General features: G+C 34.8%; 54 protein-coding genes and 1 pseudogene (1 of these 55 running past the window's edge). 44 read left to right on the top strand and 11 right to left on the bottom strand.

Going from position 1 to position 57,671, the window contains the following annotated elements:
* The 11 genes from TA89_RS10510 to TA89_RS10460 form a co-directional block, all read left to right on the top strand.
* Window positions 1-1,233 carry the 3' portion of an ABC transporter substrate-binding protein gene (locus tag TA89_RS10510; RefSeq protein WP_040213240.1) on the top strand. The gene continues 285 nt to the left of window position 1, outside the view, so the window shows 1,233 of its 1,518 coding nt (coding positions 286-1,518); the start codon falls outside the window, past its left edge; it ends in the stop codon at window positions 1,231-1,233.
* A gap of 131 nt (window positions 1,234-1,364) precedes the next feature.
* Window positions 1,365-2,342 (top strand): ABC transporter permease, encoded by a 978-nt coding sequence (locus TA89_RS10505; RefSeq protein ID WP_040213238.1) that lies wholly within the window; start codon window positions 1,365-1,367, stop codon window positions 2,340-2,342.
* Window positions 2,335-3,204, top strand: a complete 870-nt coding sequence (locus tag TA89_RS10500) for an ABC transporter permease (protein WP_040213236.1) — start codon at window positions 2,335-2,337, stop codon at window positions 3,202-3,204. Before TA89_RS10505 ends, TA89_RS10500 begins: the two co-directional genes overlap by 8 nt.
* Window positions 3,205-3,217: 13 nt before the next feature.
* Window positions 3,218-4,216 (top strand): ABC transporter ATP-binding protein, encoded by a 999-nt coding sequence (locus tag TA89_RS10495; RefSeq protein ID WP_040213234.1) that lies wholly within the window; start codon window positions 3,218-3,220, stop codon window positions 4,214-4,216.
* The gene (locus TA89_RS10490; RefSeq protein WP_040213232.1) at window positions 4,213-5,175 is read left to right on the top strand and encodes an ABC transporter ATP-binding protein; all 963 of its coding nucleotides are present in this window, start codon (window positions 4,213-4,215) and stop codon (window positions 5,173-5,175) included. Before TA89_RS10495 ends, TA89_RS10490 begins: the two co-directional genes overlap by 4 nt.
* A gap of 66 nt (window positions 5,176-5,241) precedes the next feature.
* Window positions 5,242-5,775 carry a hypothetical protein gene (locus TA89_RS10485; RefSeq protein WP_040213230.1) on the top strand — a complete coding sequence of 178 codons (534 nt, stop codon included), beginning with the start codon at window positions 5,242-5,244 and terminating at the stop codon, window positions 5,773-5,775.
* A gap of 19 nt (window positions 5,776-5,794) precedes the next feature.
* Window positions 5,795-6,997: a M24 family metallopeptidase gene (locus tag TA89_RS10480; RefSeq protein WP_040213228.1), complete on the top strand. Its 1,203-nt coding sequence runs from the start codon at window positions 5,795-5,797 to the stop codon at window positions 6,995-6,997.
* Window positions 6,984-8,255, top strand: coding sequence for a M20/M25/M40 family metallo-hydrolase (locus TA89_RS10475; RefSeq protein ID WP_147590111.1), 1,272 nt, complete (start codon window positions 6,984-6,986; stop codon window positions 8,253-8,255). The genes TA89_RS10480 and TA89_RS10475 overlap by 14 nt, the downstream gene beginning before the upstream one ends.
* A gap of 14 nt (window positions 8,256-8,269) precedes the next feature.
* Window positions 8,270-9,457 (top strand): M24 family metallopeptidase, encoded by a 1,188-nt coding sequence (locus tag TA89_RS10470; RefSeq protein ID WP_040213226.1) that lies wholly within the window; start codon window positions 8,270-8,272, stop codon window positions 9,455-9,457.
* Window positions 9,458-9,525: 68 nt separating this feature from the next.
* Complete coding sequence (locus TA89_RS10465) at window positions 9,526-10,182, top strand: helix-turn-helix transcriptional regulator (RefSeq protein ID WP_052447438.1); 657 nt, start codon at window positions 9,526-9,528, stop codon at window positions 10,180-10,182.
* Window positions 10,183-10,195: 13 nt separating this feature from the next.
* Window positions 10,196-11,272: a M24 family metallopeptidase gene (locus TA89_RS10460; RefSeq protein ID WP_187119290.1), complete on the top strand. Its 1,077-nt coding sequence runs from the start codon at window positions 10,196-10,198 to the stop codon at window positions 11,270-11,272.
* 156 nt (window positions 11,273-11,428) lie between these two features.
* Here TA89_RS10460 and TA89_RS10455 read toward each other — a convergent pair whose 3' ends face one another.
* Window positions 11,429-13,522 carry a BglG family transcription antiterminator gene (locus tag TA89_RS10455; RefSeq protein WP_040213224.1) on the bottom strand — a complete coding sequence of 698 codons (2,094 nt, stop codon included), beginning with the start codon at window positions 13,520-13,522 and terminating at the stop codon, window positions 11,429-11,431.
* Between the two features lie 292 nt (window positions 13,523-13,814).
* Here TA89_RS10455 and TA89_RS10450 point away from each other — a divergent pair, with 292 nt between their 5' ends.
* From TA89_RS10450 to TA89_RS10395, 11 genes are all read left to right on the top strand, one after another.
* Window positions 13,815-14,075 (top strand): HPr family phosphocarrier protein, encoded by a 261-nt coding sequence (locus tag TA89_RS10450; RefSeq protein WP_040213221.1) that lies wholly within the window; start codon window positions 13,815-13,817, stop codon window positions 14,073-14,075.
* A 29-nt stretch (window positions 14,076-14,104) separates the two neighbouring features.
* Window positions 14,105-14,518: a hypothetical protein gene (locus TA89_RS10445; protein WP_040213219.1), complete on the top strand. Its 414-nt coding sequence runs from the start codon at window positions 14,105-14,107 to the stop codon at window positions 14,516-14,518.
* Between the two features lie 43 nt (window positions 14,519-14,561).
* Window positions 14,562-15,020 (top strand): PTS sugar transporter subunit IIA, encoded by a 459-nt coding sequence (locus TA89_RS10440; RefSeq protein ID WP_040213218.1) that lies wholly within the window; start codon window positions 14,562-14,564, stop codon window positions 15,018-15,020.
* Between the two features lie 29 nt (window positions 15,021-15,049).
* Window positions 15,050-15,349, top strand: a complete 300-nt coding sequence (locus TA89_RS10435; protein WP_040213217.1) for a PTS sugar transporter subunit IIB — start codon at window positions 15,050-15,052, stop codon at window positions 15,347-15,349.
* A gap of 26 nt (window positions 15,350-15,375) precedes the next feature.
* Window positions 15,376-16,809, top strand: a complete 1,434-nt coding sequence (locus TA89_RS10430) for a PTS transporter subunit IIC (RefSeq protein ID WP_040213216.1) — start codon at window positions 15,376-15,378, stop codon at window positions 16,807-16,809.
* A 94-nt stretch (window positions 16,810-16,903) separates the two neighbouring features.
* The gene (locus tag TA89_RS10425) at window positions 16,904-17,965 is read left to right on the top strand and encodes a 2-hydroxyacid dehydrogenase (protein ID WP_040213215.1); all 1,062 of its coding nucleotides are present in this window, start codon (window positions 16,904-16,906) and stop codon (window positions 17,963-17,965) included.
* A 16-nt stretch (window positions 17,966-17,981) separates the two neighbouring features.
* Window positions 17,982-18,665, top strand: a complete 684-nt coding sequence (locus TA89_RS10420) for an L-fuculose-phosphate aldolase (RefSeq protein ID WP_040213214.1) — start codon at window positions 17,982-17,984, stop codon at window positions 18,663-18,665.
* 14 nt (window positions 18,666-18,679) lie between these two features.
* Entirely contained in the window at window positions 18,680-19,705 is a 1,026-nt protein-coding gene (locus TA89_RS10415; RefSeq protein ID WP_040213213.1) for an alcohol dehydrogenase catalytic domain-containing protein, read from the top strand.
* Window positions 19,706-19,820: 115 nt separating this feature from the next.
* A complete protein-coding gene (locus tag TA89_RS10410; protein ID WP_242850118.1) occupies window positions 19,821-20,948 on the top strand; it encodes an iron-containing alcohol dehydrogenase in 1,128 nt (375 codons plus the stop codon).
* 1,431 nt (window positions 20,949-22,379) lie between these two features.
* Entirely contained in the window at window positions 22,380-22,967 is a 588-nt protein-coding gene (locus TA89_RS10400) for a chromate transporter (protein WP_040213208.1), read from the top strand.
* Window positions 22,939-23,514 carry a chromate transporter gene (locus TA89_RS10395; protein ID WP_040213207.1) on the top strand — a complete coding sequence of 192 codons (576 nt, stop codon included), beginning with the start codon at window positions 22,939-22,941 and terminating at the stop codon, window positions 23,512-23,514. Before TA89_RS10400 ends, TA89_RS10395 begins: the two co-directional genes overlap by 29 nt.
* Here TA89_RS10395 and TA89_RS10390 read toward each other — a convergent pair.
* On the bottom strand, window positions 23,488-24,354 hold the full coding sequence (locus TA89_RS10390; protein WP_052447436.1) for a LysR family transcriptional regulator: 867 nt from the start codon (window positions 24,352-24,354) through the stop codon (window positions 23,488-23,490). The genes TA89_RS10395 and TA89_RS10390 overlap by 27 nt on opposite strands.
* Before the next feature lie 129 nt (window positions 24,355-24,483).
* Between TA89_RS10390 and TA89_RS10385 the strand changes: the two genes are divergently transcribed.
* The 6 genes from TA89_RS10385 to TA89_RS10355 all read left to right on the top strand — a co-directional run bounded on the left by TA89_RS10385 (window position 24,484) and on the right by TA89_RS10355 (window position 30,668).
* Window positions 24,484-25,104, top strand: a complete 621-nt coding sequence (locus TA89_RS10385; RefSeq protein ID WP_242850117.1) for an SDR family oxidoreductase — start codon at window positions 24,484-24,486, stop codon at window positions 25,102-25,104.
* Between the two features lie 471 nt (window positions 25,105-25,575).
* On the top strand, window positions 25,576-25,938 hold the full coding sequence (locus TA89_RS10375) for a VOC family protein (RefSeq protein WP_040213204.1): 363 nt from the start codon (window positions 25,576-25,578) through the stop codon (window positions 25,936-25,938).
* A gap of 183 nt (window positions 25,939-26,121) precedes the next feature.
* A complete protein-coding gene (locus TA89_RS10370; RefSeq protein ID WP_040213203.1) occupies window positions 26,122-26,487 on the top strand; it encodes a hypothetical protein in 366 nt (121 codons plus the stop codon).
* A gap of 139 nt (window positions 26,488-26,626) precedes the next feature.
* Entirely contained in the window at window positions 26,627-29,239 is a 2,613-nt protein-coding gene (ppsA, locus tag TA89_RS10365) for a phosphoenolpyruvate synthase (RefSeq protein ID WP_040213201.1), read from the top strand.
* 130 nt (window positions 29,240-29,369) lie between these two features.
* Window positions 29,370-30,008: a Vat family streptogramin A O-acetyltransferase gene (locus tag TA89_RS10360; RefSeq protein WP_040213200.1), complete on the top strand. Its 639-nt coding sequence runs from the start codon at window positions 29,370-29,372 to the stop codon at window positions 30,006-30,008.
* 93 nt (window positions 30,009-30,101) lie between these two features.
* Window positions 30,102-30,668 carry a DUF4256 domain-containing protein gene (locus TA89_RS10355; protein WP_040213199.1) on the top strand — a complete coding sequence of 189 codons (567 nt, stop codon included), beginning with the start codon at window positions 30,102-30,104 and terminating at the stop codon, window positions 30,666-30,668.
* 182 nt (window positions 30,669-30,850) lie between these two features.
* Here the strand turns inward: TA89_RS10355 and TA89_RS10350 are convergent.
* Both TA89_RS10350 and TA89_RS10345 read right to left on the bottom strand, forming a co-directional pair.
* Window positions 30,851-32,398: pseudogene (locus TA89_RS10350) on the bottom strand (GxGYxYP domain-containing protein); the annotation flags it as partial.
* Window positions 32,399-32,624: 226 nt separating this feature from the next.
* Window positions 32,625-32,966, bottom strand: a complete 342-nt coding sequence (locus TA89_RS10345) for a winged helix-turn-helix transcriptional regulator (protein ID WP_040213197.1) — start codon at window positions 32,964-32,966, stop codon at window positions 32,625-32,627.
* Window positions 32,967-33,070: 104 nt separating this feature from the next.
* Between TA89_RS10345 and TA89_RS10340 the strand changes: the two genes are divergently transcribed.
* From TA89_RS10340 to TA89_RS10315, 6 genes are all read left to right on the top strand, one after another.
* Window positions 33,071-33,463: a RidA family protein gene (locus TA89_RS10340; RefSeq protein ID WP_040213196.1), complete on the top strand. Its 393-nt coding sequence runs from the start codon at window positions 33,071-33,073 to the stop codon at window positions 33,461-33,463.
* 566 nt (window positions 33,464-34,029) lie between these two features.
* Window positions 34,030-34,623: a GNAT family N-acetyltransferase gene (locus TA89_RS10335; protein WP_040213195.1), complete on the top strand. Its 594-nt coding sequence runs from the start codon at window positions 34,030-34,032 to the stop codon at window positions 34,621-34,623.
* 38 nt (window positions 34,624-34,661) lie between these two features.
* Complete coding sequence (locus TA89_RS10330; protein WP_040213194.1) at window positions 34,662-35,372, top strand: DUF7255 family protein; 711 nt, start codon at window positions 34,662-34,664, stop codon at window positions 35,370-35,372.
* The gene (locus tag TA89_RS10325) at window positions 35,366-35,785 is read left to right on the top strand and encodes an HD domain-containing protein (RefSeq protein WP_040213193.1); all 420 of its coding nucleotides are present in this window, start codon (window positions 35,366-35,368) and stop codon (window positions 35,783-35,785) included. The genes TA89_RS10330 and TA89_RS10325 overlap by 7 nt, the downstream gene beginning before the upstream one ends.
* Before the next feature lie 88 nt (window positions 35,786-35,873).
* Complete coding sequence (locus tag TA89_RS10320; RefSeq protein WP_341349993.1) at window positions 35,874-36,476, top strand: YeeE/YedE thiosulfate transporter family protein; 603 nt, start codon at window positions 35,874-35,876, stop codon at window positions 36,474-36,476.
* Between the two features lie 3 nt (window positions 36,477-36,479).
* Window positions 36,480-37,052 (top strand): DUF6691 family protein, encoded by a 573-nt coding sequence (locus TA89_RS10315; RefSeq protein ID WP_040213190.1) that lies wholly within the window; start codon window positions 36,480-36,482, stop codon window positions 37,050-37,052.
* Window positions 37,053-37,097: 45 nt separating this feature from the next.
* Here TA89_RS10315 and TA89_RS10310 read toward each other — a convergent pair whose 3' ends face one another.
* Window positions 37,098-37,781, bottom strand: coding sequence for a Crp/Fnr family transcriptional regulator (locus tag TA89_RS10310; protein WP_040213189.1), 684 nt, complete (start codon window positions 37,779-37,781; stop codon window positions 37,098-37,100).
* A gap of 87 nt (window positions 37,782-37,868) precedes the next feature.
* A complete protein-coding gene (locus TA89_RS10305) occupies window positions 37,869-39,356 on the bottom strand; it encodes a phytoene desaturase family protein (protein WP_040213188.1) in 1,488 nt (495 codons plus the stop codon).
* Between the two features lie 395 nt (window positions 39,357-39,751).
* Between TA89_RS10305 and TA89_RS10300 the strand changes: the two genes are divergently transcribed.
* Together TA89_RS10300 and TA89_RS10295 are read left to right on the top strand one after the other, a co-directional pair.
* Entirely contained in the window at window positions 39,752-41,812 is a 2,061-nt protein-coding gene (locus TA89_RS10300; RefSeq protein WP_040213187.1) for a HelD family protein, read from the top strand.
* A gap of 495 nt (window positions 41,813-42,307) precedes the next feature.
* Window positions 42,308-43,918, top strand: a complete 1,611-nt coding sequence (locus TA89_RS10295; RefSeq protein ID WP_040213186.1) for a PTS transporter subunit EIIC — start codon at window positions 42,308-42,310, stop codon at window positions 43,916-43,918.
* Window positions 43,919-44,006: 88 nt separating this feature from the next.
* On the opposite strand, the gene TA89_RS10290 is transcribed toward TA89_RS10295, so the two are convergent.
* Window positions 44,007-44,783, bottom strand: a complete 777-nt coding sequence (locus TA89_RS10290) for a MurR/RpiR family transcriptional regulator (RefSeq protein WP_052447435.1) — start codon at window positions 44,781-44,783, stop codon at window positions 44,007-44,009.
* A 257-nt stretch (window positions 44,784-45,040) separates the two neighbouring features.
* On the opposite strand from TA89_RS10290, the gene TA89_RS10285 reads away from it, so the two are divergent.
* From TA89_RS10285 to TA89_RS10270, 4 genes are all read left to right on the top strand, one after another.
* The gene (locus TA89_RS10285; RefSeq protein WP_040213184.1) at window positions 45,041-46,321 is read left to right on the top strand and encodes a Zn-dependent hydrolase; all 1,281 of its coding nucleotides are present in this window, start codon (window positions 45,041-45,043) and stop codon (window positions 46,319-46,321) included.
* A 48-nt stretch (window positions 46,322-46,369) separates the two neighbouring features.
* Window positions 46,370-46,873 (top strand): PTS sugar transporter subunit IIA, encoded by a 504-nt coding sequence (locus tag TA89_RS10280; protein WP_040213183.1) that lies wholly within the window; start codon window positions 46,370-46,372, stop codon window positions 46,871-46,873.
* 18 nt (window positions 46,874-46,891) lie between these two features.
* Complete coding sequence (locus TA89_RS10275; RefSeq protein ID WP_052447434.1) at window positions 46,892-48,301, top strand: M24 family metallopeptidase; 1,410 nt, start codon at window positions 46,892-46,894, stop codon at window positions 48,299-48,301.
* Window positions 48,302-48,534: 233 nt separating this feature from the next.
* Complete coding sequence (locus tag TA89_RS10270; protein WP_040213182.1) at window positions 48,535-49,422, top strand: cation diffusion facilitator family transporter; 888 nt, start codon at window positions 48,535-48,537, stop codon at window positions 49,420-49,422.
* A gap of 1 nt (window position 49,423) precedes the next feature.
* On the opposite strand, the gene TA89_RS10265 is transcribed toward TA89_RS10270, so the two are convergent.
* Entirely contained in the window at window positions 49,424-49,963 is a 540-nt protein-coding gene (locus TA89_RS10265; protein ID WP_052447432.1) for a TetR/AcrR family transcriptional regulator, read from the bottom strand.
* A gap of 111 nt (window positions 49,964-50,074) precedes the next feature.
* Here TA89_RS10265 and TA89_RS10260 point away from each other — a divergent pair, with 111 nt between their 5' ends.
* Window positions 50,075-50,926: a DegV family protein gene (locus TA89_RS10260; protein WP_040213181.1), complete on the top strand. Its 852-nt coding sequence runs from the start codon at window positions 50,075-50,077 to the stop codon at window positions 50,924-50,926.
* 166 nt (window positions 50,927-51,092) lie between these two features.
* Entirely contained in the window at window positions 51,093-51,854 is a 762-nt protein-coding gene (locus TA89_RS10255; protein WP_052447430.1) for a DUF4886 domain-containing protein, read from the top strand.
* Window positions 51,855-51,939: 85 nt separating this feature from the next.
* On the opposite strand, the gene TA89_RS10250 is transcribed toward TA89_RS10255, so the two are convergent.
* From TA89_RS10250 to TA89_RS10240, 3 genes are read right to left on the bottom strand one after another with little or no spacing between them, the layout of a single operon-like run.
* Entirely contained in the window at window positions 51,940-53,442 is a 1,503-nt protein-coding gene (locus TA89_RS10250) for a polyamine aminopropyltransferase (protein WP_040213180.1), read from the bottom strand.
* Complete coding sequence (locus TA89_RS10245; RefSeq protein ID WP_040213178.1) at window positions 53,442-53,873, bottom strand: DUF350 domain-containing protein; 432 nt, start codon at window positions 53,871-53,873, stop codon at window positions 53,442-53,444. The genes TA89_RS10250 and TA89_RS10245 overlap by 1 nt, the downstream gene beginning before the upstream one ends.
* A gap of 21 nt (window positions 53,874-53,894) precedes the next feature.
* The gene (locus tag TA89_RS10240; protein WP_052447427.1) at window positions 53,895-54,977 is read right to left on the bottom strand and encodes a DUF4178 domain-containing protein; all 1,083 of its coding nucleotides are present in this window, start codon (window positions 54,975-54,977) and stop codon (window positions 53,895-53,897) included.
* A 578-nt stretch (window positions 54,978-55,555) separates the two neighbouring features.
* On the opposite strand from TA89_RS10240, the gene TA89_RS10235 reads away from it, so the two are divergent.
* Both TA89_RS10235 and TA89_RS10230 read left to right on the top strand, forming a co-directional pair.
* A complete protein-coding gene (locus TA89_RS10235; RefSeq protein WP_040213176.1) occupies window positions 55,556-57,169 on the top strand; it encodes a PTS system mannose/fructose/sorbose family transporter subunit IID in 1,614 nt (537 codons plus the stop codon).
* 85 nt (window positions 57,170-57,254) lie between these two features.
* On the top strand, window positions 57,255-57,671 hold a 417-nt coding region (locus TA89_RS10230; RefSeq protein ID WP_052447426.1), incomplete at its 3' end, for a PTS sugar transporter subunit IIA.

The following is a 57,671-nucleotide window of genomic DNA, read 5'->3' as shown; positions in this document are numbered from 1 at the left end:
AGAAAGGGTGTAAAATTCCATAATGGAGAAGCTCTTGATGCCAGTGATATCATCTATACTATAAAACGTGCTCATGGCAGCAGTTTCTCAAACTGGATAGTATCTGATGTGGATCTTGAAAAGACAAAAGCTATTGATGAGAATACAGTTGAAATTAAGCTTTTAAAACCTAGTGGAGCTTTTCTTTCACAGCTTTGCTTCCTTTATGTAGTTGATGAAAAAACTGTTACAGAAGCTGGAGAAAGTTATGAAGAAGAACCTGTAGGTACTGGACCATTTAAATTTGTACAATGGCATCGCGGTGACCGTATTGAATTTGAAACTAACAAAGAGTACTGGGGAACTGTGCCTGAATTTGATAAATTAACAATGCGTTTTATAGCTGAGTCCTCCAGCCGTGCAATGGAAATTGAATCTGGCGGTGTTGATGCTGCATTAAGGATAGCAGCAAATGATATTGAGGGCTTAGAAGCGGATAAAAATGTTACTATGATTCGTTCTTTAGGTTATGGTAACACATTTGTAGGCTTCAACTGTGCAAAAGAGCCATTTAATAATAAGCTCCTTCGTCAGGCTATAAGCTATGCTTTAGATAAGGAAGCAATTGTTCAGGCTGTATATAACGGTATTGGTTCTGTGGCAGAGGGTCCTCTATCACCATCCATCTGGGGTTATAACCCTAATCTAAAGGGATATAAACAAAATATTGAGAAGGCAAAAGAACTTCTTGCAAAGGCAGGTTATCCTAATGGATTAGAAATTACCTTAACTATCAGCGATTCACAGGAAAGAGTTGACATAGCTGAAATGATTCAAAACCAGCTGAAGCAGATAAATGTTACTGTTAACGTAGAAAGCATGGAAAATGCTACTTACCTTGACAAGATTATCAATGGTGAATTCCAAATGTATATATTAGGCTGGTCAACAAATACTGGTGATGCTGACTATGGTTTATATGAACCTTTCTATACTGGCCGTCCTGCTTGGTCTAATACTGCACGCTACAGCAACAAAGAGGTAGATAAACTGCTTGATTTAGGAAGAGCCAGCACTGAGGAAAAAGTAAGACTTGATGCTTATTACAAAGCACAGGAACTTATAGTAGATGATGCACCATGGGTATTCCTTTACAACAAAGAGGAAACTGCCGCTATAAACAGTAATTTAGAAGGCCTTAAATCATCACCTTCAGGCAGATATGAATTCTGCGAAATTAAATTCAAAAATTAATAAATAACTATATAAGTTAAATGGAAGTGTAGGTAAGGGTGTTTATAAAAAACATCCTTTCCTATCCATTAAAATGAACTTTTAATATTCCAGATATTGAGTATGACATAAGGAAAAAGAGGTGAATAAGCTTGGTAAAGTATATCTTTAAACGACTGTTACAAATGATTCCGGTACTTTTGGGCGTAACTCTTATTGTATTCACGTTAATGTACATAACTCCAGGTAATCCTGCAAAAATGATCCTTGGAGATAATGCAACACAGGAAGCAGTGGAAGAATTAACTGAAGAAATGGGATTAAATGATCCTTTTGTAGTACAGTTCGGTCGTTATGTAACTGGAATTGTAACCCGTTTTGACTTCGGAACATCATATGTAACAAGGCAGCCTATCGTTAATGAGCTGCTGGATCGCTTTCCTAAGACAGCTTTATTGGCGGCGCTAAGCGTGTCGTTATCGGTAATAATTGGTGTAACCTGCGGAATTATAGCCGCAACGAAGCAATATTCTATTTTTGACAATCTTGCCACCACTGTATCCCTTGTTGGAGTTTCAATGCCTTCCTTCTGGCTAGCATTGATGCTTTGCCTGATGTTTGCAGTAAACCTCCAATGGTTTCCGGTATCGGGATCTTATGGGTGGCAGTACTGGGTGCTGCCAACAATTACATTAGGTACAGGCGGAGCCGCAAATATAATGAGAATGACACGTTCCAGCATGCTTGAAGTTATAAGAATGGACTATATAAGAACAGCTAGAGCAAAGGGACAATCAGAACGATTAGTTATAATAAAACATGCACTTAAAAATGCGTTAATTCCTATTGTAACAGTAATTGGAATTCAATTTGGAAATCTGCTAGGTGGTTCAGTTTTGGTTGAGTCTGTATTTGCTATTTCAGGATTAGGTAAATATGGTGTAGATGCTATACAACAGCGTGACCTTCCAGCGGTTTTAGGCAGTGTATTATTTTTAGCTATTACATTCAGTTTTGTTAATTTACTTATTGATATTCTTTATAATTTTATAGATCCTAGAATTCATGCACAATTAGGAATGTCAAAAAGACGTAAACTCAAAGTTAAGGAGGCTGTGGCAAATGGCTAAGAATAAAAAAATGCCTAAACAGCAGGGACCTGTGATGGAAATCCTTGAAAGATTTACACGTAACAAGCTTGCTATGCTTGGATTGATAATATTGATTTTATTGATATTGTCAGCAGTTTTTGCTGATGTATTAGCACCATATGGATATGATGATCAGCTTGTAAGCCGTGCGCTGCAAGGTCCTTCTTCCCAACATTGGTTCGGTACGGATAAGTTTGGACGAGACCAGTTCAGCCGTGTGCTATATGGCGGACGTATATCATTAAGAGTTGGTATAATTTCTGTGTCAGTGTCTCTTGTATTCGGAGGGCTGCTTGGAGCTATAGCCGGATTCTATGGAGGTAAAATAGACAGCATCATAATGCGTATAATGGACGTGTTTATGGCTGTACCAGGAATGCTTCTAGCGGTAGCTATTGCAGCATCTCTTGGAGCTGGTTTGGGTAATATGATGATTGCTATAGGTATAGGAAATGTACCAGGCTATGCCAGGATAACCAGAGCGGCTGTTATATCTGTTAAAGAAAATGAATTTATTGAGGCTGCTACAGCCATAGGAGCAAATAACTTTAGAAAAATATTTAAACATATTTTACCTAATGCTGTGGCTCCAATAATAGTTCAGGCAACTCTTGGGGTGGCCAGTTCAATAACTGCATGTGCCATGCTTTCATTCCTGGGTTTAGGAGCTCCTCCTCCAGTACCAGAATGGGGCGGAATGCTTTCAACTGCAAGAAGCTACTTAAGAACTCATCCATATATGGCTATTTTCCCAGGTCTGTTTATCATGATTACTGTATTCTCACTTAACGTTATGGGTGACGGCCTTCGTGATGCTATAGACCCACGCTTGAAAGATTAAAGGAGGCTATAATATGAGTGAAAAAGTGCTTGAGATTAAAAATCTAGTTATAGAATATCATACAAGAAAAAGTAATGTGCAAGCTGTAAATGGTATAAGCCTTTCACTAGAAAAGGGAACTACACTGGGACTGGTTGGAGAAACCGGTGCAGGTAAAACTACCACAGCTTTAGGAATAATGGGTCTTATTCCAGATCCTCCAGGAAAGGTTATTGATGGGGAGATTATATTCGAAGGTGAAGACCTTCTTAAAAAGAATAAAAATGAATTAATAAAAATCCGTGGAAATAAGATATCCATGATATTTCAGGATCCAATGACTGCACTTAATCCTATTATTACAGTAGGGGATCAGATAAGCGAGGTTATAAGGCTTCACGAAAAAATGCCAGCTTATGAAGCTGCAGCTAAGGCTAAGGAAATGCTTGAAATGGTAGGTATTCCCGGAGAGCGTTATGGTGAATATCCTCATCAGTTTTCCGGTGGAATGAAGCAGAGAGTTGTTATAGCTATGGCTCTTGCCTGCAACCCTGTACTTATGATAGCAGACGAGCCTACTACTGCTCTGGACGTTACCATACAGGCTCAGGTTCTTGATATGATGAACAAGCTGAAAAAAGAGTTTAATACATCAATGATACTTATAACCCATGACCTTGGCGTAGTTGCAGAAACCTGTGAAAATGTAGCAATAATGTATGCAGGTGAAATTGTTGAGGCAGGAACCCTTAAGGATATTTATGAAAATGGATGCCATCCATATACCAAGGGACTATTTGGAAGCATTCCAGATCTTGATGAAGATAAAGATCGTCTGCAGCCTATAATGGGACTTATGCCTGACCCTAGCAATCTGCCTGCAGGCTGTAACTTTGCAGAACGCTGCCCATATAGTACACCGGAATGCGAAAAGCAGCCAACAGCTAATTATAAGCTTTCAGATACACATTTTGTGCGCTGTGGAAGGTTTAAAGATAAGGCAATATCTGTAGAGGAGGCAAGGAAAAAATGAAAACTCTCCTAGAAGTTAAGGATTTAAAAAAGTATTTTAAAACACCTCATGGAATGCTTCATGCAGTTGATGGAGTTAATTTTTCAATTGAAGAAGGCAAAACTCTTGGTGTTGTTGGAGAATCAGGATGCGGTAAGTCTACCTTAGGGCGTGTTATACTTCACCTCCTTGAACGTTCAGATGGCCAGATCATATTTGACGGAGAGGATATATCTTCTCCAAGTAAAAGCAGGTTAAAAGAGCTTCGTAAGGACATGCAGATTATATTCCAGGATCCATATTCATCTATCGATCCTAGGATGAAGGTTTCAGATATAATAGGCGAGCCAATGAAAATATACAAAACCTGCAAAAGCAATGATGAATATAATAAAAAGGTTTCAGAACTTATGGACACAGTTGGACTTGCACAGCGTGTTGCAAATTCCTATCCTCATGAACTTGATGGCGGCCGTCGTCAAAGAATCGGTATAGCAAGAGCTCTTGCTCTTGACCCTCGCTTTATAGTGTGTGATGAGCCTGTGTCAGCGTTGGACGTATCAATCCAGGCACAGATACTCAATCTTATGCAGGACCTACAGGATCAACGTGGACTAACATACATTTTTATTACTCATAACCTTAGTGTTGTTAAGCATATATCAGATGATATTTGTGTTATGTATCTTGGTAAGCTTGTAGAAAAATGTGACGCAAAAGAGCTCTTTAAAAATCAGCTCCATCCTTATACTAAAGCGTTGCTGTCTGCAATTCCAAGACATAAGTTGAATGCCAAGCATGAGCGTATAATATTGAAGGGAGAGCTGACAAGTCCTATAAATCCAAAACCAGGATGTCGTTTTGCTCCCAGATGTTTATATGCTGAGGAAAAATGCTTCCAATGCGATCCTCAGTTAACAGAGGTTAAAAGCAATCATTTTGTTGCCTGCCATTGTGTTAACAAATTAAACAATATATAGCATTTATTATGCCAGCTAATGTGTAATCAATAGCTGGCAACATTATAATAAAGGAGAAAAGACGAAATGAACAAGCAGCAGTTTTGGGATATTGCTGGAAATTACCTGATAAAAAACTCAGAGCAGTCAGAATGGCAGAATATGAGGGAAGACAGGAGAAGGGTAAAGCTAAGGATATATGGAGAAAAAGATCCTGATGCTAATCCATATTATTCTAGAAATCATATATTACACCGATGCATAATGGCTGTAGAAAAAATAATAAGTCTGTCGGGTCCATGCAAATTCGATGATAAAGTTTTAAATATATTGGATCAGTTATATACAAGTGAGTATAGTGAAAAAGCTGATCCTGCCCAAATGGCTGATAAACTTATGCAGAATGAGCTACCCCTAGTAAGAGATTTTGTATACTTTATTTCACACAATATTATAACCATTGACCGTATAGCAGGAGGGCATCGAGGAAAAATCAAAAATGATACTGAAATAGATATTTCTATACTATTAATGCCTGAAGGAAAAGAAGAAGAGCTTTTAAAAGATGTGGCAAATATATGTTCAGAATTTGAAGTAAAATGTCTGCAACTATTTGATTAAGCAAAGAAAGGTGATTTGTATGTTCGATAAATATACTGTTCCAAGAGAAAAAGTTAAACAATTGGAAGAGCTTCTTAAGGAAAATGATATTGATGCGTTAATGAGCGTTTCTCGTGAAGGCTCCGATGGAATCCTGCCTTTTCTTATAGGTGACGATACTGTACATTTGGGAGTGGCTATCTTTACAAAGGAAGGAAAGCATATAATGCTGACCAGCAAATCCGATGAAAAGAAATTTATGCAATCAGGGATTTTTAACAAGGTAGTGGCTTATGAAAAAAGCTTAAGTGAAGTGCTTATAAAGACAATTGATGAAATAAATCCTAAAAAGCTTGCCCTTAATACATCCTTGTCAGATGCCACCTCAGATGGCTTAACCTGTGGACTTTATATGATGCTTCAGGATATGCTTGGCAAGGAAAGATTGTCTAAGATTGAGGTCTCAAGTGAAAATGTAATAAGGGAATTGAGAAGTGTTAAATCTGATACAGAGGTAGAGTACCTTCGCAAAAGTATTCAGATAACAAATGATATATATGATGAAGTTTTTACACGTGTTAAATGTGGTATGAGTGAAAAAGAAATAGGTGATATTTTCATTGATTGTATGAGGAAGCGTGATGTATGCAATGGAATAGGCAAGCCTTATGACTATCCAATCATCTGCATCGTAAGGGCTGGATTAGCTCATAGAGGTCCTGGTGATACTAAAACCATTCCTGGAGATATACTGATTATGGACTTTAGTGTTAAATATAGAGGCTATATTTCTGACATTGCAAGGACAGCTTACTTCCTGAAACCTGGAGAAACTGCTCCACCTGAGGATATTCAGCATGCATTTAACACTGCACACAATGCAATATCTGCTGCTATAGAAACTATTGGAGTAGGAAAGCGAGGCTGGGAGGTTGACACAGCTGGCAGAAGGGTTATTGAAGAAGGAGGTTATCCTACAGTAAGGCACTCTGTTGGACACCCAATTGGATGTACATGCCATGATAGTGGGACAGCGCTGGCACCCTTTAAAGGAGATGAAAATGCACCTTGTAACAGGCCAATTAAACTGAACGAAGTATATGCCATCGAGCCTACAGTAATTCAAGATGATGGACTGCCATGTATGCTTGTTGAAGAAAATGTTGTAATAAGACCTGAAGGGGCAGAAATATTAAGCCGCAGACAGCACCAGCTGTATCTTATTAGCAGTGAGGGAAAGTAAAATGCTTAACAAAAATGAAAAAGAAGAATTGCTTAAAGTTTTTACTGATTTAATAAAGTTGGACACTCAAAATCCTCCGGGAAATGAAAAGCCTGTAACGGATTATATTCAGAAGCTGTTAAAGGAAAATGGAATTGAAAGTTCTATATATTCTAAAAAAGATGGACGTACTAACCTTTATGCCAGTATTGGTAAAGGTGAAGGTGTACCTATAATACTATTATCCCATATAGACGTAGTTCCTGCTCCAGGAACCTGGAAGCATCCACCCTTTGAGGCTGTTAATGACAATGGTACTATATATGGCAGAGGAACACTGGATACAAAACATTTAACAGCAATGCAGCTAATGAGTATGATTTGGCTTGCGCGAAAAAATGAGGAACTTAACAGGCCTGTGATTTTACTGGCTACAGCAGATGAAGAAGGGGGAAGTGGCTATGGTATGGAGTTTTTGTCTTCCGAGCATCCAGAGCTTATTCCTAAAGGCTATGTAATAAGCGAGGGAGGAGGTTTTACCATTACACAGGGAAACCAGAGGTTTAGAACCTGTACCTGTGGTGAGAAGGGCAACTGTAAAATGACACTGACTGTTAAGGAAAGCGAAGCTGAATGTGCCTTTGATCCCTATGGAACCATGGCTGGAAAGCTTCTTAAATCAATTAAGAACATATGTCAGTACGATGCAAAGGAGCGCCTTACTCCTCCAACAAAAAAATTCTATAATGCTGTGAATGGAATTATTGAAGACCCAACATTGAAAAATCTATGGCAGTATTCCACAAGGAATTGTCTTGCAATTGATGGATATGACATTGATTTTAATTCAATAAATCAAGATGAAATAAAGATGGGATTAACCTATCAATATATACATGGTACTGAAAAAGAAGAGATAACGGAAATGATGGAAAAGCTTTTAGAGGGCTGTGATGCTCAGTATGAAATACAAAGCTTTTCAGATGGGTATGAATGTGACGTAAACAATCCTTTCATTGCCAAATTAGAGGAGGTATCCATGCGTTATGATTCTGAAACCCGCCTTTTGCCTATGATTGCTTTAGGGCGCACAGATGGTCGGTTTATTAAAAACAATGTGTATGGATACTCACCTATGCTAGATGATGTACCATTCTCCCAAGTGCTCAAAAAAATACATCAGGAAGATGAGTGCATAACAGAAGAGTCGTTGTTCTATGGTACATCAGTACTCTATGAAACTATCAAAGAAATAGCATCATCAGATATTAATTTTTAAGGAGGCTATAACTGATGAATACGATATTAAAGCAAAAGCTTGATCAGGCAATAGGATACTTAAACGAGTATAATGTGGATCTTTGGCTTACTTATGCAAGTGAAGGAAGCGATCCTGCTGTAAGTCTTCTTTTTGGAGTAAAAACAGTGGGGAAAACCTTTTTCCTGCTTACTAAGAGCGGTAAAAAGTACTCCATTTGCTCAATAATAGATGCACAGGAAATAGAAAACACCGGCTTATTTGATGAAGTTATTAAATATCAGGGAGATCCGGCAGAAAATCTGAAGGAGCTTGTTTATACTCTTAATCCTAATAAAATTGCCTTAAATTACTCTAAATTAGATAATCTTTGTGATGGGCTTACCATTGGACGCTACCGCTATTTAGAAAAAGCCTTGGGAGAGGATTATTGCAGAAGATTTATCTCATCTGAGCCTATGCTTCAGATGGTAAGAAGCATAAAGTCATCTGAAGAAATCCGTACAATACAAAAGGCTATAGACATTACCCTGAAAATATATGACGAGGTTTTTGAAGAAATTCATGCAGGAATGACTGAATATCAGGTTGGAGAGCTTTTTGTAAAGGGAATGGTTAAGTATGGCGTTACCCATGCAGTAAACAAAGACCTTTCAATGCCAATAGTAATGAAGGAGCGCATATCTCATAGGGAGCCTGGTATGGCTGTAATTGAACCTGGTGATTTTCTGATTATGGACTTTGGAGTAGACTATAATGGATATTGCAGTGACATATCCCGTACTATATACTTCTTAAAAGAAGGAGAAACAGATGCCCCTGAGCGCTTCAAGGATATATTTGATGCTGCATATAATGCCATTTCAGCGGCTTTTGATGCGGCTAAACCTGGAGTTGAGGGATGGACAGTGGATGCTGCTGCCAGATCATATCTCCTTTCAAGAGGCATGCCTGAAATTACACATGCTACCGGTCACCAAATTGGACAGTATGAGCATGATGGCGGTGCAATGTTTGCGCCAAAATGGGAACGCTATGGTGATGCGGCATATGGAAAAATACAAGCAGGAATGACTTTAACACTTGAGCCTACAATTCTTAATCCTGATGGAGATTTCAGCGTTTTATGTGAAGAGGACATATTAATTACTGAGACTGGAGCAGAATTTTTAAGCACTAGACAAAATTCTTTATTTTTAGTACCATTTAGAGGGAGAAAATAATTCCAATGCTTGCAGAAGAAGTAAGATAAGTCTCCTAAAAGCATAAGAATTTTTAAGGAGTATATTTTATGGAGAAAAACAATTTCGAGAAGTATATAGACTTATTTAAGCCTGTTATGAAGGCTATGCACTCCCTTTTAGGAGAAAAATCAGAATTTATTCTTCATGATTTGAGTACGACTCAAAGCTCAGTAGCTGTTGTAGTAGGCAATATTACCAACAGACCTATTGGTGCTCCATCTACTAACCTTGTAATTGATGCTTTGAAAAAGTACGGAGACAAGGCAGAGGATATGCTGAATTATGCTTCCTATACAAAGGATGGACGCCAACTAAAGTCTTCAACTATATTTATACGGGAAAATGACAAAATCGTTGGTTGTCTATGTTATAATGTAGACTTAACTGAATTCAAAACGTTTGGAAAGATTTTAGATAATTTCTGCCAGATTAACACTGGCGACGAAAAAGAGCAGAAGCCTGAAGTATTTGCTCAGGAAGTCAGTGATGTTGTTGAAGATATAATTCAATATGAAATTGAAAAGGCTGATAAGCCAGTGCCTCATATGTCTCGGGGAGATAAGCTAAGCCTTGTTGCTACATTGGAAGCAAAAGGTGTTTTTGATGTAAAGGGTTCTGCTGAAACTGTTGCACGTTTTTTAGGAGTATCAGTATTTACAATCTACAACTATATAAAAGATGTACGCAGCGGACTCAATAATTGATAGGCAGGATAATATGATAGAAAAAGTTGAAAAAATAGCATCAAAGTTGAAAGCCTTTGGCATAGATGCAATAGTTCTGCATTCTGCAGAAAACCGCCGATATATTACTGGCTTGAAAACCTCATCCGGAGCTGTTTTAATTACTGCTGAAGGCAAATGTGCATGTATTACAGACTTTAGATACATTGAGGTATTAAGTAAGAAAGCTTATGACAATATATGTAGTGTGTATGAAGTTCCTCAGGGAATGGAAGATGAGTTTATAGGTGAGCTTCTGAAAAGATATCATTGTAAAAGTGTTTATATTGAACACTTTCGTATAAGTGCACAACATTATAATATCCTAAAAAGTACATGGAAAGCAGAATTAGTTGAAAGCAATGGAATGATTGAGTCAATGAGAGCTATAAAGGATGCCAGGGAATTAGAGTATATACGAGTCTCACAGCAGATAGCAGAGCATTCCCTTGACCAGACATTTAAAGATGTTCAAGTTGGAATGACTGAAAAAGAGGTAGAAGCATTACTTACTTGGAATCTGCTTAAAAATGGATCGGAAAATGGAATTTTTGGCATAGTAGTGGCCTCAGGACCTAACTCTTCTATGCCTCATGCCTTACCCTCCGGCAGAAGAATAGATAAGGGAGATTTTCTGCTTATTGATTTTGGAGCAATATATAATGGCTATTATTCAGATATTACACGGACAGCTGCAGTGGGCTATGCTACAGAGGAAATGAAAAAGGTATATGATGTAGTACATAAGGCCAATTGTGAGGCTATAGCTGCTCTTGGTAAGGGCTGTTGTGGCAGTGAAATGGACAGGGCTGCCCGCGATATTATTACACAATCAGGATACGGTGAGTATTTTGGACACGGTCTTGGACATGGGGTGGGTCTGGAAATACATGAATCCCCACGTCTATCCAAAGGATCAAAGGAAATAATACAAGCAGGAAATGTGATAACTGTAGAGCCAGGTATATATCTGCCTGGAAAATTTGGAGTCAGGATTGAAGACCTTATTTATATTGGAGAGGATGGTATTGAAAACCTCACATCCATGACAAAGGAATTGACTATAATCTAATAATAAAAGGAAGCACCTCTTTAGTAAAACCGCTGAGTTTTTACTAAAGAGGTGCTTTTTGTTTGTAAAATAGAATAATTTAACAGAATAAAGTAGAAGTATTTGTAATGGCCTGAGTTTTATTATTATTTCTGAGTCAGCTTTAAACTTATATTATTAATTATTTTTAACTCTAAGTGAATCGTTTTCATAAAATCTAAAGATATCAATAATTTCTTTTTTTGTTTTTGCTTTTATGAGTCTTTCTACAGCTTCAGGATTACAAAGTGTATCCATAGTGGTGAAAAGCATATTAAGATTTTTCTTGGTATCTGTAACAGAGAGCATTATTACTATTGTTATAGGATCGTTAGTCTTGTGTCCAAACTCTACTGGTGATTTTAACCTTATAAATGAGGCTCCTAGTTGTTTTGCTCCATCCTGAGGTGCTGCATGAGCGAGGGCGATGCCTGGAGTAAAAACAAAATAAGGTCCACGATCTAAAACATTATTAACTACTGCTCTTAAATAATTGGATGTAATAACATCATTCCAAAGGAGAGGTTCTCCAGAAAGAATAATAGCTTCTTTCCAGTTTTCTACCTTTTTATCTAAGATTATTACTTCTTCGCTTAGAAGAGATGAAAATTGAGTATCTCCGTATTGATGTATGGGCATATTTATACTTTCATTATTACCAAGAGTAAACCTATTTACCATAGATTGATTGCTTACTTCTTTACTTTCGAAGGAAGTATCTGTTTTGAATTTGTCGAAAGTATCAGATATCACTCTGTTAACATGTACTAGGTCTTCTTCTGATAGGATAGGATTTACTTGAATCCACGGAGTAGATATACCCACTAAGGGAATGGTACTTATTATAAAATCACAATTCAGTCTTTCTTTTTCTGCATATTCCTTTAACTTATGTGTAGAAATTATCTCTAGTATATGTATTTTAAAATGCTTCGATAGCTTTTCTGCTAGAAAGTGAGAAGTTCCAAAACCAGCATGACAAACTATTATTACATTAGGCGTAATCAGATTTTGTCTTATTTTTTCAAGAGAGGCTTCTATGTGCATTAAGATATAAGATATTTCATCTTCATTTATCTTTATGTTTAGATTCTCCTCTAAGTAATAAATATTATTCTTAAGTATATTATAGTCTTCAGGGTAAGCAGTTAAAAGCTGAGCTTTATATGGATTAATTAATGTATCTCCTTCCTTTATTCTGTGGAAGACTCTAGCTATATGAGCTGTTAAGAACTCCTGAAGTTTATAATCTTTATGGATGCTTACATCATAATCATAAGATAGGTTGTGAAGAAATCCTTTTACTATTATATAATAATTCAGGAGTTCTTGATTAGCTGGAGTATTATCCGTATAGGTTATCTTATAGCTAAGCTTATCTGCGATATATAGAATATCACTTGTAGTAAAGTTGCTGTCACCTATAATAAGCTTTAAAGCATATTCAGCTATTTCACAGAAAAAATTATCAGGGGGATTATCAATTGCATACGTTTCCTCTATGTGCTTTCTTTTATCTAATCTATAGCAAGTGATACAAATCAATATTAGTATTTCGTTAAAATCCACATCAGTCATTTCTAAATGAAAGTGATGCTCAAGAATACAAAGAGCGTTTTCAACTCGAGAGTGGTAAAAATCATAATTAATCTGATTTTTTATGAAACTAAGGCATATGTTTCCAGAGCTATTATTTAAAGAAATTCTATTGGTGCGATTCTTTTCTTTTATGAAGTAATAAAGAACGTTTCTTCTGATACTTTCATTTATAGATAAGGTATATCCTTTTCTCTTACTTTCGGAAAAAACTACACCATATTTATTTAATAGGTTACTGGTAAGTGCTATATCTTTTTTTACTGTGCTTCTACTAGCAAAAAGAGTATCTTCGAAATCTGAAATTGTTATAGGTTTATCAGCCAGTAACAGCATAATAGATATAATTGTTTGCCTTTCTTCAGAAGAAAGTCTATAGTCATAAAAGTCACTCATAGTAGCTGATTTTAATATTTCATTCACTTCACTACTACCTCCTATAAAAGATACTTTGCTGCCGTTCTTTAATAAAATATTTTGTAAGCTATTGTCTAATAAAAAATCTTCTATTATAGATATATAATTTCTTATGGTGCGAACATTTACATTAAAAAGATCTCCTAGTTCAGATAAATGAAATGTTGAATCCTTGTGACTAATCAAAAACAATAATAATTCATAAACTTTCTTGTTCATGCAGATCTCCTTTCAAAACGGCAACTAATGAGTTAACTTTATTATATTACAATTAATGATGTTAAAGAATGTATAAAGTGGTCATATCTTGGGTTAAAGTCCTTCATATTTTTTTGAAAAATTATATTATATTAAAAATAATTAATTTGTTTCATGAAAATTAGTAATTTATTTAACCTTTTATGCAGAATATTCAGAAGATACAATTAAGTTATCGACAGAGATAGTTATCACTGAATAAATATGAAAAGTACACAGTGGTGACAACAATTCATTAGTAAGGGAGATTATTATGATTGAAAAAAAGATATTAATAAAAAACAAAACAGGCATTCATTCTCGTCCAGCTAATCAGTTGGTTAAATTATGTTCAAAATTTAAATCTAACGTAAATATCATTAGTGATGGAGATGAAATCAACGCTAAAAGCATAATAGCTCTTTTATCTGCAGGTATATGCCAGGGAGCAAATATTACGCTTAAAGTTGAAGGAGAAGATGAGGCTGAAGCTATTAACACCATATATAGTTTTATTGATGGTTTAATAGAATAATAAGATTTATTGTGAAGGGGGAGGATGTTTTGAGTAAAGACATTTGTAAAGATAAGGTTTCCTGTCTTTATTGCGGTAAAAAAACTGATATAAAAAGATTTATCATAAATCCTAAAGCTAGAGAAGAGCTCCTGTGCTGCAGTGGGGAATGTTTATCTAATGTCAGAAAATTTATAGATTATGATAGTAAGAATAGAATGAAGCTTTATATATTACTATTTATATTAATTGTTATAAATTTATTTTTCATTGGATTTGATATAAATTCGAGATGGAGGTATCTACCATTATTGCTTATCGCTTTATCTGTTTATTCATATCCACTGGTCTTTACTCGCTATATAATGTATCAGAGATTTGGAATTATTAAGACTCTTAGGATTGTAAAAGTATTCTGTGTTTTTATTGCAGCATTCAGCGTACTGTTAATAATTAGTTATTAATTATAAAGATATATAGTAAAAAGAAAGGTGTGGAAGAAAACATATGGGATTGCTAAATAAAGATTTAATTGTTCTAGAAGCTGACGTGTCCTCTGCTGAAGAATGTATTAGATTAGCAGCGGATTTATTTGAGAAATACGGATATGTAAAGGAAGGGTATGGAGATGCTGTAGTTGAAAGGGAAAAAATTTATCCTACTGGTTTGCCAGGTAAAGGGATTAATATAGCTATTCCACATACAAACAACAAGCTTGTAAATAAGCCTGGTATAGCGGTAATTTTACCAAAGAATTCCGTTGGGTTTACTATGATGGGAACAGATGACAAGGTTTTAGACTGTGAAATTATTATTCCTTTAGTGATTTATGATTCACATATGCAAATCGAAGTGTTGAAGAAGATGACTAAAATAATTAAAGACGGTGAAGTTTTGAAGAAAATTCGAGACTCTAAGAGTAAAAAGGAAATATTAAACTGTTTATGCTCTCTAGAAGAGAATTAAAATATAAAAATATTGAAAGGAGAATTCAAATGAGACCTGTAAAAATTTTATCTGTTTGTGGTTCTGGTACTGTTAGTTCTGCAATGCTTTCAGCGAAACTAGAAGATGTTTTGGAGGAAAATGGGTATTCTTTGGAATCAACAGAAGTAGCTCCTGGAGGTGTACCTCTTGCAATGCAATCAGGAAATTACGACTTAATAGCCTATACTAGCCCAGTAGAAGGGGATTACGGTGTACCAATATTAAATGCTACACAATTTTTAGTGGGAATTGGCGAGGATGAGTTTACTGAAGAATTATTGGAAATATTAAAGCATTTAAATTTATAAAACTATAGTTTATTTGGGGGTATATGATGTCAATATTTGATTTTTTAAAAACTTTTTTTGATACTTTTGGAAATTATATAACAGTTCCGATAATCATTTTTTTAATTTGTTTATGTTTTAAAACTCCAGTAAAGAAAGCTTTTGCTTCAGCGGTATTAATTGGCGTTGGATTAAAAGGCATGACTTTTATCACTAGTGCTTTTGGTAGTGTACTTTCAGTATTGGTTAAACAAATAATAGAATATACCGGATTGAATCTTCCTGCGCTTGATATAGGATGGCAAGCCGTAGCATCAGTTGCATACTCAACTGATATAGGGATGATGTTTATTGGAGTGGGGTTAATTTTTCAAATAGTTTTATGGCTTATAAAATGGACTGATATATTTATGCCATCAGATTTATGGAATAACTATTCTATTATTGTCTGGGGGTCTATGCTATTCCAACTCAAGGATAATTTAATGCTGGCCTTTGCATTAATGCTTTTTATAAACTTAGTAACTCTTTTGATTTCAGAAGTAGTTCAAAAGCGTTGGTCTGTTTACTATAAATACCCTGGTTGTGCAATGACGGCACCTCACCATATAGGGGATGCACCTATGTATCTTGCGTTAAATATTTTGCTAAGTAAATTAGGTATGGATAAAATAAAGGTTAATCCTGATACTATCCGTAAGAAAATAGGCTTTTTAGGAGAACCGATGTACATAGGAATAATTGTTGGTCTTATTTTAGGTATAGTAGGTAATATGGCGAATTTAACTTCTATGACAGCTTGGGGACAGATTGCTAATGTAACTATTACATGTGCTGCAGTAATGGCTATATTTCCTAAAATAGCGGGTATCTTTGCATCTGGATTCACTGCTTTAACAGAGTATTCAAGAAAGACACTCAAGAAAAGTAAATACGGGAAAAATAGAGAGTTTATAATATCTGTGAATGATGCTTTAGGATATGGAGAAACGGCTACTTTAACTACTGGATTATTAGTTATACCTTTTGCTGTACTGATAGCTTTCTTAATACCAGGTAATATAGTTATCCCAGTTATGGTTCTTCCTTCGTTACCATATATGGTAGAAATCCCTGTTTGCCTGTCAAATGGAAATATTGTGAAGTCTTGGGTGATGGCCTGTATAGTATTCACAGCAAAGATTCTTATGGCTTCCTATTGGGCAGAATTATTTACCCAGGTTGCTGCTAATGCAGGCTTTGAATCTGCTATAACTGCCTTAGCTGGAGGAACATTAATTATTGGGTTCATTATGTCAAACTGTACAGCAGGACTTATTACTATGGCATTCCTAACAATGAATCCTTTAGTAATAGGGGCCGTAGTAGTAGTTTATCTTGTATTATATGTTCTCTTTAAGAAGAATAAAACATCTGTTCAAGATTACCTAGAAAACTTAGCACTAGGGAAAATTACTTCTGAACAGGCAGTAACGAATTAAATTAAATATTATATATAAATAAGATACTGTTTGTTACGGCAAACAGTATCTTAAGAATTAAATAAACAAGCATACAATTAAAGGAGAATTTTTAATGAAAATATTAGTTATAGGCGATCGTATTGTCAGCTGTGACCTTCTAGTTGAAGCGGCGAAAACACTTTTAATTAATGAAAAAGTTACTATAAAACAACTTTTTTGGACAAGTGAGAGTAGGCAGGACTTTCAAAAAAAAGCTCTTAATATTGAAAAAAATGGACCTGAAGCAGAAGAAATCCCGGAAGAAGCATATAAGGAAATAGAAGATACAGACATATTGTTAACACATTTCTGTCCGGTACCAAAGAATTTAATTGAGAAAGCCAACCAATTAAAGCTTATTGGCACTTGTCGTGGAGGGATGGAACATATAGATGTTGAATCCGCAACTTTAAAAAAAATACATGTAATCCATTGTATTCGCAATGCTGAGGCTACTTCCGATTTTACTGTTGGACTTATGTTTTCAGAAACTAGGAATATAGCTAGAGCACATGCAGCGATAAAGGCTGGCAATTGGAGAAAGGATTATGTTAATAATAATTATACTACATCAATGAGAGATATGACCGTAGGTATAGTGGGATTAGGGCACATAGGAAAACTAGTAGCTGAGAAATGTGTTGGAATAGGAATGAAAGTCATAGCTTATGATCCTTTTGTAAATCAGAAAAAGGTGGATAGTTCAGGATTAAAGGTTAAAATGCTTTCCTGTGAAGAGGTGTTTAAATCCTCTGATATTATATCTTTACATTTAAGGGTTACCCCTGCAACAAAGAACTTTGTAAATGAAGATTTAATTAAATTAATGAAGCCTACAGCTTATTTAATAAATACTTCAAGAGCAGGAGTACTAGATAAAGGTGCATTAGTTAACGCCCTAGAAAATAAAACCATAGGGGGAGCTGCTTTGGATGTATTCTGGGAGGAACCTCTACCTCTGGGAGATCCCCTGTTATCACTGGATAATATTACTCTTACTCCACATAATGCAGGAAATGTTGTAGATGCATTGCCGAAGTCACCATTATTACTAGCTAGAACCATTAATGATTTTTGGAATACAGGTAAAAGTGATATGGTAGTTAATTTAAACAAATTAAATAAATTGAACTAGAAAGGAAGTTATATTTATGTTAATGGAAAAGGAAAGAATAGAAGTTGTAGAATATGGAAAACGTATGAGCTCCTCTGGACTTAGTAAGGGTACAAGTGGAAATATAAGTGTGTATAATCCAGAAACCGGTTATATGGCTATCAGCCCTTCCGGTATAGGATATTTTGACACAAAACCTGAAGATGTTGTGATTATGGACTTAGAAGGAAACATTATAGACGGCACTAAAAAACCATCAAGCGAGCATGGCTTGCACAGCATATTTTATAAGGAAAAGCCTGAAGCAAGGGCAGTTGTACATACTCATTCTACATATTGTACTACCTTTGCTTGTTTAAATCAGCCTTTAAAGGCAGTTCACTATGTTATTGCAGGGGCTGGTGTGTCTAAAGTACCTTGTGCTGAGTATGCTACCTTTGGTTCTTCAGAACTTGCACATAATGTTATTACCGCCTGTGATAAGGGAAAGGCAGTATTATTGGCAAATCATGGACTTGTAACTTGTGGTCCTAGTCTTCAAAAGGCCTTTGGATTAGCGGTTAATATGGAATTTGTGGCAGAAATGCAATGGCGTGGAATGGCTGTTGGTACACCTGTTGTTTTAGATGATAAGGAAATGGATAACGTTATGGAGTGTTTTAAGTCCTATGGACAGCCAGCAAAAACCACTGAAGAAAAAAAAGATGGGAATTGTTATTAAAATAGGGTGATGATATGTTACGTGCAGTTTTATATAAAGAAGAAGATCTTAGTATTGAAGAGTGCCCTATACCTGAGATAGGTCCTAATGATGTTTTAATAAAAAATAAAATTTCTACTACCTGTGGTACTGATGTGAAAATATTCAAGCGAGGTTACCCTCTTCTAAAACCTCCTCATCCATTCGGACACGAATTTTCAGGAGTCATAACTGCTGTTGGAAAGGCTGTAAAAGGATTTAAAGAAGGAGATAGGGTTGCAGTTCATAATACTGCTCCCTGTAACCAATGCTATTTCTGTAAAAAGGGATTACTATCCATGTGTGAAGATATGTTATTTAATAGAGGTTCTTATTCAGAATACGTTAAAGTTCCTGAAAGAATAGTTAAACAGAATATGTTTCTTCTAGACAATTCTATTTCTCATAAAACAGCATCTCTGATGGAACCCTTCTCATGTGCTGTTTACGGAATAGAAAATTGTCCTATCCATCCTGGTGATGCAGTAGTAGTAAATGGAGCAGGACCTATAGGGCTTATGTTTGTTAGACTAGCTGTAATATCAGGTGCGAAGGTGATAGTAACAGATATGGTTGACAGCAGGCTTCAGCTAGCTATAAAACTTGGGGCATGGAAAACTGTTAATGTTGGAGACACAGAAAATAGTGTACAAGTGATAAGAGAACTTACTGATGGCAACAGAGGTGCTGATATAGTTATTGAAGCTACCGGCATTATTGATGTATGGGAAACTAGTGTTAAGATGGCTCGTAAAGGAGGTTTTGTATTACTTTTTGGTGGAACTAAGTCAAACAGCATTCTTCGTGTAGACTCAACATTGCTACATTACTCCCAAATAACAATAAAAGGAGTTTTCCACACAACACCGCTTCACGTTATGACTGCTTTAGAACTTCTTAAAATGGGGGTTATCTCAAGTGATGATTTTATTCAAAATGAATATAAGCTACAAGATTTAGAAATTGCCATTAGAGAGCATGCATCAGGAAAGGTTATAAAGAACTGTATTGTATATCCTTAAATCATAATTTAGTTGTAAGGTAAGTTTGTAACATGATTATAAAGAAATGTATCGTATATCCATAGATAAGGTGAGGAGATAAGAAATGTATTCTATAAAACTTGGTTGTGAAAAAATGTTTTGTGGCGAAAATGCTATTGAGGGGTTGAAGAATTTACAGTCACAGTGTAAAAAAGCATATATTGTTATGAGCGGTACTATTTTAAAAGATATAGGCTCTCTAAAAATTGTTACGGATGTCTTAGAAGAGTCTGGATTTCAATGGAGATCTTATACTGATATAGAACCTGAGCCCAGTTTTCAAAGTATTATTCGTGGTGCTGAGGATATGAAGGAATTTGGCCCAGATTGGATTATAGGGTTTGGAGGCGGTTCCGCCATGGATGCAGCAAAAGCTATGTGGGTTTTCTATGAAAACCCTGAATATACGCAAATTGAAGATGTATTACCTCCTAATGAAATAAGGAATCTTAAAGTAAAAGCTAGAATAGCATGTATTCCTACCTCTGCCGGAACTGGAAGTGAGGCTACAAGAGCTGCTTTAATCAGGGATCCTATAAAGAAGAAAAAATATTCCATTCGCTGTATGAATGGAAGAATGATTCCAGATGTTGCTATCCTTGATCCTATATTCACTGTATCAATGCCAAAAAGTCTTACAGCGGCTTCTGGCATGGATGCTATTACTCATTCGATAGAGTCCTATGTAACTCCATTAGCTAATCCTTATTCCGATGCTATGGCTGTAGCTTCATTCATTAATGGCTATGAAAATATAGCTGAGTGTTACGAAAATGGTAGTAATATGGAGGCAAGAACTAAAATGCTTGTAGCTTCTTGCATGGGAGGTATTGCCTTTTCAAACTGTGCATTAGGTCTTGTTCACAGTATAGCCCATACTTTTGGAGCAGAATATAATATCCCCCATGGCCTAGCTAATGCAATTGTTCTACCTTACGTTATAGAATTTAATTCTAGAAATAAGGCTACTAAGGATCGTTATGAGCAATTAGCTCATTATGCAGGAATTCCTTCTCTCCTTCAGGGAATCCTAGATTTAAGGAAGAGAATTGAAATTCCTTCTGCAATGAAGGATGTAGTTCCTAACGATAAGGATGTTTTAGATAGAATAGATCTATTAGTAGAAAAATCATTAGGGGATGTTTGTACACCTTCAACACCTGTAAAACCAACTGAAGAAGAACTGAGATCTTTAATTCTGAAGGTTTACTTCGGAGAATAGTAAAAGAATAATTTATATTTATAAAATGAGCTGTGACTTAGAGTTAAAAATTTGAGGCACAGCCATTTTGTCAAAAATCAAAGTTATGCATAAACATACTATCAAAGAGAGGGAAAGTTATCAACATTTTGTGATGGAATAAAATCATTACATTACTGTTTCGGATATTTGTAAATAGCTTAATATTAAAGAGTTAGAGAATCTAACTCTTTTTTTTGTTGATTGGGATATAATCTAATCACTATTTAACGTTTTCTCTAAGTATAATAATGAGATAGTAATTTAGCTTATCAAAGCTAGTACACCAGAAAAAATGCTGCTGGGTGGTTGTAAAGTATATCTCCAAAATCGAATACACTATTGTATTTAAATGTTTTAGAAGAAGCTCTGTGTTTTGGATGGCTTGACGGTGTTAAGAAGAAAAAATTCAAGAATTAACTTGTTTAGAGATTATCCAAGAGCCAGAAAAGTTCATGGACGGAATTAAATAAAGAGCGTGTACTCCAGCTTGAAAAGCTCGGACTTATGACTCAAGAAAGAAGAAAAGTATTTCCGAATCTAGATGACAATTCATTTAATTTCTAACAGAAATCCAAACTTCACTTGGAAATATTGTCCAAGTATAGGCCTCAACGAGAGCTTTTTCTAATAGTCTGTTTACTTGGTTTTTGGCGGTTATATGTTATATAAAGACTTATTTATTAAAAAATGAAAAACAAGTTATAATTATGTCAACATTAATTAATTACCTGGAGGAAAGAATGAAAATAGTTAAACTTGTTATTCTCATATGTTGGACTCTAATAAATATAGTATATAGTATAAGAATTTCTGTAGACTTCAGTGCATTTTATTCTTATAGGGACATAGCAAATTATACTATTAATGAACTTACATATTTGTATTTTAATTATAAATATATAAATACAATAAGTAAGTTCATTAATATGATTTACTTATCATTTATAATAATTTTCATATGGTCATGGTCATTTTATTTAAAAAATATTATCACAGATAAAAGTATAAGCAATTATGATATTATAGGTTAAATAATTTTATTTTTAACTTTAATGAGTGTAATAATTTATTCTGTTTATGTGATGTTTGGTAAAGATAAAAAATAAATTCTATTATAAATTCTTAAATGCAGATTTAAAGCAATTGACATTAGGTGATATCTAAATGGTTAAACAGACTTACTTTTAAGGGGAAGTCTATTTTTATTATTACATCCTCTAAGTTTAGCTTAGGGGATATTTTTACGATGGAGTATCCAATAAGAGAAAGAAGAACTATTACTTGGAAAGGTGAAGGAGTGATTATGGTTTTAAATTATCTATAAGAAAGTCTTATAGATATCATGATAAATATATATTTCACATATTGATTATAAGTTGATAAACTTATTCCTGTAAAGGAGAGATACATATGAAAGAAAATAGATTATGGAAACTTTTCATTTCAACATTCACCTTAAGTGCATGTACCTTTGGCGGTGGCTTTGTTATTGTTTCTTTATATAAGAAAAAATTTGTTGAAGAATTAAATTGGCTGGATGAAGATGAGATGCTGGATATTACAGCTATTGCACAATCAAGTCCTGGTCCTATTCCTGTGAATGCAAGTGTTATTTTAGGATATCGAATCCATGGTGTTTTAGGAAGTATAGTTGCTATATTAGGTACGATAATTCCACCCTTTGTTATCATTTCGCTTATTTCAATTTTTTATAATGAATTTAAGAACAATCAGGTAGTTGCAGTGGCATTACAGGTAATGAGAGCCGGAGTGGCTGCAGTTATTTTAGATGTGGTTGTTAATTTAGGAAAGAATATAGTTAATACAAAGAATATGCTTTATATCACTGTTATGGCAGCTGCTTTTATAGCCACTTATTTCTTCAATCTAGGGGCTATATATATTATATTTGCTTGCCTGGGAATTGGATTGTTTAAAGTGCTTTTGGACTGTAGAAAGGAGAAAATTAATGGTACTTCTATGGACTCTATTCATTAGTTTTATTCAAGTAGGTTTATTCAGCGTTGGCGGCGGGTACGCAGCTATTCCGTTGATTCAGGATCAGATAGTGAACAATCACCATTTATTAACCATGGCAGAATTTACAGATTTAATTACCATTGCTGAAATGACTCCGGGACCAATCTCAATCAATTCTGCAACCTTTGTTGGACAAAGGGTATATGGTCCTTTAGGGGCAGTGGTATGTACCCTGGGATGTATTCTTCCGGCATTTATAATCTGTTTAAGCCTTGCTTATTTTTACTATAAATACAAAAATTTTGCGGGAGTTCAAACTGTATTAGCAGCTCTTAGACCCGCAGTTGTAGCCTTAATTGCCAGTGCAGGGGCTTCAATTTTAGTTCTTGCATTATTTAATACTGATTTAAATAATATAGTCCTTAGAGATTTTAGATGGCTGGAATTTGGACTATTTGCAGGTGGATTTATCCTTCTTAGAAAATATAAATTAAGTGCAATAAAGATAATCTTAGGTACAGGTGTGGTAGGTACTGCACTACAATTTATTATTAATGCAATCTAAAGTTTGAGATATAATTGGATCTTTATCATGATTTTTATAATAAATAAATCTTATTGAACGTGGACAGCTATAATCAGCAAAGTTTAATTTTTTTAAGCTTTGCTTTTTTATTGCTTCTTCAGCAGCTATTTTAGAAACTATAGCAAAACCATAGTTGTTTTCAACAGCCTGTATTATGGTTTCTAAATTTGTTGCCCTAAATACAACCTGAGGATAAATCCTTCTTTCACTCATGTCGGCCTCAAATTGATTCCTGTGATGACTTCCTTCTTCCCTGGAAATCCAGGGTAATAATTCTAAATCTGATAGCTTTTTTATATTATCATTAAGAGGATAATTACTGCCAATCACAGCTATTAATTCATCCTTTAAAATCTCAACCTGAACTATATTTTTTGAATTGATTTTACCTTCAACAATAGCAATATCAATTCTATTGCTCAATATCAGCTTTTCGATTTCTGCTGTATTGTCAATAATCACTTCAAACTGTACATTCTCCATGAAGGCTTTCAGCTTTTTAAGATAATCATTTAATAAATACTGCCCAACGGTGACACTGCTTCCAATACGGATTATCCTGTTTTGGTTAAACATTGCTCTGTTCATTTCTTTAAAATCAGAGATTACCTTTCGTGCATATTTTTCTAATTTTATCCCTTCAGGAGTTAAATAGAGCTTTTTGGAAACACGATTAAATAGTTTTGTGGAATAGTAATCTTCTAAATCCTTAATCATTAAGGATATATTTGGTTGTGTAGTGAAAAGACTATCAGCTGCAGCAGACATAGTTTTATAATCAATAACAGCTAAAAAAGCTTCTAACAATTTAATATTCATGATTCAGCCTCCACAGGTAAGTTTAAATGCTACACCTATTTTATCATAAGTGAGCACAAAAGTTTATACATTCATGGTAATAAATGGTATAATAATATGGTTAAAAGATATTATATGGGGGAGAATACCATGAAAAATGTCGTGATTACTGGCAGTACACGAGGATTAGGGTTTGCTATGGCTAAAGAGTTTTTAAAGTCAGGGTGCAATGTTACTATATCCGGATCAAGACCTGATTCCTTTTTCAGGGAAGAAGAAGTTAGAGTATTTGAAAATCAGTTTATTTTTGTTCCCTGTAATGTAAAGGATATATCTGATATCAGGAACTTATGGGCTATATCAATAGAAAAATGGGGCAGCATAGATATTTGGATTAATAATGCTGGACAGAATTGTCCTCATGAATTTATCTGGGATACTGATGAGGAATATATAGACTCTGTTGTGGATACCAACATAAAGGGTGTTATTTATGGTTCAAAAGTAGCTGTAGAAAATATGCTTAAGCAAGGCTATGGTCAGGTTTGGAATATGGAAGGTTTAGGCTCAAACAATAGGATTATTGAGAAAACAATTTTGTATGGTACTTCAAAGCATGCTCTTACCTATTTTACAAAAGGAATTGGGAAAGAATTAAAGAATTCCTCAGTAAAAATAGGTAGATTGTCACCAGGAATGATGCTTACTGAATTTATTACTAAATCCCCTGCAGGGGAGCTGTCCTCAGTTATAGAAGATGACCAATTTTAAAAAATCTTCAACATCCTAGCTGACAGGCCTGAAACCGTTGCTAAGTTTTTTATTCCTAAGATACTGGAGAATACAAAACAGGATGCACACATACAATGGCTTACTAATATAAAAACTTTTCAAAGGTTTATGCTGTCACCTTTTAGAAAGAGAAATTTATTGTAGCTTTGAAGATCTTGTAATTCATTCTGATAAAATCAGCAGAGGAATGATTAATAAGTTAGCTATAGAGTATGGTCATACCATTGTGAAATTTGAAGAGATAATGTATTTATTGAGTTATTTGAATCCAGATACATTAGAACATTTATGTTTGCAAAATAGTGATAAAATAAGTAAGAATGATAATCTTACTGAGATTTCGAACTATATTAGCTCTGATACAATACAAGTATTATTGGAAAAGCAAAACGAAAATTAACAAGTACAGATTTAAACAAGTAAAGGTTTAAATTATTTAGGAGGAGTATAATGAATTTTTGTTGGAGTACATTAAGCGTTAAGAACATGGAGGAGTCACTAAGGTTTTATGAAGAAATAGTTGGCCTTAAAGTTTATAAAAAATATAAAGCTGGCCCGGATATAGAAATTGCATTTTTAGGAGATGGGGAAACAAAGGTAGAGCTTATATATAATAAGAATAATAACAATGTAAATATAGGCAGGGATATTTCATTGGGTTTTGAAGTGAAATCCGTTGATGAGATGATAAAATTTATAAAGGAAAAAGGTATAGCTATTGAGAGTGGTCCTTTTAAACCAAACCCAACTATGAAGTTTTTCTTTATAATGGATCCTAATGGATTAAGGATTCAATTTGTAGAAAATCCTTAAAATATGTTTTATATTCCCTCAGACTGATGGTTTGGGGGGGTTTTATATATGGAGATACAAGGAGTTTTAGTTATGTGCTATAATCAAAATTATAATTAAGGAAACTAAGTAATAAAATGTTAAATAAAACTATATAGTTCATCTGGATTTATTAAAATAAACAGGAAATTGAGGTGAAATTCTATGGAAAAATATACAAGAGAAGAATTGATAGAAGCACTGAGGGTTGTATCCTCAACTATAAGTAAATGTGAAAAAATCCAGCCTAAATTTACAGAAGGTACCTCTCAGCACACACTCCTTAAGAACAGGATAAAAGCAATGTACATTTCAAAAGCTCTAATAACAGATGAAAATGTTATAGACACATATACAAAAGAAGAATTAACTGAAGCGCTGCGTCCTGTATCCTCAATTATAAGCAAATGTGAAAAAGGACAGCTTAAATTTGAAAAAGGTACATCTCATTACAACCGATTTGAGGACATAATAAAAGCAATGTATACCTCAAAATCCTTGATATCCGATGAAATTAGCAAAAGAGGTTAATTTCCTTCCTATAAAATAAACCCCTTCCACCTTAATTATAACATATAAAAAATTGTAAATGTAGTCTATTTATTCCTATTTGTCAGTGCTATAATGCAATAACAAATAGGAATAAATTTTAAAATAAGGGGGTAAACATATGAGTTCATATGTGATCAGCTTTCAGGACATCGATAAAACAAAGCTAATGGCTGTGGGTGGTAAAGGCACAAATCTGGGGGAGCTTTCAAAAATTGAAGGTATATCTGTACCGGAGGGCTTTTGCATTTCCACTGAAGCTTTTAAAAGAATCCTTGAACAAAGGACCTCCATTAAGGAATTGCTTGATAAATTATCCCTTATAAAGGTAGAAGACCGGGAAAAAATCATGGAAATCAGCGGTGAGATCCGTAAGGCAATAGAAGAGACAGCTATCCCGTCAGACATTAATGATGAGATTACCAGTCTTCTCTCTAAGCTTGGAGAAAAAGATGCCTATGCAATACGGTCCAGCGCAACTGCAGAGGATTTACCCACCGCCTCCTTTGCCGGACAGCAGGATACCTATTTAAACATTATAGGAAAAGAGTCAATCCTAAAGCATATCAGCAGGTGTTGGGCATCGCTTTTTACCGAGAGGGCAGTAACCTACCGTGTTCAAAAGGGGTTTGACCACCGTAAAGTCCAGTTGTCTGTAGTTGTTCAGAAGATGGTATTTTCCCAGGCATCGGGAATAATTTTTACTGCGGATCCTGTTACTTCTAATAGGAAGGTTTTATCCATTGATGCAGGCTTCGGACTTGGGGAGGCTTTGGTCTCCGGTATGGTGAATGCCGATATCTATAAAGTACGTAAGGGCGAGATTATTGATAAGAAGATATCCATCAAGAAGCTGGCTGTTTATGCCTTAAGAAATGGCGGTACGAAAGAACAGGAGATAGATTCTAAGCGGCAAAACAGGCAGGTGCTGATGGATGAGCAGATTTTGAAGTTGGAAGTCATGGGAAGAAAGATTGAAGAGCATTTTGGCTGTCCTCAGGACATCGAATGGTGTTTGTCGGATGATAACTTATATATTGTACAGAGCCGTCCCATTACTACTTTATACCCCGTACCTGAAGGTAAGGATGAAGAAAAACATGTCTATGTATCTGTAGGTCATCAACAGATGATGACATATCCCTTGAAACCCTTGGGGATATCATTGTTCCGGTTGACATCCTTTGGACACAGATTTGAAGCCGGTGGGAGGTTATTTATTGATGTTATGCCTATGTTGGCTTCGCCGGACAGCAGAGATATTTTATTAGATACCATGGGACAACACGATCCACTGATAAAAGATTCCCTAATTATCATAATAGAGCGGGGAGATTTCATAAAATCCTTACCAAGTGATAAGAAAGAACAGAGTGCTGTTAAAAGCAATAAAGGCATGTCATGGGATTCTCTATTACAATTTGAAAAGGATTCCTCAATGGTTTCTGATTTGATTAAGAGCAATGAAAGCTCTATTGAAGAGTTAAAGGAGAATCTCAAAAGGAAATCAGGATCAGATTTATTAAATTTCATTCTGGAAGATATCCAGGAATTAAAGAAGCTTTTATTTCACCCAAAGAGTTTCGATGTGATTAATACTGCTATATATGCTTCCTCATGGATAAATGAAAAGATGGAGGAGTGGCTGGGTGAAAAGAACGCAGCAGATATACTTTCTCAATCTGCACCAAACAATATCACTTCACAAATGGGGCTGGAGCTTATGGACGTGGCAGATGTTATTCGCCCCTATCCGGAAATAATCCACTATTTACAAAAGGTAAAAGATGATAACTTTTTAGAGGAAGTGGTTAAGTTTAATGGCGGTGAGGAAGTCCGTGACGCTATCTATAGTTTTTTAAGGAAATACGGAATGAGATGCAGCGGAGAAATTGATATTACTAAAACCCGTTGGAGTGAAAAACCAACCACACTTATCCCAATGCTCCTCAGTAACATCAAGAACTTTAAACCTAATGCAGGTAGGGAGAAATTTGAGAAAGGGAGACAGGAAGCATTTAAAAAAGAACAGGAGCTATTAGAAAGATTGAAGCATTTACCAGAGGGTGAAGAAAAGGTTAAAGAAACAAAGCTAATGATAACCCTTCTCAGGAAATTTATCGGTTATCGTGAATATCCAAAATACGGCATGATTAACCGCTACTTCCTTTATAAGCTTGCTTTACTGAAGGAAGCGGAAGCCCTGGTACAAGGCTATGTAATTAAAGAAAAAGAAGATATATACTATCTTACCTTTGAAGAGCTTGGCGAGGTCCTACGGACAAATAAATTGGATTACGGTATCATTGAAAACCAAAAGGAAAAGTATAAGTTTTATGAAAAACTAACTCCACCACGTGTTATAACCTCTGATGGAGAGATTATTTCAGGTAAGTACAAAGGAGAAAATTTCCCGAAGGAAGCTATATTAGGACTGGCTGTTTCCTCCGGAGTTATAGAAGGACGGGCACGTGTAATATTGAACATGGAGGATGCCGACTTAGAAGATGGAGATATATTAGTTACCCCCTTTACTGATCCCAGTTGGACACCACTCTTTGTATCAATAAAAGGATTAGTCACGGAAGTTGGCGGTCTGATGACCCATGGAGCAGTTATTGCACGGGAATATGGATTACCGGCAGTAATTGGAGTGGAAAACGCTGCTAAAGTGATCAAAGACGGACAGAGAATCCGGGTAAATGGAACAGAAGGGTATGTAGAAATCTTATAAGGTGTTTTTCTTACTCATGAGCAGCTGAATAAAGGATGAAGGCTGGGGAGGCGGCCAATCAGTGCAGCCTTCCCAAAAGTAAGAAGGTTTAACATATGCCTTAATATTATAAGAAGGGGTTGATAATTTTATGAAAGGACCAGACAAGCATAAGCTATATCCAAATGAAAGCATTAAGACAGTATGCTATATAAGTAATTTGCCTAAAAGACCTAATGTTGAAATCGGAGATTATACCTATTATAGTGATAATAAAAAATCTCCGGAGAAATTTTATGATAACATAGAGCATCACTATGAATTCTTAGGAGATAAACTCATGATAGGTAAGTTCTGTGCAATTGCAGAGGGGGTTAAATTTATAATGAATGGAGCAAATCACAGAATGGATGGTATTACAACGTATCCTTTCAATATATTTGGAGGAGGCTGGGAAAAAGTTACTCCCACAGTAGAACAGCTGCCTTTTAAGGGAGATACGGTTATTGGTAATGATGTATGGATTGGTGAAAATGTAACTATCATGCCGGGAATTAAAGTAGGAGATGGCAGCATCATTGCTTCCAATTCCACTGTGGTAAAAAATATTGAACCTTATACAATCTATGGAGGCAATCCGGCAAAATTAATTAAGAAGCGCTTCAGAGATGAAAAAGTTCAATTTTTACTAAAGCTTCAGTGGTGGAATTGGGAAGAAGACAAGATATTTAATAATCTTGAAAAGTTAACATCAGAAGCTGGTTTGAACCAATTAATGAAAGAGCTGTAATTAAATAAATGGCATTTACATAATTAGAATGTGGACTTAACTTGCATGGTAATCAGAATACTAAAAGTTTTAAGTATATGAGGAGGTTTTAGTATGAAAGATGAAAAAAGGAAGTTGTCACCTGAGCAAGGTGAAGAAATACTCAGGATATTGAAAGTCCGTTTTGAGAAAAATATGAATCGTCATAAAGGAATTGAGTGGTCTGAAGTACAAAGAAAGCTGGAAATTAATAGGGAAAAATTGTTGTGCCTTAATGAAATGGAAAGAACTGGTGGTGAACCGGATATCATTGCTTATGATAAAAACACTGGGGAATACATTTTTTATGATTGTTCTGAGGAAAGTCCAAAGGGTCGCAGAAGTATATGCTATGACGGTGAAGCGCTGGAGTCAAGGAAAAACCACAAACCTGAAAACACCGCTATTGATATGGCAGCTGACATGGGTATTGAGCTTTTAACTGAAGAACAATACCGTGAGCTTCAGAAGCTTGGAGCTTTTGATATGAAAACATCCAGCTGGGTGAAAACACCTGATAATATCAGAAAACTCGGTGGAGCTCTTTTTTGCGATCTACGCTACGATAAAGTCTTTGTATACCACAATGGAGCGGAATCCTATTATTCTTCCAGGGGATTCCGTGGACTTCTGAGAGTTTAAGTTTCTCAGTGAAAGTCAATCTAAGGATAAATAGACTGATCCACCACTATGACATTGCTTCAGTTTTATGTACAGTAAGATTTCCTATAATCAATAAGGTATTGCTTTGATTCTTATTAATAAAAAACCGCTCCTCTTGGAGTGGTTTTTATTAATAAGAATCAAAGCATTACATTTTGCAACTATTTAAGCACAGGATACTTATTAACATTATTTGTTATTAACCTTATAAAACTTTCAGGGGAAACAATTTTTATATTTGGATTCTGATTTAATCTGCTTATTACACTTTCAACATTGCTTACACCCTTGCTCCATACGTGAACATAAACAAAGGTATAAGCCTCAGGCTTATGAATATTTACTTGTCCTGAAGCTACTCTAGCATTAATTTTATTTACTAGCTCATCTTCATTTTGAATATTACTCCAGAGTAAATCTCTACATGACACTAAGGGTTTGTTATTAGACCATAAAATTTCTCCCTGGTACTTATCATGTCTATGATAATCAAGATAAAATAAACCTTGTATATTAGGCATAGCAGTGAATTTATTCCAAAGCTCAATAGCTCTAAATGCAGAAACATCTATTATTGATACATACTTTTCATCTACCCTTTCCATATAACTATTTAACTGGATGATATATGAATCTAATTTATTTTTATCAAATTTACTTGGATATATATACCCATTTCCGGAAGGTGAAACAATAAAATTATTATTTCCTTTCTCAAGGGTAATACTCTCATAATACAAATTAAAAACTGTAGGAGCCAGATAATATAGTGACGGGCTCATAGTCCAGCCTAGATTTAACTTATCTCTATCAGGAGCACCAAACCATTTAAAAGAGCAGTAGTTAGTTCCAAGATTCCACTGCTGATTATCACCATCAGACATAATAAAGGTTACATAATGGACACGGTCTTCCTTAGGAATATTTAATAAAGTCTGCTTTTTAACCGGTAGTGAGGGAAAAGCACTTAGCACAGATAAATTATATGACCAATCTGCAGCAACTACACTCACGCCGTATTTAGAAGCTGTACTTACATTAATAAACTCATCCGGTCCCCAACCTAAACAAATCCCTCCATCTTTTACAGAGGAGAATATCTTATCTCTTAAAATTACTTTATCTTTACTGTCTTCATAAAATACTAAGGATTTAGTCATTATAGCATAATCTCTTAAGGAAGCAGCTTTGTCCGGAGATAATTGTATTACAGTGGATTGGTTTAAACCCTTATTCCATAAATTATTAAAAGCCCAGCTTTCATCTGTGTTCCTGCAATCTCCTTTAATTTTTATTATGCCGCCTTGCCTTACTTTGGATTCTATGTCTTCATTAACAACTACAGCATTATTTAAAGAAGCAAGAGAACATGCATTATTTATTGATGGGTCCTTTGGTGTTTTATTGCTGTAAAGTACATATCCTTCTATGTAATCTTTATAAATGGCTAACAATTGCCAGGGGTCTGAAAGTATTTCATAGGAAATCTTGTATTTATTTTTTAAATCCTCCAACCATATTTTATAACAAGGCTGAGAAGAATTAAGGGTATATATTTGGGTGGAGCAGCGACTGTTAACCAATCCCTGTAGACTTGCTATCAGAGTTTTTTCACTAGAGGTCATTGAGTCCAGAGAAACAATATATAAAGATTTAGTCTTTTCAGAGTTCTTTATAAAGCTATAACTTTTATCTTTAATGCTGGTGAGTTTATTAGCGGTATAAGAGCTTTGAGAAACAGCATCTTCCCTTACAAGAAAAAAGGATAAAGCTGCTATTAACAGTATTAAATAGATAGAAACAGATAATCTCCTCATATTATGCAGTTGGGATTCCTCCCTTCCTATAAATTAAATATAGTATATGGGAGCGCAGTCATTTATATACAGGTTGTTAACAGCGGCAGGTATACTGCAGTAACCGCAGCTTTTTTCTTTAATTTTTTTGATTTCTTGCTCCCCACTCACATAATTCTTCCAAAACAGGTAAGAGAGTTTCTGCTTTATCTGTAAGACTGTACTCTACTTTAGGGGGAATTTGGGGATATTCTTTCCGTTTCACAAGGCCGTCAGCTTCTAATTCCTTTAGCTGTGAACTTAACATTTTAAAAGTAATAGTTCCTATTTGTCTTTTGAGATCATTAAAGCGAACAGGCTGGTTTTCTGCCAGGAGGTAAATTATAACCATTTTCCATTTACCGCCTATAACTGATATTGTATAACCAAAAGGTGTATCTTGAATATTTTTTACTTTACCTTTATATTCAGCCATGCCCATATTTTCACTATCCTTTCAGGTAGTACCGCACAAAAAAGTGCGTACTATTTTTTATTTTTAATCAGTGTATACTAAACTTAATTTAAAGTAAAGGAGAGAAAATAATGAGTAATGTTAAAACCTATAATCACGGTGTAGCGTGGGAAGAAGCTTACGGACTTTCCCAAGGCTACAGCGTCAACGGTACTATATATATTTCTGGTCAATTTTCCCACGATATGAAAGGTGAGTTCGTGGGAGAAGGAGATTTTGAAACACAGACACGGAAAACGCTGGAGAACCTAGATAGGGTGCTGGAGGGATTTGGTGTCACCAGGTCAAATATCGCTGAAATGGAAATTTTTCTTACAAATCCTAAGGAGCATTTCCAGAGATGTGTGGAGTTATTCAAGGAGTATGTGGGAGACCATCGTCCTGCAGGAACCCTTATAGGGGTGTCCGGTCTGGCATTCCCTCACCAACTCATTGAAATCCGTGCTGTGGCACATACCGATTAACTTCGTAGACACGTAGTCTCAGCCTCAGCAAGTATAAATGATCCCCATCTGATTATCAGGTGGGGACTTATTATGTTTAAGATTTTTAATTTTTTGTAAAAAGCATTGCACTATCCCAGATCGCATTATAAATGTATGGTTCAACCATAGCTATTTGATCAAGGTAAACTCTAAAGACTATACGGGCATCCTAATTATTATCAACTTCATATGCTTTTCCTTGAGGGAAAATTTATACGGCGGAATCCGGATATTGAACGGTACCTGAAGGCTCCGGTAACCCCATTAAGAAGCTCTGCACCGTAAAAGCTGGCATTGGATATAATTCTTTCCTTCCACAAACTTTACAACATAATATGCTGAGATTTTAGAGGTTGTGCTTTCACTTTTACTCGAAGTTTTTTTCGAAATCAGAACATTAAAGCAAGTATCTAAAGTAAAAGGAAAATACAGTTATAGTAAAAGATAGATGGCTTGTACTTAGTGTGGTAACAATTTACAATAGGTATATACTTGTCTGAACTATGACAAGGTTATTCCTTTTATATTTAAGGAGGATGAGGTTAATGGAAGTTAAAGTAGTATTGGCAAGTGAGATTGGAGATAAAGTTAGAAATGAAATGGGGTATATTTTCACAGAGGGATTTTATCAATGGATAAAATACTTCTCTAAAGATAAAGGTAAATTAGCTGCTGCATTTAAGCATATGTTTTTATTAAATCAATTTTATGTTTCCTTAGATGAAGATAAAGCAATTGGATTTGCCGGAGTTAATAAAATGAATCACCCTACGGTAAAATTAATATCACAGGAACTAAGGAGGAATTTAGGCTTAATAAAGGGTACTATAGCTTATATGGTATTAAGAAAGGAGTTTGAGAATAAAGTATATCCCTTAGAATTAAATGATAATTGCGGAGCGATAGAATTTGTTGCCATAGCAAAGGATTATCGTGGGAAAGGGATTGGCAAAACAATTATTAATCATATTTTTGCATTAGAAGAATTTAATGAATATGTTTTAGAAGTAGCGGATTCTAATTTACCTGCCCTTGCTTTATACAGTAAGCTTGGTTTTAAAGAAATAAAAAGAATTCCTACGGAACACGGCGATAAAAGCGGGGTTAACTACTATATTTATATGAAATATAATAAATGATATTTGAGGGGTAATAAAAGAAACTCAAGGAGAAGGTTATGAATAAACTTAAACCCATTGCAATTTTAATTAAAAAGATGCTTGAAGACAGATTTGGCATTGAAGCTAATTATACCTTTGAAGGGAGAAGTCCATGGCTTTTGAATATACCAAGCAGGATTATGTATGGCGAAATCTGGGATGAGCTTTCAAAGGTCTATGGATTACTTCTTGATAATACCTATAATTTGGAAGAAAGAATAACCTTGGCTGATGAAAAGAGTATTAAAAGATTAGCCAGGATGGATATTTGGTTTGGTGAGCCCTATAATTTTATATGTGAATTTGATGAAAATCAGCATTTCAATCAGTACAGGAGGCTTACTCTAGAAAACAGCTATGAGTATTTTAAATTTTCCTTTAATAAGGAGGATTATTTGGAAATATGCACAAGTAGAATCATTAACCCCGGTACCAGCGGCTTTCATAAATTAAAGTCAAAGGACTGCTTATTCCCCGCTATGTATGAAGGTGAGAAACAGGATAACAGGCTTAGACAAAGGGCTTTCAGAGACTTTTTGAAGGATATAGTTCCTATTTATTTAGGATATAATCCCACAATGCGTATTAACTATAAAGTTACTAATGGGAAAATAAAAGGCTTTGATGAAGATGATCTTAACTGTGTTAAGAATTATATATTAAAGGGAAATTACCTTGAAAACATATTAAATAACAGGATTAAATTATTAGAGGTGAAATTATGCTAGATAAAGCGATTTTAATAGCTGCAAAAGCACATCATGGACAAACGGACAAAGGCGGTGAACCTTATATACTTCATCCTTTAAGAGTAATGTCTTCAGTAAAAAGTGAGCGGGAAAGAATATGTGCTGTGCTTCATGATGTTATAGAGGATACTGACATAACCTTAGAATATTTAAGAGGTGAAGGTTTTTCTGAAGAGATAATAGCTGCTTTGGAGGCTTTAACAAGAGGGCAAAATGAAACCTATGATGAATTTATAGATAGAATTATTAAGAATAAAACTGCCTGTCATGTAAAACTGGCTGATTTAAAGGATAATATGAATTTATCAAGGATTAAAAATCCCACGGAAAAGGATTATGATAGGATAGAAAAATATCGTAAAGCAGAAGCCAGGATACTGAAAGCTCTTTAAATATAGGAGTACAATCCTCCTGCAAAAAAAGATGTGAAAGTGTGACTGGGTTACAGTAGACCTCTTTTTAATAAGCTATACTTAAAGCATAAATATTAGAAAGAGGTGCAAAATGAAAACACAAAAATGGACATTATCAGCACTTATTCTCGGTGCGGTATTTTTTATAGCTGTTTGGGCAATAAAACCAATAGGTGTATCTACACAGTTTTCTGTTTTATCCGGTATAATTCATAGTGCTATTAATCCTAATGTTATAACAGAAGATGCCGAAAGAGAAAGCGGCTACAAAAGCGTAAATGCTTATTATGATAAAAGCAAAGGAGATATGGCAAAAAACATTAAAAATCCATGGAATTATGATTTTGTTTTTGTACTGTCAATTCCCTTAGGTGCTTACATTGGATATTTAGTAAAGAAAAAAGATAAAAAAGCTAAATCTGCGGATATTAGAGAAACAATAAAGCTTCCGGAGGAGAAAGAGAATTTCTGGAGATTTTATTTACCAAGCTTCATAGGTGGATTCCTACTTCTTTATGGTGCAAGAATGGCTGATGGATGTACAAGTGGACATATGATGAGCGGCATGATGCAGGGCGCTGTCAGCGGGTATATATTTGCAGCAGCAGTATTTGCTGTAGCAATACCAACGGCAATTATAAGAGGCAGAATATTAAGAGGAGGTAGATAATCCATGAAAATAATACTTGCAATTGTTTTAGGTTCTTTGTTTGGTTTTGCTTTGTATTTTGCAGGAGCATCAAATTCAAAAAAGCTGCTTTCCATGCTGAGACTTGAAGATATTTCCCTTATGAAAATAATATTGTTTGCTATCGGGTTTTCCAGTGTTCTCTTATTTTTTGCAAATTTCATAGGAATTTTTGATATTTCACATTTGAGTGTTAAAGCTTCTAATGTAGGAGTAATACTGGGAGGGCTGATTTTTGGTCTTGGATTTGGTGCTGTGGGTACCTGCCCGGGAACCTGTGTAGCTGCTTCCAGCAGCGGTGATTTAAAGAAAGCTATTGCTGCTGTATTAGGTGGATTGGCTGGTGCCTTTGCCTTTTCAATGACTTATGGAATGTGGAAGAATATTGGACTGTTCAGTGCAATGGATTTAGGTAAATTAACTCTGTTCAATATATCAGAGAAGTATCCCTCTGTCGTCAATATAGGTTTTTCCGGCTTGTTAATAACAGGGATAATCTTTATGGCAGCAGCCTTACTCCTTCCTCAAAGAATTAGAAGAGAAAGTGAAATATTTTAAATAAATAATAAAAATGAGGGAAGTTTTCTTCCCTCATTTTTTTATTTAAATATTAGTTTTTATAAGTTCCTTAAGTCTCCCTTTATCAATTAACCTGATAGTACCTCGATTTAATTCTACTATACCTTCTTTGGCAAAGTAATTAAGCATTCGGGAAACAACCTCCCTTGCGCTGCCCATATATTTTGCAATCTGCTCATGGGTAAGCTTTAATATATCCCTTTTATTTTTGTAAGCTTCATCAAGAAGGAAGATTGCAAGACGTTGATCAAAGCTCTTAAAAAGTATCTGCTCCATTGTCCACATCACATCGGAAAATTTATCTGCGGTAATCCCTAAGGAAAAGTTTTCAACATGAGGATTTTCACTGCTTAGCTTTGATAAAGCTAAAGAATCAATCAATAATACCTCGCTGTCTTTTTCAGCATCAATGTGTACATCAAAGGTTATATTTTTAAGCAGGCAGGAAGCTGAAAGTATACAGACCTCACCGTCATTGAGACGATATAAAGTCACTTCTCTTCCTTCTTCAGAGAGAATATAGGTGCGCAATTCTCCGCTTTTTATGAGAAGCATACCAGAACATTCATTATCTGCACTATATATTTTTGCGCCTTTTTTATATTTAACCGGTACAGTATTTTTTACCAGCAAATCCTGTTCTTTTTCCGTAAGATGATTCCAAAAGGTTAATGCTTCTTTTAAATAGGATAGGTTTTCTTTTATCATTGTATAATTCCTTAAAATTATTATTTTTATATTTATTTTAACAGCAGCTATATTTTACCATGAAAAAGCAGAATGGTAAAATCATCATTATATATTTCCTTGAAATACAACATCATAATCTCTGCAGAGGTATTGTGCTGCCTGCCGTCCGGTAATAAGTGCTACAGGCATACCTCCGGGCGGCTGAAGCCTCTGACCTGCAAAATAAAGTCCTTCTATATTTTCCGGCTTACATGGGTAGGATACCAATTTATTTCCCGGAGGCATCAGAGTCATCCAGGAGCCATGGTAAGTACCACAGTATCTTTCGTAGGTTAGCGGTGTGGCAATGTCCCATACCACAAACTTACCTTTGGCAGCTGGGATTTTTTCCTCCAGCCGTGCAATCACTTGTTCTGCCAGCTCCTGTTTTTTTTGCTTATAAGAACCATCGGAGGAAGCTGCTTTCCAGAAATCATATTCTCCCTCTAAAATCATGGTAAGGGCAGTACAGTCTTCCGGAGCATAGCCTTCATAATCTGCATAATTATTAATGCTGATAGAATTCAGTTGCTTCCCAGCGAAGGTGATTGGTTTATCCAGGGGGTAGATTACCGTGGAAGGGATATGGGATAAATCTGCTTCTACACCTAAACCAACAAAGGTGCAGTTTACAGGTTTAGTGTTCTTTCTCATATCTTCAGCCCAGGGTTCACCTATAGGTGTTTCAAATAAAGTATCAATGGCAGAAAGGGTGTCTGAAGCTATTATCACAGCATCAGCTGTTATAAATGAACCATCAGCAAAGACACCTGAAGCTCTTCCTTTATCTGTTACAACCTTTTCAGCCTTTACACCATATCGGATATTTCCGCCCAGTTCCTCAAAACGTTTCGCCATGTTCCGAGCCATTTTCAGGGAACCTCCCTCCAGATAACCTCCGTCTCCGGAAGCGAAACAAGCCATGGTAAAGAAAAGAGCAATGGCGGAATATTTATCGTTAGTTACCTGTGAAAACAGTAATCGGATAGCAGGATGTGAAAACTGACGGAGATATTCGCCCACAGACACTTTTCCCATAGAACCTATCCGTAAAAGCATTGGAAGCATTTTGGACAGTGCTCTTAAGGTGGAAGCAGCTTTTTCCTTTTTCTTCAGCTTCAATCCTGGAATATTATTAATGGGCACATTCATAGAAGTAAATGACTTAACATCTTTACAAAAGCGCAGGATATGTGGAGTATCCTTTGGAGAAATATCACAAAGATGTGCCTTTAGCTTTTCCAGATTCCTATATAGACAAGCAGTCTGACCTTTGTACTGGCAAGAGATGAAAGGATCCCGGTAATAGATAGGGGAATCCTTACTCAATGCTCCTACCTCCTGCCAAAACCTGTTAATAGGATTTTTTTCATCTGAGCCTGTGAGCCAATGCATACTTCCTTCAAAAAGATATCCCTTTCGTCTCCAGCTTGTGCAGATTCCTCCCGGTATGGTGTGCTGCTCCAGTAAGGTCACATGGAAGCCGCTTTGCAATGCATATATACCTGCAGCCATTCCGGAAATGCCTGCGCCAACAACGATAACTTTTGTCATTGCTGTTTCCTCCTTATAATATTTACCATATATATTGCCTAATAGATTATATGTAAGAATCTGTTTCTAAAGTCATAGTTGTATTGATTTTTAAATTTCAGTAGTATCTTGGATCCCTTTCAGGTAAGAGGGGCTATTATTAGTATTGAAGGTTTATCATATGAAGAAAGCGCTAGAAGAGCTGCTCAATAGGCCAAAGGATTTACTTAATTATAAGTTTGAAGCTATATCAAAAAGAGAAAATAAAATTGTGAAATAATGTAAAAAGGTATTGCTCCTAAGGGCAATACCTAATCTACATAATAACACCGGTTAAAGAAAAAGTCTATACTTTTTTATTCTTTCCTATATACTTAATTTGTTATCAATTAAGAAATTTGGAAGGAGATAAATATATGTTTAAAACAGCAGAAAGGGATGAAAAAAAGTATTTAAAAGAAGTATTGCATAAGCTTAATGCTTCCTTTGACAGTATAGAGCAAAGAATAACTAATTATTTCACAGGAATATTGGAAACAAAAAGATATATATATGAAAACCTGGCGCAGCTTGATTCTGCAGAAAAAGCCGCAAACAGGATAGATGTGCATCATAATATACAATTAGGTGAGGAGGCTGTTAAGGAGAAGGAAAAGCTTCAAAAACTCATTAAGTCTCCATATTTCGGGAGGATAGATTTTGTCCCTGATGAAAAATCAAAAGAACAGGCAGTATATATAGGGACTCACGGATTTTTCGATGTTCACTCCGGCGGGAACATAATTTTTGATTGGAGAGCTCCTATATCCAGCATGTTTTATGATTTTGAATTAGGAAATGCCAATTATACAGCACCTTCAGGAAAAATTAAGGGAACCATAAAGCTTAAGAGACAGTATAGAATCAGAGAAAGTGAATTTGAATATATGATTGAAAGCTCTCTGAATATTGGAGATGAGATTTTACAAAAAGAATTAAGTCAGAACTCTGATGATAAGATGAAGAATATTGTTGCAACCATACAAAGAGAGCAGAATGTAATTATTAGAAATGAAGATGCAAAGGTGCTCCTTATACAGGGAGCTGCTGGTTCCGGAAAAACATCTATAGCACTGCACCGGATTGCATTCCTGCTATATAGATATAAAAATATCCTCAAATCCAATAATGTTTTAATTATTTCTCCAAGCAAGGTGTTCAGTAATTATATCTCTAATGTGCTGCCGGAATTGGGTGAGGAAAACATATTGGAAATGAGCTTCGAAGATATCGCAGAAGAGATGATAGAAAAGAAATATAAATATCAGACCTTTTCACAGCAGATAGAAATCTTACTTGGTATTGAAAAAGAGGATATGATTTTAAGAATTGAGTTTAAATCATCAAATAATTTTGTAAATGACCTACAAGCATATTTAGAATATGCCGATGAGAATTATTTCAATCCTGAGGAGCTTGATTTTGGTGTTTTTTCTATTTCTAAAGAGGAGCTCCTTTCACGATATTCATCCCTTAAAAGGCTGGCTATTAAGAAGAGACTGAAGAAAATAGCAGAGAATATAATTGAAAAATATAAGAGCGATACCGGTGAAAAGCTGGATGGAAAAACCTCCAGGCAAATTAAATCTGAAATTCTTAAATTATTTAAATTTAGAGACTCGGCATCATTATACCAAAATTTCTACAAGCATATAAATCAAGAGAATTTGTTTAGATTCATAGGGAAAAATACCTTTGAGTTTTCCGATGTTTTTCCTTTTATATATGTGAAAATGTATTTTGATGGAGTAGAGCATGATTATAAGTCTATAAAACATTTACTGGTAGATGAAATGCAGGATTATACTCCCATTCAGTATGAAGTTTTAGCAAAGTTATTTTCCTGTAAAATGACTGTTTTAGGGGATGGAAACCAAAGTGTTAATCCTTACAGTTCATCTACATTGGAAAAAATACGGAGAGTTTTTAATGACTGCGAAACTGTAGAACTATGCAGGAGTTATCGTTCAACCATTGAAATAAGCAATTTTTGTCAAAGGATTCTGGAGAATAAAAAGCTGATTCCAATAGAAAGGCATGGTGAGAAACCTAATATAATTCTATGCAGTACGGAAAGGGAAGAAATTGCAAAACTGCAGAAACAGATAAAGGAATTCAGAAAATCACCATATGCCTCTTTGGGAATTATCTGTAAATCTCAAAAATCAGCAAAGGAATTATATAAGAAAATATATACTGTAGATAGAGATGTGAAGCTCTTGGATTTTAATAGCAGTGAATTTAAAGAAGGGGTTGTAATTACTTCTGTCCACATGGCTAAGGGTCTTGAATTTGATCAGGTAATAGTTACTGATGCTTCAGAGCAGGAGTATAAAACCCAGATAGACAGGAGTTTATTGTATATTGCCTGCACAAGAGCGATGCATAAATTAGATTTGATATGTCATGGCAATAAAACAAAGCTCATAGATGTTTAGCTTATTTAATTACTAAGAGGGATTTAATTAAGTATATTAATTGGTTATATTATAATTATATATATCCTTAGAGTAGTAATAATAAGGGTTTTCTATTTTTAATAAATACAGTTTACTTATATAGATACACATGGTACATCTTAGGATAACCATGTGATTTTTTTTTCATGCTGTGAAATATTAATCAAAATAAGGCTAAAAAATTAGAATGCCTTAGAAATATTGTATGCAGATTTTTAAGGTGTTATTATAATTTCAGTCAAGTAATTAATTAAACCTAATAGATTGGAAAAGAAAAAAATAGGTCTTAAAAGAGGGGGGAGGTAATTTAAATTATCTAATCTCTATTTCCAAGGGCTGTAGTTTAAAAATCAGTAAGGAATTATTAATTTAAGCATAATGTAATCGTTAAAACTGATTTTTTGATAGCTGGATTGGGAAAGGTTATAAATTCATAAGAATTTAAAACTTTATTTAACAAATAGGAGGAACAGTATGAGAACTAAAATACAAAAACTTGGTAAAACATTAATGGGACCATTATCAATAATTGTTGCATCAGGATTGCTTTTAGGTATTGTATCTATATTACAAAATCCAAATATTGTTGGTGATGCTGTTTCCAATGCTTATTATGTGAAAAATTTCATAGGTGGCGTGCAGGCAATTGTTTCTATGATGTTTGGTTTATTACCTATTTTATTTGCTATTTCAGTAGCAACAGGAATGGCAAAAGAGGACAAGGAGATAGCTGGATTTGCTGTAGTTATCGCTTTTGTAATTTTTCATGTAGTTATTAGCTATCTGCTTAAATTAGGCAATATTACAGCTGAAACTACTTCAGTGGAATATTTAATGAATCAGGGAAGAACCCAGCTTGAGGCTTTCCAGATATCCTCTGCTTATGAAACTTTATTAGGTATTTTTACATATCGTATGGGTATTTTTGGAGGTATTTTAGTAGGATTATGGACTGCATTTATCCACAACAGATACCATACACAACAGCTTCCTACAATCTTTAGTTTCTTCAGCGGTAATCGTTTTGTACCAATTATGATTATTGTTACAATACCTTTTGTATCAATTGCGTCTTATTTTATATGGCCTTATTTTAGTAATATAATTAATGGATTAGGCGGAGTAATTGCTAACACAGGAGCATTTGGAACTTTTATATATGGTTTTACAGAAAGACTGCTTATTCCAACAGGATTACACCACATATTAAATCAGTTAATCCGTTTTACACCAATTGGAGGTACTGCAGTAATTAATGGTGAAACCCTTACAGGAGCATTAACAATCTTTAATGCTGAATTAGCATTAAACCAGCCTAACTTAGAAGTTTTAAGACAATCAACTCGTTTCTTAACACAAGGAACTCATGCATTTATGGTTTTTGGACTACCTGCTGCATGTTATGCTATGTATAAAACAGCTCATCCTGAGAAGCGTAAAAAAGTTAAAGGAATGCTTCTTGCAGCTGCGCTGACTTCCTTTGCTACAGGTATAACTGAACCTATAGAATTTGCATTCATATTTATATCTCCAGTTCTTTGGCTGTTCCATGCATTTATGGCAGGACTATCATTTATGTTGATGACATTATTTAAGGTAGCTGTTGGAAATGCCGGCGGAGGAATGATCGATTTAACAATATTTGGAATCCTGCAAGGATCTTATACTAAATGGTATTTAGTTGTTGCACTTGGTGTTGCTTATGCTGTAATTTACTATTTCGTATTTAAATATGTTATTGTAAAATTTGATGTTAAAACACCTGGAAGAGATTTGGAAATTGATTTAGATGAAAATGAGGATAATTTAAAATTAGATACCTATGGATTAGGAAGCAAAATTCTTAAAGCATTAGGCGGAATAGAGAATATTGTAGAAATTGATAATTGTATATCCAGATTAAGATTAGTATTGAAGGATACATCTATAGTAAATGAATCCTTATTAAAAGAAACCGGATCAATGGGAATTGTTAGAATCGATAATAGTAATATTCAGGTTGTATATGGCTCAAAAGTAGAAAAAGCAACACAAGCATTAAAAAAGGAAGTAAAATGCCAAAACAGCAAGAATACTTCAAATTAAAAGAGAGCTAAAGGCTGATAAATAAAAACAAGCAAATCCCTGCTTCTTTTGAGGTGGGGATTTGCTGACTTTTACTGTGATTTAATCTTTAACTTTCCGTAGCATTTACTCCTAAATAATTATTAAAACCTTCGTATAGTAAACTTAAAACCAAATTTAATGTACAAAAAGAGGAGTTATTTAAATTGTTTATCTTGTTTAAATAAGAAACCTGATAATAAATATTGAAGGTTGCTAAATTAGCTAAATCATTTCTGGAAAATGAAGTTACAGATATGATTGGTACCTGTTTAACTATAATATTTTTAACTATATGATCGAAACTATCTATATTTCCTGATAATGAAGCTACTATTAATAGATCTTTAGAGGTTATTGAATGAGAAATTAGTTCAAGCTCCGTTTTTCTTGGGATGATTTTCAAATGAATATTATTATTTAGCAAGCATCTTGAAAATTCCTGAAGCATCAAATTTTGACCGTATCCTGTTCCGTAAGCAAAGATATTATTTGCTTCTGACAATAGCTTATATATTTTTTCTAAGCTTTTATCTTCTTCAAAGAACTTGATAGTCTGGGTAACATCTCTAAGCAAAACTGAACTTTCAAATTGTTGATTTTTAGGAGTTTTATTTTGCTTTACTTTGTCAGCTTCTTTTTTTAGAAAATAGCGGAATTCACTATATCCGGCAAAATTTAATTTCTTAGTCGTTCTAACTACAGTAGAAGGAGAAACATTGCATAGCTTAGCTATTTCTAAAACGGTTTTATCCTTACACAATTCCAGATTTTGCTGAATAAAATTCAAAACATGTATATCATTTTCGCTTAAGGAATCAAAATATTTATTAATCAACGTTTCCATTTTTGTAATTAGTACCTCCTGCATTTCATGAATTATATTGCAAAGCTTATTATATCATAAAAGCACCATGCTTACAGCAGTGATAATAAAAGGAGGCTTACATATTATTACCTGATTTTTTTTTCACGCTGCGAAATTATAACCTAAATAAGACTGCAAAATTTAAATCCCTTATAGACATTGTTTATGACTTTCATGGGTGCTACTATTACTTTAGATTGCAGAATACAATACATTTCGAAAGGATGGCGATAATTGTGAAGATTAATTTAGATAGGGTTATTAAGGATATTGAAACATTAGCTACTTTTACTGCCACTCCCGGTAATGGAGTTACAAGGCTTTCATATACTAAGGAGGACAGGGCAGCCAGAGAATATTTAATAAGCGAGATGAAAAAAATTGGATTAAAGGTATGGGAGGACGGATTTTCAAATTTATTTGGCCGCAGAGAAGGAAAAAATCCTGAAGCACCGGTTATTTTGATTGGCTCTCACTATGATTCAGTAACTAATGGAGGAGCTTTTGACGGAGTAGCTGGAGTAGTAGCAGCTTTGGAAGTTCTAAGAGTTTTTGAAGAAAATAATATTGAAAACTATTATCCAATAGAAATAATCGCAATGAATGCTGAAGAAGGACACAGATTTGGAGTTGGTACAGGAGTTGCAAATTCCCGTGCACTTATAGGTCGTTTTGTAGAAGAAGAATTAGATCTTGCTAAGGACAAAAATGGAATTAGCAAAAGACAGGCTATGATAGAATACGGTTTTACTCCTGATTTGGAAAGTGCTAAGAGACCGGAAGGTTCTATAAAAACTTTTATAGAGCTTCATGTGGAACAAGGTCCTATACTTGATAACAATAAAAAAGAAATAGGATTAGTAGAGGATTTCCCTGGAATAGGAAGATATAAGGTGAAGTTTCAGGGAGAATTAAAGGCTACTACTGCACCTATGGATATTAGAAAGGATGCTTTAGTTGCTGCTTCAAAGTTTGTATTAGCAGTTAACAAAATACTGAAAGAGATAGGGGGAGGAATCACAGGAAACGTTGGAGAGTTGACTATATCTCCTAATTCTCATCAATTTGTTCCTGAATTTGCAGAGGCATCAGTAGAGGTTAGAGTTTTTGATGACAAGGTATTAAGTGAAGTAAATCTATATGAAGAATTTAAAAAGGAAATAGAGGCTATAGAGGAAGAGACAAAAGTAAAAATAGAATTAAGTGAAGTTGCTCGAAGAGGTTACAGCAACCCTACACCTCCCAGCCATATGTCAGCAAAGAACAATGAAATTGCAAAGAAAATTTGTGATGAACTAGGATATAGCTGTATGGTATTAAAAGAGGGTACCGGTCATGATGCAATGATGATGTCAGAGTTTATCCCTACAAATATGATTTTTGTACCAAGCAAAAGAGGCGGCATAACACATCATCCAGATGAATGGACTGAATATGAAGATTTGAAAAAGGGAATCGACGTATTGCTGTATTCGGTAAAAGAGCTAAGCAGCAGTGAAGAAATGCAGCAGGATTAATATTATTGCTTCTATTATAATGACTTTGAATTAAAAGGAAGGATAATTATGTTTAAAAAATTGTTTGGCAAAAAAGAGAAGTTAACTAAAACCATGGAACTAAAGGCACATGCATCTGGTGATATAGTAAAGCTTGAGGATGTCCCAGATGCTGTATTTGCAGATAAAATGATGGGAGACGGTATAGCCATTATGCCTGCTGAAGGGAAAATAGTATCTCCTGTTGACGGTGAAATAATACAAATTTTCCCTACAAAGCATGCCCTAGGTATCAGAACAGAAAATGGTGTTGAAATCTTAATTCATATTGGTTTGGATACTGTTTCTATGAAGGGGGAAGGCTTTACGGCATACGTTGAAGAGGGAAAAAAAGTTAAAGCCGGAGATGTTCTTGTAACTGTTGACCTGGAATTAATAAAGAAAAAAGCAAAAAGTGCTGTAATACCAATGGTTATTACTAATGGTGATGTAATAGAAAAAATTGAAAAGCCAATTTTATCAGGAAAGGTTACTTCATTTAATGAAACAATTCTAAAGGTAACAGTAAAATAGTTGAGTGGAGGAAGTTAAATGATAACTAAGTATGATTATAAAAATGCAGGACTAAGGGAAATGGAAGCTCCAAATCCTGACTGCAGCGGAATACCTGTATTAATTGATGATGAAACTATGCAACTTAGAGCTAAAAAGGTATTAGAGCAAATGAAGCTTGCTGAATTGGATGTTTTATTAGTTTATGCAGATGTTGAGCATGGCAGCAATTTTGAATATCTTGTGGGCTTTATTCCACGATTTGAGGAAGCTCTTTTAGTTCTTCATTCTGATGGAAATGCTTTTCTTCTTTTAGGAAATGAAAATTACAATAAAGCTCAATATTCAAGGATTCCTGTTAAGGGAATACACTGTCCTCACTTTTCTTTACCAAATCAGCCTATGGAGCCCCATAAATCTTTTGACAGTTTCTTAATAGAAGCTGGAATTAAAAAAGGAATGAAGGCCGGATTAGTGGGTTGGAAGCATTTTACCAGTAGAGTAGAAGAAAACAGAAATATATTTGATGTTCCATATTTCATCGTAAATTCTATAAAGAAACTTCTTGGAGAGGATGGCTGCATTACTAATAGGGCGGATATATTCATCTCCGGAAATGATGGAGCACGCAGAGTTAATAATGCTAACGAAATAGCACATTATGAGTTTGGTGCATCTCTAGCTTCAGATTGTATGTTAAGAGCAATGGATAAGCTTGATGTTGGTGTTACCGAAATGGAATTAGGAAGTATGCTTAATGCTTTTGGTCAGAGAAATAGCGTGGTAACTATAGCAGCTGCAGGAAAAAGGTTCGAGAAAGGTAACTTATATCCTACAGATAAAAAAGTGATGTTAGGAGATGCAATATCTCTAACCGTGGGATATAAAGGAGGTTTATCCAGCAGAGCAGGATATGCAGTGATGAGTAATTCTGATCTTCCAGAACAGAAAAAACACTATGCCGAAGAGGTGGCAGCACCATATTTTACTGCCATTACAGCTTGGCTTGAGAATATACAAATTGGTATGAGAGGCAAAGATATGTATAATCTTATAGAATCTGTTATTCCTAAAGAAAAATATAATTGGTCTCTATGCCCAGGACACTTAACAGCTGATGAAGAGTGGATGTCCTCTCCTATATATGATGGTTCTGAGGAACTAATTAAAAGCGGAATGATTTTTCAAACTGACATTATTCCTCGTGTTCCAGGATATGATGGAGTATCTGCTGAAAGCACCATTGCACTTGCTGATGATGAGTTAAAGGAAGAAATTAGAGATAAGTATCCAGAGTTATGGAATAGGATTATAAAACGTAAAGAATATATGAAAAATATCCTTGGAATTAATTTAAGTGAAGATGTTCTTCCTTTATGCAGTACAGTTGCATATTTACGTCCGTTTCTTTTAAATAAAAAACTTTCATTTTGCTATAAGCATATATAATGATAAAGATCCTCTTAGGCTATTGGTCTGAGGGGATTTTTCTGTTTGTTTAAATTATGAAGGGATTTTAAGAAAGTTTATGCTTAGACCTTTTGAGATGTTTTCTTATATTTACCATTTAAGAAATTGCAAGGTAAATTTAGTTGTTCTATAATTAATTAAAGAAAGCTCTTAGCATCGGCTCTAAAGCAGCTTGAACTATAATGAAACGGAAGAAAAGAGGTGCACCATAAATGAGCCATAACCATAATCACAACCATGAAGCTCAAGAAAATATAAGAACAGCCTTCTTATTAAATTTTACTTTTACCATATTAGAAATTATAGGAGGACTTTGGACTAATAGTATGGCTATATTATCCGATGCACTCCATGACCTTGGTGATTCACTTTCCTTAGGGATTGCATGGTATTTAGAAAGATACGCAGAAAAAGGCCCTGATGAGAAGTTTTCCTTTGGATATGCCAGGTTTTCCCTGCTGGGAGCATTAGTTAACAGTCTGATACTGATAAGCGGTTCTACAGTTATTTTAATGAGGTCAATTCCAAGAATTTTTAAACCGGAAAGGGTAAATCCTACTGGAATGCTTATCTTCGCGGTTTTAGGCATACTTATTAACGGTGTAGCAGTCTTAAGATTAAAGAAAGGGACTTCCTTAAACGAAAGGGTTGTTTCCTGGCACCTCATGGAAGACGTCTTAGGATGGGCCGTGATTTTTATTGTCAGTATTGTACTTATGTTTATAGATTTACCAATACTTGACCCTATTTTATCTGTTTTGATTACTATATATGTACTATATAATGTGATGAAAAATTTAAAAGAAATTTTAAATGTTTTTCTCCAGGGAGTTCCTAAAAATTTATCCATCAGTGCAGTGCAGCAGGAAATTATAAATAAAACTAAAGTTAAGTCAGTGCATCATACTCATATTTGGTCATTAGAGGGGGAAAAGAATCTCTTAAGTACACATATAGTTGTAGGTAAAGAGATTGAACGTAAGGATGTTATTAAGATAAAGCATAAAATTAGAGAGCTGATGAAGGAAAAAGGAATAGACCATGTGACTATTGAGATAGACTTTGAAGGGGAAGAATGTGAAGAGGAAAACTGCTATTAGTTTATCTATGTATAAATAAATACACTACTTTTGCTATTTCCTCAGGGGATTCCTTCATTCCCCCTTCAATCCATTTTACATAAGTATTGCTTAAGGCACCGGCATAATAAAACAACTCGTATCTTGAATAAGAGGAATCAGGCAGAACATATACCTCCATATACTGGTTTAGGGCATTTATTAAAATAGAGTAAAGATTAGCCTTCATAAGAGTGCTTACAAAGGTATGATATTTCTGAAAGAATTGAAAACAGTGGCATATATGAGCATAATCATTAAAGCCGCCTATATCTGTTCTGGTTCTTGTTTCCTTGATATATTCAGCAACTATTTCCTGAAGGTATTTAGATAAAACCTCTGCTTTGGACTTAAAGTAATTATAATAGGTTCTGCGGGACACACCGGCTCTCTTAATTATATCCGTTACAGTTATGCTTTCTATATTGTGAGTATCCATTAATTCTATTAGTGCTTCAGCTATACACATCCTTGTGAATTTATTTCTTTCTGTAGGGTTGGATTCTGGGTATATGCTTTCCATAACTGCCTCCATAATTAAAAGTTTACATTTCATAGGTTTTTGTAAATTGTATCATAAAAGAATTTAGTATACAATAACAGCTAGTAGTGAAAACAATATCGGAGGTAAAACATGAAATTTGGAATTGTAGTTGACTCAGGCTGTGATATAACTAATATAGAAATGGTATCCAATGAGAAAATTGAATTTAACAGAGCAGCATTAAAGCTGCAGGTTGGAGATAAAGAATTTATAGATGATTTTAATCTCAATGTAAAAGAATTTATGAAGGAAATGACTGAATATAAAGGTAAAACCGGAAGTGCAGCACCAAGCCCCGGGGATTGGTACAAATTTTATGAGCAATCAGATAATGTGTTTGCAGTGACAATTACCGGAGCTCTTTCAGGAAGCTATGCCAGTGCTCAGGTAGCTAAAAATATGCTCCTTGAAAAACATCCCGAAAAAAATATTCATCTTATAGATTCAAAATCCGCAGGACCTGAAATAACATTAATTGTATACAAATTAGTGAATCTTATTGCACAAGGATTGGAATTTGAAGAGATAGTAGAAGAAATTGAAAAATACCGAAAGCACACCAATCTGTTATTTGTTCTTGAATCTTTGGACAACCTTGTAAAAAATGGCCGTGTAAGCAAAGTTCAGGGGGCAATGGCTGGTCTTCTTGGAATAAAGATTATGGGCTGTGCCAGTGAAGAGGGAATGCTGGAGGTACTTAAAAAATCCAGAGGAAAACTCTCTGCTTACGATAAGGCTGTAGAAGAAATGATATCAAGAGGTTATAAGGGAGCAAAAGTAATAATAAGTCATTGTTTTAACGACGAAAGAGCAGAATATTTAAAGTCTATAATTAAAGACAAATACCCTAAGGCTGAAATTAAAATTATGGCTACAAGCGGTTTATGCAGCTATTATGCTGAAAAGGGCGGAATTTTAATAGGTTTTGAGGATTTCGAATAGAAAATATTAATATATTTATGGAGCTTGAAAAAGCTCCTATTTTTGTTGTTTTCCAAATATTATAGGATATTTTTATACATTGGTTAGAATAGTTGTTAAAGAGTTAAAATAGTTCATTTAACAGAAGTCTATATTGAGTTATAATCCATCATAGAGGAGGGATAATATGAATATTCTTGCAATAGGTAATAGCTTTTCTGAAGATGCAACTAAATATCTCCATCAAATTGCAGAAGCTGATGATGTGGATATAAACGTAGTAAATCTCTATATAGGGGGATGTTCACTGGAGACTCACTGGAATAATATACTACAGGATGAAAAGGCCTATGAGTATAGCTTAAACGGAAGCTTTGAAGGTAGAATGGCATCAATAAAAGAAGTGGTTTTAGAACATGAATGGGATTTTATTACTCTTCAGCAGGCCAGTGGCTTGTCTGGAATAAAAGAAAGCTTTTATCCCTATATTAGGGATATATCAAATTATTTAATAGAAACAGCACCAAATGCAAAACAGATAATTCACCAAACCTGGGCTTATGAAATAGACAGCACGCACCCAAGCTTTTTAAATTACAATAACAGCCAGGAAAATATGTATGAAAAACTTAAAGAGGCATATTATTCAGTGGCGGAGGATTTAAATCTGACTTTAATTCCCTGCGGTGATGTTGTACAAGCTGCTCGAAGGAATAAATGCTTTAATTACGGAAAGGGAGGAATATCCTTGTGCCGTGACGGATATCATATGGACTTTATTTATGGAAGATATCTAACCGCAGCGGTATGGTACAGGTTTTTTACCGGAAGATCTATTGTTAAAAATACCTTCCGCTTTGACTCTAGATCTGGAGCGGATGAAGTTTTAATAAAGGCTATAAAGTTGATAGTTGATGAAAAGTTGGAGGGTTTAAAGAACAGTAAATAAGAAAGAAATGTCCATTATGTGGACATTTCTGTTTTTTTGAAAAGATAATCCTATATAAATTCTCATTATCTATCTTACAATGAGTTTACTCCCAGTTTCTTATAGCTTCTGAATAATACTGAATTAATGCTGGTTTAGATAATGAGTTAATTTCCACTTTCTCTTTGGGCATTTCGTCCTTTCCAAAAATAAAAAGTGAGTGTATGTTATCCTGAGTAAGATATTTCGTATCAACCTGGAGTGCTGTTTCCTCCTTTAACGGCTTTTTAGAGGCTAAATTAAATCCCCAATCGCCAAAGGAGGGTACTTGCAAATGATATGGATGAACCAAAAAGCCTTCACTTTCCAAGGTGTCATTGATACACCAAAAGGCTTTGGAAGAATAATAAGGACTTGTTGACTGCACTGTCATAACCCCTTCCTCCGTCATAGCCTGATAACATAAACGATAAAAAGTATTTGTATAAAGCTTATTCAAAGACTCATTGTTAGGATCCGGCAAATCAACAATAATCACATCAAAATTTTCCTTTGTTTCTTTTAAAAATTGATAGGCATCCTGATTGACAATAGTTAATCTATCACTTTTCAAAGAATCCTTGTTTAAAGCTGTAATATTGGGGTTTTCCATACAAATAGAAACCATTTGTTCGTCCAAATCAACCAGTGTGATCTCTGTACCCTCATACTTTAATAACTCACGGACTGCAAGACCATCGCCTCCTCCAAGAACCAGAACCTTATCCTTTTGCTCTGCTTTTGCCATTGGAATATGGACTAATGCCTCATGATAACGATATTCGTCTAAAGAACAAAACTGTACATTGCCATCAATATACAGCCTTAAATCGTCCTTATGCTTTGTCATAACGATATGCTGATATTGGGTGTGCTCCGACAATATAACTCTGTCCCGGTATAAACCGTTTTCCACATGCTTTGAAATACTATCAGAAAAAAGCATTCCCATTGCCATTAAAATAAAAAGAACTACTACAGAAAATTTGTAAATGCGAACCTGTCGTATACGTCCAGCGTATTTAAATATAATAAGTGCAGCTGCAGCAGCATTCATACATCCTATAAAAAAGGCTGTTGCAAAATATCCCAGCTGTGGTAGCAACAGAAGGGGAAAAGCAATGGAACCCACAAGCCCTCCTATATAATCAAAACTGAAAATAGAGGATAGAGTAATTCTAAGATTATCATTATCATTTTCTATAATTCGAGTTAACAATGGAATTTCAGCTCCAACAAAGGTACCTATAATAATAATTTCCAAGTACATGACAATCTGATAAGTTTCCAAATACAAGTTGGCATAAAACAAAAGAAGCGCACTGGTTCCGCCAACAATAGCTACACCTATCTCGATGAAAACAAACCAATTAAATAAGTTATCTTTCATATACTTGGAAACATACGAACCAAGGCCCATTGCTGACATGTAAAGTCCAATGGTAATTGAGTAATGAAGCGTACTGTCTCCAAGTAAATACGAACTTACCGCACTGATAATCAGCTCATAACAAATAGAACAGCCGGAAATAATCAGAGTGGTAAGCATAAGCAGTCTATATTTTTTCATCAGCAGATAACTCCGCTAATTACAAGTGCCAGGCCTACAAAAATGCCAAAAACCATAATACCTGCTGCATTATTTCCGCTGCCAATCTCTTCATTCAAGTTATAACGCCTATTTAAGAAATATACTACTACATAACCAAGACTAAAAAATAAAATTCCTAGAACAAAGTATAGTACACTATTTAGAATTCCTGAAAGTAAACTTTCCTTTATAGCTTGTGATGCAGGCGACATAATAGCTGTACGCAAAATAATGCCGATTCCAATAAAAGAACCTGCACTTATCCATCCAACAGCCTGATTTCCTTTTTTAATCTCCGTTGGAAAATGACATGGCACAACTAAATCAATAAGGAAATTTCCTAATACCATAAGCACAATACCTAGCGCTGAATATATAGCTACATACATAATTTCTATCAATAATTCCATATTACCCATCTCCTTTTTTTATTATTTTCCACTGCTAAGACCTCCCCCGGAAGAAGGGCGGCTGTTTACACTGGATTGTCTTATACTTGAAGAATATACACTGTACGGATCGGAAGTGTTTACATTAACTTTTTCCCCATTGTAATTTTTGTAAGGGGAATCATATCTCCCAAAAGAATTAGAATCATTAGAGTATCCTCTGGAATAATAGTAGCGTCTATAATACACATAGGTCCCTCTGTGAGCGTGATAGGGGGACTTGTCTGTTGAATATGCATACTTGCGGCTTGAAATCTGCACAAGTACCTCCTGATCATTAGAAAGATATACAAGACAGTACTCTTCACTAGTTAAAATGGCCACGCTTTTATCGCCGTCTTCGGTATTTTGCTGCACATCCTCAACATTGCCTTTCACTGCCTGAATAATCTGCTTCACCGTGGTATCCAAATCAAATATAGATTGGTATACATCCGCTTTTTCATTATTATTCCCTGTAATGGAGGTTACATAGGTGTAGGACGACGGATTATCCTTCAAATATTTTGCAATAACATTTTTTTTGGAAAATATAGTATTAGCAAAAAAAGCTATGCCAATCAGTAGAATTAAAATAATAATAAAGGGTTTAAAGCTTCTTTTTCCCTTTAATTTCGAAGAGGAATTTTTATGTTTCTGTTCTCTTTGTAGATTCTGCTCTAAGCTTATCTCGTTGTAATCAAGGTAATATCCAAGAGAAAATTCCTTTTCATCATCCCATTGCTCCACAGATATAATATTTTCTTCAGAATCATCTTCATATTCAAAGAAAGACGCACGATCACCCACACTAACGTCTACTTCACCCCATATTCCAATAACCTCTTCAGTTCCCTGATCCACCTGATGAAATCCCTCTAATGGAGCTTGTATTACCCCATGTGATAAGGAGTATTCATCATAAATATCATCATAACTTAGCCACTGTTCAGTTCCTGTATTTTGCTGCTTAAGTCTATACTCAAACCAACGGCAATTGTCCTCCTGATTTTTGTATTGTATTTTTCCAATAATTCTATAAAGCTTTCCATCTACCCGAAGGGTATCTCCTACTTCATATTCCACATTCCATCTCCCCTTTAAGGTCACTTTCAAACTGACTGATATTATCTTTTTTACCCCAATTTATTTCACTTATTGTTAATATTTTAATATAATTCTAAAGACATTGTCTATAAAATATTGCAAGTATTACTATAAATACGGGACTTCCGCTATTATCCCTGATAAAATAAATGATTAATATTTAAAATATTTTCTTATTTTATGAACCACAAGCGTTGATGATGTGACTTCAGATTTCTATGAGGAGTATAAGAGGTATACCAGTGGTTTACTATGTGTAAATAATGGTAAAATGATAACTTTTACAAATTATTGTGATAAGAATTTTATCGTGAATGTTTTTAAAAAAAATTTGGAGATATAGTAAATTTAGTGATAACAATGGCATGGAATCATGCTTTGTATTAAATCAGTTAAAATAAATTTTTTTAAAAAACTATGTTTACCACTTGTAAATACCAATGGTTTATGATAACCTTTACTTAAGGTGGTTGTATTAATAAATAATTAACAATCAAAGAATATGGTTAATTTTTAGTGAAAAAATCACAGTTACTTTACAAAAAGGGGGATGAAAAATGATATTTCAAGCTTTATTAATTGCAATACTTGCAAACTTAGCCTGTGGTAGAGTATGGAGTCCAATAACTTGGCCATTTTGTTATCCACTGGTAACCGGTACTTTAGTTGGAATAATTTTAGGTGAACCTCAATTAGGGTTAGTTGCCGGAGCTACCATCAATCTTGCTTATTTAGGATGGATATCTGCAGGAGGAGCTATGCCTGGGAATATTGGTGTAGCGGGAGTTTATGGTACAGCTATAACCATCCTTGCTAAGGCGTCTCCAGAGTTAGCTTTAACTTTTGCTATACCTCTAGGACTTTTAGGTGTGTTATTATGGCAGCTTCAGATGACACTTAATATTTTCTGGGTACATAGATGTGATGCCAATGCTGAAAAAGGCGAAATCAATAAGATATGGCTCAATGCTGCTTTATTTCCACAGCTTACTTCTCTTTTAGTTAACGGACTTCCAGCGTTTTTATTGGTAATGTTCGGAGGAGATTTCATGATGAATCTCGTGGATAAAATTCCTCAAAGTTTAGTTAATGCACTTGGGGTTACCAGTGGTTTAATTCCTGCACTGGGAGTTGGAATGCTTTTAAACTTTTTAGCAAACAAACAGATGATAATATTTTTTATAATAGGTTTCTTTGCAAGCACTTATCTTAAATTAGGAATAATGCCATTAGCTATATTAGGTGCGTGTCTGGCTGTTTATAAATACTTTTCTGCAACATCTGATTCAGAAGGTTTACTTGATTCTAACCTTGATGAAAATGCGGATAGCGCTTCAGAAGTAAAGAATTACAGTGTAAAACTTAAAAAATCAGATCTTATAAAGCATTGGTTAATTGGACTAGGTGCGGAAATAGGATATAACTATGAAAGAATGCAGGCTTCAGGAAATGTTTTGGCAATGGTTCCTATTATTAAAAGATTATACAAAAATCCAGAGGATATCAGCGCTGCATTAAAGAGATATCTGGTTTTCTTTAATACAGAGCCTTCCTTCGTAGGTACTGTAATTCCTGGAATATGTGCTTCTATTGAAGAGGAAAAAGCAAATGGAGCAGATATTTCTGATGAAATGATTAATGGGTTAAGAACAGGTTTAATGGGACCAATGGCAGGTATTGGTGACAGCTTAGCAGGAGGAATTATATACCCAATCACTATTTCAATTGGATGTTCACTTGCACTTCAGGGAAATATGGCAGGTCCAGTGTTATTCTTCGTAATCTTTACAGGAATTATGTTGATTCTTGGATATAACTTATACATGATAGGATTCAGACAGGGTAGATCTGCAATCATGAAGATAATTGGAAATAGTAATTCATTAACAAATCTTACCAGTGCCTTTGCGATTCTAGGATTAATTGTTGTTGGAGCAATGGGGGCAGAAAGAGTGTTTTTAACTACACCTCTTCAGGTGACCATTGGGGAAACAAGCGTTGTTCTTCAGGAAGTTTTAGATGGATTGGTTAAAAACTTATTACCTTTTGGTGTGATAATGGGAACATGGGGGCTTTTAAAGAAAAAGATATCTCCTGTATACATCATACTAATTTTAATGGCAGTAGGAATTGTTGGATATTATCTTGGAATATTTGCCTACGTAGGATAAAGGTTACATACAACCACCGTAAAAGATAAGTTTATTATAAATTTATAATATTATTGCAGTTTATCTCATATTAGGAGGTGGAATATTGATAGGATTTGTAATTGCAACACATGGTGCATTAGGAAGTGGATTAAAAAGTGCTGTGGAGTTAATAGCAGGTGATGATTATAAAATTAAAGCAGTAGAATTAGTTCATGGAGAGGGCCCGGAAGAATATGAAAAAAGATTTAGGGAAGCTCTTGTAGAAATGGATGAAGGAGACGGCGTTTTCGTTTTTGTGGATTTCTACGGAGGTACGCCATGTAATACTGCTATGAGGTGTCTTAGAAACAGCGATATACCATGTATAATAGGCGTAAATTTACCTATGCTGCTGGAGGCTGTTACTCAAAGTGAATGTTCTAATATCAAGGAGCTAGAGGGGAATATATTAGAAATTGGTAAAGCTGGGATAACAACATTATCTGAGCAGATTAAGATTTTATCAAATAATATGGAAAAT

Origin of the sequence: Clostridium polynesiense (assembly GCF_000820705.1) — a bacterium.
Classification (GTDB): domain Bacteria; phylum Bacillota; class Clostridia; order Clostridiales; family Clostridiaceae; genus Clostridium_AA; species Clostridium_AA polynesiense.
This window is presented reverse-complemented; position numbering and strand designations above follow the sequence as displayed.

Coding starts and splice junctions, on each gene's coding strand:
- TA89_RS10500 (WP_040213236.1), top strand. CDS start 2,335: ATGGCTAAGAATAAAAAAATGCCTAAACAGCAGGGACCTGTGATGGAA.
- TA89_RS10410 (WP_242850118.1), top strand. CDS start 19,821: ATGTTTTGTGGCGAAAATGCTATTGAGGGGTTGAAGAATTTACAGTCA.
- TA89_RS10370 (WP_040213203.1), top strand. CDS start 26,122: ATGGAAAAATATACAAGAGAAGAATTGATAGAAGCACTGAGGGTTGTA.
- ppsA (WP_040213201.1), top strand. CDS start 26,627: ATGAGTTCATATGTGATCAGCTTTCAGGACATCGATAAAACAAAGCTA.
- TA89_RS10345 (WP_040213197.1), bottom strand. CDS start 32,966: ATGGGCATGGCTGAATATAAAGGTAAAGTAAAAAATATTCAAGATACA.
- TA89_RS10395 (WP_040213207.1), top strand. CDS start 22,939: ATGGTACTTCTATGGACTCTATTCATTAGTTTTATTCAAGTAGGTTTA.
- TA89_RS10315 (WP_040213190.1), top strand. CDS start 36,480: ATGAAAATAATACTTGCAATTGTTTTAGGTTCTTTGTTTGGTTTTGCT.
- TA89_RS10245 (WP_040213178.1), bottom strand. CDS start 53,873: ATGGAATTATTGATAGAAATTATGTATGTAGCTATATATTCAGCGCTA.
- TA89_RS10450 (WP_040213221.1), top strand. CDS start 13,815: ATGATTGAAAAAAAGATATTAATAAAAAACAAAACAGGCATTCATTCT.
- TA89_RS10465 (WP_052447438.1), top strand. CDS start 9,526: ATGGAGAAAAACAATTTCGAGAAGTATATAGACTTATTTAAGCCTGTT.
- TA89_RS10340 (WP_040213196.1), top strand. CDS start 33,071: ATGAGTAATGTTAAAACCTATAATCACGGTGTAGCGTGGGAAGAAGCT.
- TA89_RS10280 (WP_040213183.1), top strand. CDS start 46,370: ATGTTTAAAAAATTGTTTGGCAAAAAAGAGAAGTTAACTAAAACCATG.
- TA89_RS10290 (WP_052447435.1), bottom strand. CDS start 44,783: ATGGAAACGTTGATTAATAAATATTTTGATTCCTTAAGCGAAAATGAT.
- TA89_RS10460 (WP_187119290.1), top strand. CDS start 10,196: ATGATAGAAAAAGTTGAAAAAATAGCATCAAAGTTGAAAGCCTTTGGC.
- TA89_RS10470 (WP_040213226.1), top strand. CDS start 8,270: ATGAATACGATATTAAAGCAAAAGCTTGATCAGGCAATAGGATACTTA.
- TA89_RS10335 (WP_040213195.1), top strand. CDS start 34,030: ATGGAAGTTAAAGTAGTATTGGCAAGTGAGATTGGAGATAAAGTTAGA.
- TA89_RS10360 (WP_040213200.1), top strand. CDS start 29,370: ATGAAAGGACCAGACAAGCATAAGCTATATCCAAATGAAAGCATTAAG.
- TA89_RS10250 (WP_040213180.1), bottom strand. CDS start 53,442: ATGAAAAAATATAGACTGCTTATGCTTACCACTCTGATTATTTCCGGC.
- TA89_RS10255 (WP_052447430.1), top strand. CDS start 51,093: ATGAATATTCTTGCAATAGGTAATAGCTTTTCTGAAGATGCAACTAAA.
- TA89_RS10330 (WP_040213194.1), top strand. CDS start 34,662: ATGAATAAACTTAAACCCATTGCAATTTTAATTAAAAAGATGCTTGAA.
- TA89_RS10400 (WP_040213208.1), top strand. CDS start 22,380: ATGAAAGAAAATAGATTATGGAAACTTTTCATTTCAACATTCACCTTA.
- TA89_RS10355 (WP_040213199.1), top strand. CDS start 30,102: ATGAAAGATGAAAAAAGGAAGTTGTCACCTGAGCAAGGTGAAGAAATA.
- TA89_RS10420 (WP_040213214.1), top strand. CDS start 17,982: ATGTTAATGGAAAAGGAAAGAATAGAAGTTGTAGAATATGGAAAACGT.
- TA89_RS10455 (WP_040213224.1), bottom strand. CDS start 13,522: ATGAACAAGAAAGTTTATGAATTATTATTGTTTTTGATTAGTCACAAG.
- TA89_RS10490 (WP_040213232.1), top strand. CDS start 4,213: ATGAAAACTCTCCTAGAAGTTAAGGATTTAAAAAAGTATTTTAAAACA.
- TA89_RS10270 (WP_040213182.1), top strand. CDS start 48,535: ATGAGCCATAACCATAATCACAACCATGAAGCTCAAGAAAATATAAGA.
- TA89_RS10275 (WP_052447434.1), top strand. CDS start 46,892: ATGATAACTAAGTATGATTATAAAAATGCAGGACTAAGGGAAATGGAA.
- TA89_RS10300 (WP_040213187.1), top strand. CDS start 39,752: ATGTTTAAAACAGCAGAAAGGGATGAAAAAAAGTATTTAAAAGAAGTA.
- TA89_RS10415 (WP_040213213.1), top strand. CDS start 18,680: ATGTTACGTGCAGTTTTATATAAAGAAGAAGATCTTAGTATTGAAGAG.
- TA89_RS10480 (WP_040213228.1), top strand. CDS start 5,795: ATGTTCGATAAATATACTGTTCCAAGAGAAAAAGTTAAACAATTGGAA.
- TA89_RS10435 (WP_040213217.1), top strand. CDS start 15,050: ATGAGACCTGTAAAAATTTTATCTGTTTGTGGTTCTGGTACTGTTAGT.
- TA89_RS10235 (WP_040213176.1), top strand. CDS start 55,556: ATGATATTTCAAGCTTTATTAATTGCAATACTTGCAAACTTAGCCTGT.
- TA89_RS10260 (WP_040213181.1), top strand. CDS start 50,075: ATGAAATTTGGAATTGTAGTTGACTCAGGCTGTGATATAACTAATATA.
- TA89_RS10430 (WP_040213216.1), top strand. CDS start 15,376: ATGTCAATATTTGATTTTTTAAAAACTTTTTTTGATACTTTTGGAAAT.
- TA89_RS10495 (WP_040213234.1), top strand. CDS start 3,218: ATGAGTGAAAAAGTGCTTGAGATTAAAAATCTAGTTATAGAATATCAT.
- TA89_RS10375 (WP_040213204.1), top strand. CDS start 25,576: ATGAATTTTTGTTGGAGTACATTAAGCGTTAAGAACATGGAGGAGTCA.
- TA89_RS10265 (WP_052447432.1), bottom strand. CDS start 49,963: ATGGAAAGCATATACCCAGAATCCAACCCTACAGAAAGAAATAAATTC.
- TA89_RS10310 (WP_040213189.1), bottom strand. CDS start 37,781: ATGATAAAAGAAAACCTATCCTATTTAAAAGAAGCATTAACCTTTTGG.
- TA89_RS10325 (WP_040213193.1), top strand. CDS start 35,366: ATGCTAGATAAAGCGATTTTAATAGCTGCAAAAGCACATCATGGACAA.
- TA89_RS10385 (WP_242850117.1), top strand. CDS start 24,484: ATGAAAAATGTCGTGATTACTGGCAGTACACGAGGATTAGGGTTTGCT.
- TA89_RS10295 (WP_040213186.1), top strand. CDS start 42,308: ATGAGAACTAAAATACAAAAACTTGGTAAAACATTAATGGGACCATTA.
- TA89_RS10425 (WP_040213215.1), top strand. CDS start 16,904: ATGAAAATATTAGTTATAGGCGATCGTATTGTCAGCTGTGACCTTCTA.
- TA89_RS10485 (WP_040213230.1), top strand. CDS start 5,242: ATGAACAAGCAGCAGTTTTGGGATATTGCTGGAAATTACCTGATAAAA.
- TA89_RS10305 (WP_040213188.1), bottom strand. CDS start 39,356: ATGACAAAAGTTATCGTTGTTGGCGCAGGCATTTCCGGAATGGCTGCA.
- TA89_RS10440 (WP_040213218.1), top strand. CDS start 14,562: ATGGGATTGCTAAATAAAGATTTAATTGTTCTAGAAGCTGACGTGTCC.
- TA89_RS10390 (WP_052447436.1), bottom strand. CDS start 24,354: ATGAATATTAAATTGTTAGAAGCTTTTTTAGCTGTTATTGATTATAAA.